Source organism: Desulfitibacter sp. BRH_c19 (assembly GCA_001515945.1).
Taxonomy (GTDB): Bacteria; Bacillota; DSM-16504; order Desulfitibacterales; family Desulfitibacteraceae; genus Desulfitibacter.
Window position 1 is genome coordinate 57,672 of the sequence record LOER01000047.1, and the last position, 56,807, is coordinate 114,478.

At 34.9% G+C, this 56,807-nt stretch carries 56 protein-coding genes and 1 pseudogene (1 of these 57 only partly in view); 7 read left to right on the forward strand and 50 right to left on the reverse strand.

Annotated features, from left to right (window positions below):
- The 5 genes and pseudogenes from APF76_18080 to APF76_18100 form a co-directional block, all read right to left on the reverse strand.
- Positions 1 to 626, reverse strand: a pseudogene (locus APF76_18080); it reaches 412 nt to the left of the window's first position.
- Positions 619 to 855 carry a hypothetical protein gene (locus tag APF76_18085; GenBank protein ID KUO48791.1) on the reverse strand — a complete coding sequence of 79 codons (237 nt, stop codon included), beginning with the start codon at positions 853 to 855 and terminating at the stop codon, positions 619 to 621. The pseudogene APF76_18080 and the gene APF76_18085 overlap by 8 nt, the downstream one beginning before the upstream one ends.
- A gap of 124 nt (positions 856 to 979) precedes the next feature.
- Positions 980 to 2,050: a butyrate kinase gene (locus APF76_18090; GenBank protein ID KUO48846.1), complete on the reverse strand. Its 1,071-nt coding sequence runs from the start codon at positions 2,048 to 2,050 to the stop codon at positions 980 to 982.
- Positions 2,051 to 2,262: 212 nt separating this feature from the next.
- Positions 2,263 to 4,005 carry an AAA family ATPase gene (locus tag APF76_18095; protein KUO48792.1) on the reverse strand — a complete coding sequence of 581 codons (1,743 nt, stop codon included), beginning with the start codon at positions 4,003 to 4,005 and terminating at the stop codon, positions 2,263 to 2,265.
- A 665-nt stretch (positions 4,006 to 4,670) separates the two neighbouring features.
- The gene (locus tag APF76_18100; protein KUO48793.1) at positions 4,671 to 5,111 is read right to left on the reverse strand and encodes a hypothetical protein; all 441 of its coding nucleotides are present in this window, start codon (positions 5,109 to 5,111) and stop codon (positions 4,671 to 4,673) included.
- 176 nt (positions 5,112 to 5,287) lie between these two features.
- Here APF76_18100 and APF76_18105 point away from each other — a divergent pair, with 176 nt between their 5' ends.
- Entirely contained in the window at positions 5,288 to 5,989 is a 702-nt protein-coding gene (locus APF76_18105; GenBank protein ID KUO48794.1) for a hypothetical protein, read from the forward strand.
- A gap of 116 nt (positions 5,990 to 6,105) precedes the next feature.
- On the opposite strand, the gene APF76_18110 is transcribed toward APF76_18105, so the two are convergent.
- The 14 genes from APF76_18110 to APF76_18175 all read right to left on the reverse strand — a co-directional run bounded on the left by APF76_18110 (position 6,106) and on the right by APF76_18175 (position 18,389).
- Positions 6,106 to 6,837: a hypothetical protein gene (locus APF76_18110; GenBank protein ID KUO48795.1), complete on the reverse strand. Its 732-nt coding sequence runs from the start codon at positions 6,835 to 6,837 to the stop codon at positions 6,106 to 6,108.
- A 67-nt stretch (positions 6,838 to 6,904) separates the two neighbouring features.
- Positions 6,905 to 7,225, reverse strand: coding sequence for a hypothetical protein (locus APF76_18115; GenBank protein KUO48796.1), 321 nt, complete (start codon positions 7,223 to 7,225; stop codon positions 6,905 to 6,907).
- A 66-nt stretch (positions 7,226 to 7,291) separates the two neighbouring features.
- Positions 7,292 to 7,663, reverse strand: coding sequence for a hypothetical protein (locus tag APF76_18120; GenBank protein KUO48797.1), 372 nt, complete (start codon positions 7,661 to 7,663; stop codon positions 7,292 to 7,294).
- 26 nt (positions 7,664 to 7,689) lie between these two features.
- Positions 7,690 to 8,121 carry a hypothetical protein gene (locus tag APF76_18125; GenBank protein ID KUO48798.1) on the reverse strand — a complete coding sequence of 144 codons (432 nt, stop codon included), beginning with the start codon at positions 8,119 to 8,121 and terminating at the stop codon, positions 7,690 to 7,692.
- A 319-nt stretch (positions 8,122 to 8,440) separates the two neighbouring features.
- Positions 8,441 to 9,379 (reverse strand): hypothetical protein, encoded by a 939-nt coding sequence (locus tag APF76_18130; protein KUO48799.1) that lies wholly within the window; start codon positions 9,377 to 9,379, stop codon positions 8,441 to 8,443.
- A gap of 217 nt (positions 9,380 to 9,596) precedes the next feature.
- The gene (locus tag APF76_18135; GenBank protein KUO48800.1) at positions 9,597 to 11,432 is read right to left on the reverse strand and encodes a hypothetical protein; all 1,836 of its coding nucleotides are present in this window, start codon (positions 11,430 to 11,432) and stop codon (positions 9,597 to 9,599) included.
- Entirely contained in the window at positions 11,432 to 11,824 is a 393-nt protein-coding gene (locus APF76_18140) for a hypothetical protein (protein KUO48801.1), read from the reverse strand. The genes APF76_18135 and APF76_18140 overlap by 1 nt, the downstream gene beginning before the upstream one ends.
- Before the next feature lie 536 nt (positions 11,825 to 12,360).
- Positions 12,361 to 12,702, reverse strand: a complete 342-nt coding sequence (locus APF76_18145) for a hypothetical protein (GenBank protein KUO48802.1) — start codon at positions 12,700 to 12,702, stop codon at positions 12,361 to 12,363.
- A gap of 26 nt (positions 12,703 to 12,728) precedes the next feature.
- Entirely contained in the window at positions 12,729 to 13,859 is a 1,131-nt protein-coding gene (locus tag APF76_18150) for a mandelate racemase (protein ID KUO48803.1), read from the reverse strand.
- A gap of 15 nt (positions 13,860 to 13,874) precedes the next feature.
- The gene (locus tag APF76_18155) at positions 13,875 to 15,146 is read right to left on the reverse strand and encodes a C4-dicarboxylate ABC transporter permease (GenBank protein ID KUO48804.1); all 1,272 of its coding nucleotides are present in this window, start codon (positions 15,144 to 15,146) and stop codon (positions 13,875 to 13,877) included.
- A gap of 11 nt (positions 15,147 to 15,157) precedes the next feature.
- A complete protein-coding gene (locus APF76_18160) occupies positions 15,158 to 15,682 on the reverse strand; it encodes a hypothetical protein (GenBank protein KUO48805.1) in 525 nt (174 codons plus the stop codon).
- A gap of 155 nt (positions 15,683 to 15,837) precedes the next feature.
- Positions 15,838 to 16,896, reverse strand: a complete 1,059-nt coding sequence (locus APF76_18165) for a hypothetical protein (GenBank protein KUO48806.1) — start codon at positions 16,894 to 16,896, stop codon at positions 15,838 to 15,840.
- A gap of 181 nt (positions 16,897 to 17,077) precedes the next feature.
- On the reverse strand, positions 17,078 to 17,833 hold the full coding sequence (locus tag APF76_18170; GenBank protein ID KUO48807.1) for a hypothetical protein: 756 nt from the start codon (positions 17,831 to 17,833) through the stop codon (positions 17,078 to 17,080).
- Between the two features lie 292 nt (positions 17,834 to 18,125).
- Positions 18,126 to 18,389: a hypothetical protein gene (locus tag APF76_18175; GenBank protein KUO48808.1), complete on the reverse strand. Its 264-nt coding sequence runs from the start codon at positions 18,387 to 18,389 to the stop codon at positions 18,126 to 18,128.
- Positions 18,390 to 18,478: 89 nt separating this feature from the next.
- Between APF76_18175 and APF76_18180 the strand changes: the two genes are divergently transcribed.
- Positions 18,479 to 19,111: a hypothetical protein gene (locus APF76_18180; protein ID KUO48809.1), complete on the forward strand. Its 633-nt coding sequence runs from the start codon at positions 18,479 to 18,481 to the stop codon at positions 19,109 to 19,111.
- A gap of 120 nt (positions 19,112 to 19,231) precedes the next feature.
- Here APF76_18180 and APF76_18185 read toward each other — a convergent pair whose 3' ends face one another.
- The 6 genes from APF76_18185 to APF76_18210 form a co-directional block, all read right to left on the reverse strand.
- Positions 19,232 to 19,879 (reverse strand): hypothetical protein, encoded by a 648-nt coding sequence (locus APF76_18185; protein KUO48810.1) that lies wholly within the window; start codon positions 19,877 to 19,879, stop codon positions 19,232 to 19,234.
- 768 nt (positions 19,880 to 20,647) lie between these two features.
- Entirely contained in the window at positions 20,648 to 22,093 is a 1,446-nt protein-coding gene (locus APF76_18190) for a hypothetical protein (GenBank protein KUO48811.1), read from the reverse strand.
- 34 nt (positions 22,094 to 22,127) lie between these two features.
- On the reverse strand, positions 22,128 to 23,414 hold the full coding sequence (locus tag APF76_18195) for a hypothetical protein (protein KUO48812.1): 1,287 nt from the start codon (positions 23,412 to 23,414) through the stop codon (positions 22,128 to 22,130).
- A gap of 12 nt (positions 23,415 to 23,426) precedes the next feature.
- Positions 23,427 to 23,924, reverse strand: coding sequence for a hypothetical protein (locus APF76_18200; GenBank protein KUO48813.1), 498 nt, complete (start codon positions 23,922 to 23,924; stop codon positions 23,427 to 23,429).
- A 91-nt stretch (positions 23,925 to 24,015) separates the two neighbouring features.
- Positions 24,016 to 25,152 (reverse strand): hypothetical protein, encoded by a 1,137-nt coding sequence (locus tag APF76_18205; GenBank protein KUO48814.1) that lies wholly within the window; start codon positions 25,150 to 25,152, stop codon positions 24,016 to 24,018.
- A 70-nt stretch (positions 25,153 to 25,222) separates the two neighbouring features.
- The gene (locus tag APF76_18210; protein KUO48815.1) at positions 25,223 to 26,362 is read right to left on the reverse strand and encodes a hypothetical protein; all 1,140 of its coding nucleotides are present in this window, start codon (positions 26,360 to 26,362) and stop codon (positions 25,223 to 25,225) included.
- A 210-nt stretch (positions 26,363 to 26,572) separates the two neighbouring features.
- Between APF76_18210 and APF76_18215 the strand changes: the two genes are divergently transcribed.
- Complete coding sequence (locus APF76_18215; GenBank protein ID KUO48816.1) at positions 26,573 to 27,208, forward strand: hypothetical protein; 636 nt, start codon at positions 26,573 to 26,575, stop codon at positions 27,206 to 27,208.
- A gap of 76 nt (positions 27,209 to 27,284) precedes the next feature.
- On the opposite strand, the gene APF76_18220 is transcribed toward APF76_18215, so the two are convergent.
- The gene (locus tag APF76_18220; GenBank protein ID KUO48817.1) at positions 27,285 to 27,512 is read right to left on the reverse strand and encodes a hypothetical protein; all 228 of its coding nucleotides are present in this window, start codon (positions 27,510 to 27,512) and stop codon (positions 27,285 to 27,287) included.
- Positions 27,513 to 28,159: 647 nt separating this feature from the next.
- On the opposite strand from APF76_18220, the gene APF76_18225 reads away from it, so the two are divergent.
- Both APF76_18225 and APF76_18230 read left to right on the forward strand, forming a co-directional pair.
- On the forward strand, positions 28,160 to 28,360 hold the full coding sequence (locus tag APF76_18225) for a hypothetical protein (GenBank protein KUO48818.1): 201 nt from the start codon (positions 28,160 to 28,162) through the stop codon (positions 28,358 to 28,360).
- Between the two features lie 74 nt (positions 28,361 to 28,434).
- Positions 28,435 to 28,623, forward strand: a complete 189-nt coding sequence (locus APF76_18230) for a hypothetical protein (GenBank protein ID KUO48819.1) — start codon at positions 28,435 to 28,437, stop codon at positions 28,621 to 28,623.
- Positions 28,624 to 28,764: 141 nt separating this feature from the next.
- On the opposite strand, the gene APF76_18235 is transcribed toward APF76_18230, so the two are convergent.
- From APF76_18235 to APF76_18260, 6 genes are read right to left on the reverse strand one after another with little or no spacing between them, the layout of a single operon-like run.
- A complete protein-coding gene (locus tag APF76_18235) occupies positions 28,765 to 29,028 on the reverse strand; it encodes a hypothetical protein (protein ID KUO48820.1) in 264 nt (87 codons plus the stop codon).
- Between the two features lie 16 nt (positions 29,029 to 29,044).
- Complete coding sequence (locus APF76_18240) at positions 29,045 to 29,695, reverse strand: hypothetical protein (GenBank protein KUO48847.1); 651 nt, start codon at positions 29,693 to 29,695, stop codon at positions 29,045 to 29,047.
- Between the two features lie 25 nt (positions 29,696 to 29,720).
- On the reverse strand, positions 29,721 to 30,320 hold the full coding sequence (locus APF76_18245; protein ID KUO48821.1) for a hypothetical protein: 600 nt from the start codon (positions 30,318 to 30,320) through the stop codon (positions 29,721 to 29,723).
- Positions 30,310 to 31,236: a hypothetical protein gene (locus tag APF76_18250; protein ID KUO48822.1), complete on the reverse strand. Its 927-nt coding sequence runs from the start codon at positions 31,234 to 31,236 to the stop codon at positions 30,310 to 30,312. Before APF76_18250 ends, APF76_18245 begins: the two co-directional genes overlap by 11 nt.
- On the reverse strand, positions 31,236 to 32,234 hold the full coding sequence (locus tag APF76_18255; GenBank protein KUO48823.1) for a hypothetical protein: 999 nt from the start codon (positions 32,232 to 32,234) through the stop codon (positions 31,236 to 31,238). Before APF76_18255 ends, APF76_18250 begins: the two co-directional genes overlap by 1 nt.
- On the reverse strand, positions 32,224 to 32,784 hold the full coding sequence (locus APF76_18260; GenBank protein ID KUO48824.1) for a hypothetical protein: 561 nt from the start codon (positions 32,782 to 32,784) through the stop codon (positions 32,224 to 32,226). The genes APF76_18255 and APF76_18260 overlap by 11 nt, the downstream gene beginning before the upstream one ends.
- 515 nt (positions 32,785 to 33,299) lie before the next feature.
- On the opposite strand from APF76_18260, the gene APF76_18265 reads away from it, so the two are divergent.
- Positions 33,300 to 34,517 (forward strand): transposase, encoded by a 1,218-nt coding sequence (locus APF76_18265; GenBank protein KUO48825.1) that lies wholly within the window; start codon positions 33,300 to 33,302, stop codon positions 34,515 to 34,517.
- 305 nt (positions 34,518 to 34,822) lie between these two features.
- Here the strand turns inward: APF76_18265 and APF76_18270 are convergent, their stop codons facing one another.
- From APF76_18270 to APF76_18325, 12 genes are all read right to left on the reverse strand, one after another.
- Positions 34,823 to 35,536 (reverse strand): metal-dependent hydrolase, encoded by a 714-nt coding sequence (locus tag APF76_18270; protein KUO48826.1) that lies wholly within the window; start codon positions 35,534 to 35,536, stop codon positions 34,823 to 34,825.
- An 11-nt stretch (positions 35,537 to 35,547) separates the two neighbouring features.
- On the reverse strand, positions 35,548 to 38,685 hold the full coding sequence (locus tag APF76_18275) for a restriction endonuclease subunit R (protein KUO48848.1): 3,138 nt from the start codon (positions 38,683 to 38,685) through the stop codon (positions 35,548 to 35,550).
- An 18-nt stretch (positions 38,686 to 38,703) separates the two neighbouring features.
- Positions 38,704 to 39,954 (reverse strand): hypothetical protein, encoded by a 1,251-nt coding sequence (locus APF76_18280; GenBank protein ID KUO48827.1) that lies wholly within the window; start codon positions 39,952 to 39,954, stop codon positions 38,704 to 38,706.
- A gap of 36 nt (positions 39,955 to 39,990) precedes the next feature.
- On the reverse strand, positions 39,991 to 41,508 hold the full coding sequence (locus APF76_18285) for a type I restriction endonuclease subunit M (protein KUO48828.1): 1,518 nt from the start codon (positions 41,506 to 41,508) through the stop codon (positions 39,991 to 39,993).
- Between the two features lie 830 nt (positions 41,509 to 42,338).
- Positions 42,339 to 44,249, reverse strand: coding sequence for a hypothetical protein (locus tag APF76_18290; GenBank protein KUO48829.1), 1,911 nt, complete (start codon positions 44,247 to 44,249; stop codon positions 42,339 to 42,341).
- Between the two features lie 5 nt (positions 44,250 to 44,254).
- Positions 44,255 to 45,646, reverse strand: a complete 1,392-nt coding sequence (locus APF76_18295) for an L-seryl-tRNA(Sec) selenium transferase (protein KUO48830.1) — start codon at positions 45,644 to 45,646, stop codon at positions 44,255 to 44,257.
- 40 nt (positions 45,647 to 45,686) lie between these two features.
- The gene (locus APF76_18300) at positions 45,687 to 46,151 is read right to left on the reverse strand and encodes a hypothetical protein (protein ID KUO48831.1); all 465 of its coding nucleotides are present in this window, start codon (positions 46,149 to 46,151) and stop codon (positions 45,687 to 45,689) included.
- A 40-nt stretch (positions 46,152 to 46,191) separates the two neighbouring features.
- Positions 46,192 to 46,377, reverse strand: coding sequence for a hypothetical protein (locus APF76_18305; GenBank protein ID KUO48832.1), 186 nt, complete (start codon positions 46,375 to 46,377; stop codon positions 46,192 to 46,194).
- A 50-nt stretch (positions 46,378 to 46,427) separates the two neighbouring features.
- The gene (locus APF76_18310) at positions 46,428 to 47,309 is read right to left on the reverse strand and encodes a hypothetical protein (protein ID KUO48833.1); all 882 of its coding nucleotides are present in this window, start codon (positions 47,307 to 47,309) and stop codon (positions 46,428 to 46,430) included.
- 114 nt (positions 47,310 to 47,423) lie between these two features.
- Positions 47,424 to 48,611, reverse strand: a complete 1,188-nt coding sequence (locus APF76_18315) for a hypothetical protein (protein KUO48834.1) — start codon at positions 48,609 to 48,611, stop codon at positions 47,424 to 47,426.
- 251 nt (positions 48,612 to 48,862) lie between these two features.
- The gene (locus tag APF76_18320; GenBank protein ID KUO48835.1) at positions 48,863 to 49,858 is read right to left on the reverse strand and encodes a hypothetical protein; all 996 of its coding nucleotides are present in this window, start codon (positions 49,856 to 49,858) and stop codon (positions 48,863 to 48,865) included.
- Positions 49,859 to 49,986: 128 nt separating this feature from the next.
- Complete coding sequence (locus APF76_18325; GenBank protein ID KUO48836.1) at positions 49,987 to 51,033, reverse strand: hypothetical protein; 1,047 nt, start codon at positions 51,031 to 51,033, stop codon at positions 49,987 to 49,989.
- Positions 51,034 to 51,141: 108 nt separating this feature from the next.
- Here APF76_18325 and APF76_18330 point away from each other — a divergent pair, with 108 nt between their 5' ends.
- Positions 51,142 to 51,774 (forward strand): hypothetical protein, encoded by a 633-nt coding sequence (locus APF76_18330; protein KUO48837.1) that lies wholly within the window; start codon positions 51,142 to 51,144, stop codon positions 51,772 to 51,774.
- Between the two features lie 141 nt (positions 51,775 to 51,915).
- Here APF76_18330 and APF76_18335 read toward each other — a convergent pair whose 3' ends face one another.
- From APF76_18335 to APF76_18360, 6 genes are all read right to left on the reverse strand, one after another.
- Positions 51,916 to 52,596 (reverse strand): phosphohydrolase, encoded by a 681-nt coding sequence (locus tag APF76_18335; protein ID KUO48849.1) that lies wholly within the window; start codon positions 52,594 to 52,596, stop codon positions 51,916 to 51,918.
- Positions 52,597 to 52,628: 32 nt separating this feature from the next.
- The gene (locus APF76_18340) at positions 52,629 to 53,462 is read right to left on the reverse strand and encodes a phosphosulfolactate synthase (GenBank protein KUO48838.1); all 834 of its coding nucleotides are present in this window, start codon (positions 53,460 to 53,462) and stop codon (positions 52,629 to 52,631) included.
- A 132-nt stretch (positions 53,463 to 53,594) separates the two neighbouring features.
- Positions 53,595 to 53,969 (reverse strand): hypothetical protein, encoded by a 375-nt coding sequence (locus APF76_18345; GenBank protein KUO48839.1) that lies wholly within the window; start codon positions 53,967 to 53,969, stop codon positions 53,595 to 53,597.
- Positions 53,970 to 53,980: 11 nt separating this feature from the next.
- Positions 53,981 to 54,976, reverse strand: a complete 996-nt coding sequence (locus APF76_18350; GenBank protein ID KUO48840.1) for a hypothetical protein — start codon at positions 54,974 to 54,976, stop codon at positions 53,981 to 53,983.
- A gap of 16 nt (positions 54,977 to 54,992) precedes the next feature.
- On the reverse strand, positions 54,993 to 55,496 hold the full coding sequence (locus tag APF76_18355; protein KUO48841.1) for a hypothetical protein: 504 nt from the start codon (positions 55,494 to 55,496) through the stop codon (positions 54,993 to 54,995).
- 79 nt (positions 55,497 to 55,575) lie between these two features.
- Complete coding sequence (locus tag APF76_18360) at positions 55,576 to 56,271, reverse strand: hypothetical protein (GenBank protein ID KUO48842.1); 696 nt, start codon at positions 56,269 to 56,271, stop codon at positions 55,576 to 55,578.
- Between the last annotated feature and the right edge of the window lie 536 nt (positions 56,272 to 56,807).

The window sequence follows — 56,807 nt, forward strand, 5'->3', positions numbered from 1 at the left end:
TTTACAATATTTTGGGGTCTATATTTTTTCCTTCCCGTACATGCCCATGGTTTTATAGGCAAATTCTTTAAAGCTGTTTCTTTAAACTCCACAGGCTCCATCATTTGACCTAATACTCCATCACCTAATATCATTACAGGATTTCTGTATTTATCTGCAACATCAAAGGCATCCATAGTAATATCAACTAATTCTTGTATGGATGCAGGGGCATATACTATCAGTCTGTAGTCTCCATTACCTCCACCTTTTGTCGCTTGAAAGTAATCAGACTGTGCAGCTTGAATTCCCCCTAAACCAGGTCCTCCACGCATTATATTTACAATTACACAAGGTAATTCTGCTGCTGCAATATATGATATTCCTTCTTGCTTTAAACTAATGCCAGGACTAGAGGAGGAAGTCATAACCCTAGCACCTGCAGCACTTGCTCCATAAACCATGTTTATAGCTGCAACTTCACTTTCTGCCTGAAGAAAAACTCCATCAACTTCAGGCATTCTCTTAGCTAGGTACTCTGGCACTTCATTTTGAGGAGTAATAGGGTACCCAAAGAAATAACGACATCCCGCTTTAATGGCTGCCTCACCTAGAGCTTCATTCCCTTTCATTAAAGCTTTATGCATTTACTGCTGCTCCCCTTTCATATTCTATTTGCTCTATTGCAATTGCCACATCTGGACACATACGAGCACAAATAGCACAACCGCTACATTTACTTGTGTTTTTAACAGTAGCTGGATGAAATCCTTTATCATTAAATCTATTTGATAAACTGATTAAGTTTTTAGGACAAAATTCAATGCATAGTTCACAGCCCTTGCAGGTATCCTCTTCAAAAGTTATTTTCGTCATTTTTTAACCATTCCTTTCCATTTTTTATTAGGCATTGCTGATTTATTGTTTATTACTTATTTTTTAAATTTTTGACTTCTGATTTCTGAATTCTGTCTGCTGAGCCATATATTTATGGCTTTTCTCAATACACCAAATGTTTTTCCACCCCATCAACAACTCTCAAAGCCCCTTCTGCTAGAGCTAACATTTCATCTTCTCCAGGATATATACTCACAGGTGCTAAGAATTCCACCCTTTCCTTTATCCAGGAGGTTAATCTTCTACTATGGGCTAAGCCTCCTGTAAGAATGATTGCATCAACATCACCTGATAAAACTGTAGCATATGCACCTATTTCTTTTGCTATTTGATAGGCCATTGCTTCATAGACAAGTTTTGCCTTTTCGTTTTTCTTTTCTATCATGACTTCCACTTTTCGTGCATCATTTGTTTGCAAATAAGCAGCTAAGCCGCCCTGCCCTATTAGCCTTTTGCGCATGCTTTTAAAGTCACTACTTTCAGCTACAAGGTATTTTAGCAATTCTATTACTGGTACACCACCAACCCTTTCTGGTGAAAATGGACCTTCTCCATCTAATGCATTGGTCACATCAACCACTCGGCCTTTCTTGTGAGCGCCTACACTGATTCCGCCACCAAGGTGTACAATCAGCAAATTAACACTTTCATAATTTGTATTAGTATCACTACAGTATCTTCTTGCCATAGCTTTTTGGTTTAAAGCATGAAAAATACTGCGCCTTGGAACTTCAGGTGTACCAGAGAGTCTAGCTAATGGTTCCAATTCATCAACTACAACGGGATCTACAATATATGCATTGATACCCAAAGGCTTTGCAATCTCATCTGCAATAAGGGCTCCAAGGTTGGATGCATGTTCTCCATAGGTGCACCCCTTTAAATCAAGAAGCATCTTCTCATTTACAAGATATGTTCCTCCAGAAATTGGCTTTAGCAAACCACCTCTGGCAACAATGGCTTTGAAATCTTCTAAGGCATACCCGTCGCTAATCACGGTACTTTCAATTGCCTTTTTTCGAAATCCAAATTGATCTATAATTCTATGAAACTGCTTCAAATCTTTAGTTGAATGGTTAATAGTCTTCGTCCATAAACACAATGCTTCTCGATACAGTGCTATCTTTGTGGAAGTTGACCCTGGATTTATTACAAAAATTTTATCTATGCTCAATATATCAACTCCAGTCAAAATCTGATATACTCCTGCTATGAAATTTATATCGCAAGAAGTATGCCAAAAAAATAAATCAGACCTTTTAGTTATAAAAGGCCTGATACATAAAGTTTGACGCAGCTATTTTGTTCAAATATAATTATCCAGCAAAAACGTTTCTGCAGCAATTTGCAGATAATAAACCTGCAAAATCATGCAACTTCTGCAACTTATTGCAGATTGAGATGGTTTATGCCATGTTTTTCTATCTTATAATATAGATTACGGATGGATATTCCAAGCATCTTGGCAGCATTATTTCTATTACCGTGTGTTTCCTTTAAAACCCTTTCCAGCAAGTCTCTCTCCCACTGCTTATGAAGCTCTTCATATTTTTCTCCTGAGTACCCCAAACGGCTCTCTCCATGATTTTTTAAAACACTAGGAGAGCTTTCTTCTGTACCCCTTAACGGAAGGTGATAAACATCTAAAACGGTTTCTTTATATTTCATATTAATAATACCACGACCGAGTATATTTTCTAACTCCCTGATATTACCTGGCCAATCATTGCTTTGCAGTACATCTAATGCTTCCTGGGATATCTCCTCAACGTTGCGACCATACTCTTGGTTATATTTAGGAAGCAAATGATAAACCAATAGGGGTATATCTTCTTTACGATGTCTAAGAGGAGGTATGATAATAGGCAAAACATTTATACGGTAGTATAAATCTTCTCTAAATACGCCCTTTTGAATTAATTCTTCTAGGTTTGCATTTGTAGCAGCAATGACTCGCACATCTACCTTTATAGGTTTTGAGGCACCTACGCGTGTTATTTCCTTTTCTTGTAAAACACGTAAAAGCTTTGACTGTAGAGATGCACTTATCTCTCCTATTTCATCTAAAAATATAGTCCCACCAGAAGCTTCTTCAAAAAGCCCCTTGTGCCCCCCTTTTTTTGCTCCAGTAAAAGCACCTTCTACATAACCAAATAACTCGCTTTCTAAAAGAGAATCTGTTAAAGCTGCACAGTTTATCCTTATAAACTGCCCTTCACATCTAGTGCTCGCATTATGAATAGCGTGGGCAAACAATTCTTTGCCTGTGCCACTTTCACCACGCAGCAAAACAGTAGCAGGCGTCTCAGCTGCTCGTTTGGCCTGTTCAATAGCTCCAGCTATCTGCTCGCTCTTTCCTATAATATCCTCAAAAGCATGTTTTGCTTCTAGATGTCTTATTAATCTTTTTGCTAATTCTAATTCATCTGTTAGCTTTCTAATCTCAGAAATATCATGAATTACTGCTACGCTTCCTTTTAATATGTCATTTACTACCATTGGTGCAACGTTAACAACCACATCCTTTTTCTGAGGACCAACCTTCATTCTAATACCGCGAACAGGCTCTTTTGTCCTTAGGACTTTAAAATGCATACTCTCGCCCTCAACTATATCTACATCAGCCGGTTTACTAAGAAGCTCTTCCTTTTTCATTCCAATAATCCTTGTATAAGCAGGGTTGATTAAAATATGGATGCCTTTTTCATTAACTACAGATATCGCATCCTGGGTTGAATTAATAATAGCTTCCAATAAGGTTTGGACATCACGTAGATTGCTTATCTCTTCTGTCATTGCTATCTTTTCAGCAATATCCCTGAAAATAGCTGCAGCTCCTATTATACTACCATCCTCATCGGTAACAGGGACTCTATTCGTAATGATGGTAACTTCCTTTAATTCTAATTGTTGATTAAAATCAGGCACCCCATTTTCTAGTACCTCAAGAAGACGTGTATTGGGGATAATATCAGTTATATGTCTACCAAGGGCATCTTTAATAAGAGTTCTTGTTAACCTTTGAGCCTCTTTGTTAAATAGTGTGATTAAACCCTCTCTATTTATAACAATAATTGCATCAAGGGTATAGTTTAAGATGTTCTTTATACTCTCCTGTTGACCTAACATTATAAATTTCTCCTCACTATGATACTTTTTCGACAGCCATGTTATTAGCTTTCCTCTAAAAAGCATATTACATTATATAAAACATCAAGTAAACATTAATACTATAAAAGGAGTAAACGCAACTTGCCTTTTGCAAGTTAAGGTTACTCCTCAAAGTATAGCTTTTACACTCCTATCAACAAAGAATAAGGAATAATTTATAATAACGCAAGTGTTACCATAACACCTGTTAATAAAACCCAGGCTCCAACCATTCCATAGATTATCTTTTTGGAACCATTCATAATAACCCTCCTTTGATCTCATTTTTAAAAATCAAATATTCCGGCTTTGATATAATTAATGCTCACATAATAGATACCGTTTGTCAAATATTTCTCAAAAAATATTCTCCTCAGTCTTTGATTTTAACTTCAATTCCGCCCATAAAAGCACGGCAGTATATTTTTATTACTGGTTTTTCTCCTTCTTCATTAATTATTTGTTCTGCTTTTACAGATGCAATAATTTCACCAGAACCCTCTCCAAGTAATTCTACACCACCTAAAATGGCAGTCCCTTCAGAAATAACAGTAATGTCTTTCGGTACATTATCTCAATTCCTCCCATAATTGCATTACATGATATAAAATAATTTTTATCTTCTATAAGTGCCCTTCGTAAATCTAACTCAATGCCCCCATAACAGCCCAGTAATTACCATCTTCTAATGTCCACGCTTCTTTTTTCCTTTCTAATCCACCCATAAAGGCCAAGTTGCTTTTCCCGACTGTCTTTTTAGGTCCCCTTAATAGGCTCACTCCCAAAAGAATAATAATCAAAGGCCAAAATGTTTTCCAGATGATTGTTAAATCTAACTCAATTAGTCCATGCTTTTCTCCCAAAATAAAACTCCCAAGGATTATCAACACTAAACCTGTAAATAGTTCTCCCCTACCTCTATTTTTCGTTAGGAACTGCAACCCCCAGAGAATAAGAATAGCTGGCCAATAATTAAATACAATATATCCCACACTAAAATCTATCAACCTAAAATTGTGCAAAAGCATGATTATTCCTGCGCCTACGATTAAGGCACCTAACAACCAATCCCTATTTGATTTCACTTTAACGCACTCCTCTTTACGAGTTATTTACCGTTGGTGACTCATGCTTCTATTATAAAGTTTTGTACCCACTTTTACCATCTTTAGATAAAGTTCAGTAACGAATCATACAATTTGTTTTTCCAGCTCTTTATTGATATCATTATATTAAATTCTTGGAATGGAGGCTTTGTGATATGAATAAACCATCCGTTTCTGTAACATTTTTTCACCATAGTTGCGTAGCCGTGGAAACCAACTCCGTCTATTTACTATTTGATTATTACCCTAGAGAACCATATACAACAATCCCCTTTCCAACGCACAAGAAAATATACATATTCTCATCCCATGGTCATGGTGACCATTATCATCCATCTATTTTCCAAGAAAACTTCGCCCCTGGGCCTATTACTTATGTGCTAAGTGAAGATATTAAAGAGGCACCCAGAAACAAGTCAATTCTATGGGTCAAACCCCATCAAACCTACAACTTAGATGATCTTACCATTCGAACCTTTGGCAGTACTGACTTAGGGGTTTCTTTTTTAGTAAGCATGGAGGGTTTTCAAATTTTCCATAGCGGAGATTTAAACTGGTGGCATTGGAAACATTTTAGCAAAGAAGAGCAAGAATTTGAAAAAGTGAGTTATCAAGATCAAATCAAGAAATTACCAAAAAACTCAATTGATTTGGCTTTTGTTCCAGTAGACCCTAGGCTAGGAGAGGCATCTCATCTAGCAGCAACTTATTTTATTGAACAAATAAGGCCAGGATATCTTGTTCCTATCCATTTACAAGTAGATTTTGAGGAAATGAAAGCTTTCGCTCAAACAGTCAATCCTAAAGATAGTAAAGTATTAACCTTTGAAAAGACAGGTGAGAAAAAAGAACTGTAACCCTAAGAGTTGTGCAAAGCTTTTTACTGCCCTGTTATTTTTTATGAAGTAATGTATACCGCAATATTACCCTTTTAATAAAAACAGGATGGTTTTCTGTAAAAACAAGGACCATCCTATTTTTTAGAGTTCAAAAGACCATCCAACCTCACATCAAAATCATGTGAGTTGATATGGAATTTTGTACTAGGTAGCTTATTCAAATTACAGATCATTGAATTTAAAATATCATTTTGAGTAGGCCTATCTTCACAAAAAATGCCTATAACTTTGCACATATATTCAATTTCATGGCAATTTTTATTGTTATACCACTGAAGATCTATTTCAAACAGCTCCTTTACTGTGGTAGTTACATTAATTCCTGTGGCTTCTAGTGAATAAGTCCTTTTTTCTGGATTTTTACAGCTTTCATTTCCGATTTTGTAGTTGCATTTCTTATTTCCGCAGCCCATACAATAACCATTATTCAAAAAGACAATATTACTTCCAAAAGCAACTTTGATTTGATACCCTAGCTTCGTTAGTAAGTTTGATAAAATAACATCTTGGGACCTATAGTGAATATAATAGCTGTTGGACTTTCTCACTTTAATTGACTTAAATTTTGAAAGTAATTTTGCATAAATCAGTACGGAAAATGGATAGTCCTTCTTAATACATTCATATTTCGGAGCCTTAGGAGGGCACCCACCAGCCTTTCCATAGTTCTTACAACTATTCATGCATAGTCCAGAAATAAGGTCATAGTCATAGGAAATATCCTCAGAATTAAATTTCCTAAACCCTATTTCCACAGGATAATCCTCACCACTCTTTGTTGAGTATATATACCAGGTTTTGTCCATTGGCTATAAATAACCTCCTTTGCATCATTAGCTGTTTTTATCAAATCTCCATAAACTACAATCTGTATTAGCTACCTACGTATTCAAATAGATATAATATACAAATGATGGAAATGTTTATAGTCTTTCCACTTAATGGCCTACGCTGACCCTGCAAAAAGTTAGCTTCATAAAAACGTTTTTTCTCATAATCGTTACGGTTAAAAGCACGAATTACTCTAATACCTATAAGGTTTTCCCGAGAAACTAGATTTAACTTATCTAATTTTTGCTGCATAGCCTTAAAAAGAGGCATCCCCTTTCGGGTTAGTACAAAGATGGCAATAAATAATACAGGTATCACAACAACTATTACTAATGAGAGAGTGGGATCTTTTGATACAGCCATGATCACGCCACCAATAAACATCATAGGTGCACTTATTATCATACGTAAGATTATTATTAGAACTCGTTATATTTGGGTAACATCATTTGTAGTTCTAGTAATTAAAGACCAAGTCCCTAGCTTATCAAATTCTTGTAGTGAAAAATTCTCAACCTTTGTAAAGATTTTTTCCCTAAGATTCTTACTAAATCCTATTGCAACCTTTGATGAAAGAAAGCTGGCTGCAATAGTACAGACCATACCTACCAATGCTATTAAGAGCATTAGCATTCCAACCCTTACAATATAATTTGTATCCCCTTGGATAATACCAGTATCTACAATATCACTCATTAAGGTTGGTAAATAAAGCTGAGAAAGAAATTGAAAAAGCACCAGTAGTAAAACAACCATAATTGAGGATGAATATTGTTTCAAAGAACTAAATAATTTTAGCAAATCTATCACCTTCTACTTAAAATAAGTCAATTTTGTAAAAGCCTCTTTAATGTCTCAAGGCCACTTATAATAGCCTCTACTTGGCCTTTTTCTGCCTTATTAAGCTTTTCGTCTAAGTTTTGTTCTATTGTCTCATGAAATGTAGTGTGCATTATTTGGTGAGCTTTTTTTGTTAAAGAAACTCGTACAACCCTTCTATCTTCATTATTTCTCTTTCTTTCCACAAAACCCTGATCTTCAAGTCTGTCTACGATACCAGATATAGTACTATTGGAGAGGCTCAATACTTCACTAATTTCACTGATTTTCAAACTCCCATGTTTGCTTATTGTAGCTATCACCATAATTTGTGGGGTTGTAAGGCCTGTTTGGTCAAACATCTGTTTTATGTTTTGTCTCATAAGTGCATTTACCTCTTTGATTAATAAAGATATTTTGGTTCCTATACCTTCTTGCATCAAGGACACCACCTTAAATATTTTCTTTTTTACAATAATTTTTATACTAATATTTCGCATGCAAATTACATTTAGTATACTATTTTGTATGAGTAAGAACAATAGAATTGCATTTGCAATTTGTGGAAAAAAATTACCAGCAATACTCTAACCTAAAACGCTGACAAAAAACCCTAGTTAAAAAGAGACTATCTCATAAACAATAGTCTCTTAAAGGAGGAGGTTCTAAAAAAGCTTTTATAACTATTTATATTTATTTCAAACTATGATAGGCTTTTGATCTACACTAGGTTTGATTTATCCCAAGTATATATGCCTCTTAAGCTATTGCCTGAATATCTTTTCCCAAAGTTTGATCTAGTATCTTATGTATCCTACTTTTAATCATTGAAAGGTTATACTGGTCTGCAGGAGAAAGTGGCTGCTTAGGCCGTCCCATATTAAAACCCCGTACATCAAGAGCAGCTTTAAAGCCTACGGGAAAGGGTAATGCAAACATGGCTCTTACCAAATTAAGAACCGAAAACTGCAATTTTTGTGCTCTTTCAAAATCCTCTTGCTTCCATGCATCATAAATTCCTGCCATAATTTCAGGCATTACACCAACAGTAGCGGACATTGTACCCTTTGCCCCAGCCATGAGCCCTGCCAAAAGCATTTCTTCTCGACCAATTAAGATATTAAGTTCTTCCCCAGCGATTTTTATTTTGTCCATAAAATGCATCAAGTCTACCATGCTACCACTACTGTCTTTCATACCAACTATATTGTCCATTCTGCTCAACCTTTTAATTGCATCATAGCTAATTGGCTGTGCAAATAGCGGTATATTATATAGGATTATTGGAAAATCGGGAACTGCCTTAGCCAGCTGTGAATAATGCTCTTCCATTATTTCCTGCGAAGACGGAAAATAATAAGGAGGTGCTACAACCACAGATTGACAGCCAATGGATTTAGCTGCTTTAGTGAGCTCTATGCATTTGGCAGCACAACTCTCAGCTGTTCCTGGTACCACAGGTACTCTGCCTGCAGCCTCATCTACTACAATTTCCATTACCATTACCTTTTCTTCAAAGCTCATATGAATAAACTCTCCCACACTTCCTAGGGGGAATAGACCACTTACACCACTATCTATTAGCCAGTTAACATACTTCCTTAATTGCTCTTCATTTATATTTCCTTTGTCATCAAAGGGCGTTACCATTGCTGGATATATACCCTCAGGTTTAAAAAGTTCATCTTTTTTGTTCAAAATTAACCGCCTCCCATTATAGGAATTATAGCTAATACGTCTCCATCAGTTAGGTGTTTGTTCTCAATTGGGTTTAATAGATTTCCCATTAAGCATTAGACAAAACCTATTTGCTTTTAAATTAGAGCGCAATGGCCATTTAATTACTTTTTCAATTTGCTTTAAACTCTCGGGTAATGTTCTACAAACTATAAAGTCCATTTCTTTAATCTTTATATTAACCATTGACATCATTTGTCAACTCTAGTTGTTGTAATTTTTTTGCTGTAGGCCTTCCTTCTTGATTCCAGCCTCTTATGAGATAGTATTCCTTTAGCATTTCTTCTAAGGGTACAGTCTGACCTTTTGAAGGACCTTCTTGTAGTGTATCCTTTAACAATCTTGGTGGAAGGGTATCATCGGTAGCTGTAAGTCCTTCTCTTAAGTTAAATAGACGGGTCAAGTTATTAATTCTCTCCCCAATGTTTATTAGTTGTTCTGCTGACGAGAAACTCTTCTGTCCAGTAAGGCAATACAGAAGGTCTGTTATTTGGTTTGGCCCTAAAGCAAATATGGCAAAGAGACAAATTCCAAGACTGTCAATAACACTAAACCAATCCTGCTCATTTTTAACTAATTCAGCTTTAAATTCGATAGATAATGGATCGATTCTATGATTGCTACTTAATAGCTCTGTCTTTACTGGGAAAGCACTTAAATGACAGCCTCCTCTATCGCTAGTAGCATATGCTAAGCCCATCCCAAAAGCTGCACGAGGATCATAAGCTGGCAGCTCTAATCCTTTTACATGCATTGCAAAATGTTTACTGTCTGACCCGATTTCTTTAGAAGCTTTTCTAACTCCTTGCCCGAATACCTCACCAAAACCTTCTCTTTTTCCTATCAAATGAATGAGCTTTATGATTGCTTCATCATTTCCAAATCTACATTCGAAGCCCAATTGCTCTTTAGTCACTAAACCTTTTTCAAAGCATTCCATTGCAAAACCAATCGTGTTACCAACTGAGATAGAATCTATTCCATAATAATCACATAAATACTCTGCATAAACCACCGCTCCAATGTCACTATTGCCACACTGGGCACCAAAAGACCATACATTTTCATACTCAGGTCCTTCTACAAACTTACCGCTATATTTACCTTTTTTAACAGTAGAGTGCTTTGAACATGCTATGGGACATGCAAAACATGATCTGTCTTTGTCATATAATTCTTTAACAAGAAGGTGCTCATCAACCTCTTCTGCTCCTGGATAAGTTCCCCCCTGAAAATTTTTAACAGGAAGTGCTCCCCCTTCACGAATAAAGGAGTAAATGCTACTTGTGCCGAACTTAGGCCTTGATCCTCCTGTATCAGGGCTAATTGCTATTTCATTTTTTGCTTCTCTGTTTGCTATCATAAACTCGTGATAGTTATGAATGTTTATTGCATTACTTCCACTAACTACCAAGGCTTTTAAGTTTTTTGAACCTAATACAGCACCAGGGCCACCTCTACCAAATGCTCTACCTTCAGCTATGACAGAGGCCACTAAAACCTGCTTTTCGCCTGCTTCTCCAATACAAGCAATTTTATAATCCTCGCCGTATTTTTTCTTTAAACATATGTGAGTAGTTAATGCATCGGTTCCCCACAATTCCTCACTCTCTTTAATTAAAATTTCATTATCTTTTATCAGAACATAGACGGGTTTATCTGCTTTACCTATTATTTTAACAATATCAAACCCTGCTGATTTAAGTTCTGGTCCAAAGGTTCCTCCACAATTAGAATCAAGCCAGATGCCTGTCAATGGACTCTTAGTTACTATTACAGACCTAGAACTTGCAGGCACTAATGTTCCCGTTAATGGTCCTGTTGCAAACATAATAATATTCTCAGGTGATAGAGGATCGCAATTAGGAGGAAGCTCATCATAAAGAATTTTTGCTCCAAAACCTTTTGCCCCAAGGTATTTTTCTATTAGATCCTCTGGTAAATCGTTAACCATAAAGGACCTTTTTGTTAAATCTATTGTCAAAATTTTACCTGAATAGCCTGGTTTAATCATCATTTTTCACCTGCTTTTGTTAAAGCCTTAGTTGGACACCAGTTCACACATTGATATGCCCCATCACATCTATCACAAAATAGTGGATACTTACCATCTGTTGGCAATTCACCAAACTGGCAGGCTTGGCTACAATCAAAGCATCCTGTGCAAGCATCCACGTTAAACATCAAATTCTTATCAGAATCTAAAGCTAATGCATTTTCTTTACATGCTTCTATACAAGGCTTTGCAGCGCAGTTTCTACAGAAATAAACCTTACCAATTTGAGGCCAATCATCCCGATAACGAATTCTAGCTTTTTTGGTATTTATATTGCCTTCATGCTCCATGGAACAAATAACTTCACAAATGCTACAGCCTATACACTTGTCTTTTTTAAATTTCAGCAATCCACTACCCTCCTAATCATTTTTTATAGACTTGAACATAACATATGATTTGAGATTATGTTAAAGTCTCAAAAGCAATGAGAAACACGTGTCATTAAAATATACAATAGGTACGTATGCCATTTTTATAGATGAAATGCTCTTATGGACATACATAACAACACTAAATTAGTAATTATTGAATTAAAGTATTTCTCTAAACGGTTTTAAAAACATACTAATTTGTTTCATCTGGTCATCATCAATGTAATATTTAGGTGAACGACAATAAGCAGATGAGATAATTCTTCTTTTTAACAGAATTTCTTTATCAGCCTGTATAATTAATTCAATATTTTGCATTAATAAATTTAATAAAGGCAGTAATTTTTGATAAAGATTACATGCAGATTCTAGATGTCCGTTTCTAAATAGTTTATAAATCTGTATATATACTTCAATAATCGAACTGCTAGGCGAACACCAACTGCCCCTGTTGTAAATGCATCTAGCATGTGCAATCCACCGTACCCAATAAAGCAAGTAATATTTTTGCTTTATTGGGTGATTTGCGATATCAATGGTCCTGAAGGTACAGATTTAACTTTTATATGTCGGATGTTAGTCCATTGATTGTTTAACTCAATAAAAAAACTTGAGTCTAAAATAATCCCACTTTCATTAGGTGCATATTGGACTATTATTTGTAAACTAGTGCTTTGAGCAATTTTTGCTATATGGTTATTAATGCATTTTAAAGAAGGTTTAAGAAAACTTGTTAACCCTTGCACACCTGACTTGGAAATAAAATCAACTAATATTTCTAAACTGCAGTAATCTACATTCCCGTCATCATCAAAAGGGGTGGCTAAAATAGGATAAACACCAGATAATTCCATGTTTGAGTTCTCCAAAAATAACGTGGTTAATATCTAATTTTTTTATATAAATATTTATTCAACACTTCCTCATTTAACTCTATCCCTAACCCAGATCCAGTTGGTATACTTAGGTGCCCATCTTCAAACTTAATAGGTTCAACAAGTAAATCCGAATTTAAAGGACTTCCACTACGACAAAATTCCATAAGTTCTCCATTTGGTTGTGCTGCTAGAAAGTGTAAAGAAGCAGCTACCAAGATTCCAGTACTAAACCCATGTGGCACCAGCATTGTACTTTTAAATTCTGCTAATTGGGCGATACGTTTTGCTTCCGTAATCCCACCACAACGACTTATATCTGGCTGAATAATGTCCACTTTACCTTGATCCATTAAGTTCCAAAACTCGAATCTAGTTGTTAACTCTTCACCTGCAGCTATATTTTGGTATACTTTCTCCTTCAATTTCCTATAGCCTTCAATATCATCCGGAGATAAAGGTTCCTCAATCCAAAATAAATTAAACTCCTCCATGCGTCTACACATTTCAATAGCATGGGCTGCTGTCTTCCATTCCATACCAATATCAATTTGAAGACTAAGGGTATCTCCTATGGCTCTACGTACAGCTTTAACCAGTTTTATGTCTAGCTTATCATCTTTTCCTAGGGCACCCCAGCCAAACTTTAAACCTAAGTATCCTTGTTCAGCAAAATACGCTGCCTTTTTTTCTACTTCATATTCATCTTCTGGCATAAGAACACTAGAATAAGCTTTAACTTTATTTCGATAACAACCCCCTAGAAGTTTACATATAGGTACCCCGTAGTATTTTCCAGCAATATCCCATAATGCTATATCTATTGCACTAAGAGCATGTATTCCAACACCTCTTCGACCATAATATATTGTTTCTTTATATAACTTTTCCCACAACAGCTCGATTTCTAATGGGTCTTCTCCTATTAGAACCTCTTTAATACCACGGCTTGCGCTATGTGATGAAGGTGTATTAATAATTGCATTTACTATATATGGGGATGAATCAGCTTCTCCTACCCCAATAATCCCCTCATCTGTATGTATCCTAACAATAACAGCATCTTGACTACCGTCCCCCTTAATCTCTAGATTAGGCAATCTTAAAACCAATATCTCAACATCTGTAATTTTCATTTAATTTCACCTCTTTTATTTGATAAAAACAAAGACAAGATCTGGAAAAATTATGATTATTAGTAAAACAACTAATTGAGCAAGTAAGAGAGGAATAGTTGGTTTGAAAATCTCACCCAGCCCTAATCCTGCAATTTTTTGTGCCACAAATAAATTGCAACCTAGCGGTGGGGTCATGAAACCTATTTGAGTTGTCAAGCACATCAGTACACCTAGAAAAATTGGACTTATCCCTACACTTGTAGTCAATGGTATTAGTAGAGGAGCAAATATAATGATAATGGGACCAGTTTCCATAAATGTCCCTAAAAGTAATAGTAGTAAAGAAATTAAAATCAAGATAACATTAGGGTTAGCTGAATAATTCAGAATAAATTCTGACATCATGTGAGGTATTCTATATAAGGTCATAATTCTTCCAAAAGCTGTTGATAATCCTAATATAATCATTACTACTGATGACATTACTGCTGCATTAATGATTATGTCAGGAATAACTTTTAAATTCATTTCTTTATGGATAAAAACACCTACTACAATACTATAGACTACAGCCACTACCCCAGCTTCTGTTGGGGTAAAAATACCTCCATAAATTCCACCTAATATAATAATAGGGGCTAAAATTGCCCATTTACCATACCATGCAGCTTTAATAAATACCCTAAGACCTACTTCATCACCGCCTCCTCGCCATCCATTTTTTCTAGAAATATAGTATGAAACAATCATCATGGCCACACCTACCATTATTCCTGGAACAATGCTAGCTAAAAACAAATCAGTAATTGAAGTTCCTACTGTTATTCCATATATTATTAATGGGATAGATGGAGGAATTAAAACACCCAATCCTCCAGAACAAGCTGTAATAGCTCCAGCAAAGGGCTTGTTGTAACCTCCTCTGACCATTGCAGGTATCATTATTCCTCCCATAGCAGCTACTGTAGCAGGACCTGAACCACTCATAGCACCGAAAAACATACTACCAAATACTGTGACAATCGCTAATCCACCAGTCATAGGACCTATTATTGATGAGGCAATTTTTATAATTCTTTCTGATAACCCTCCTCGTTCCATAATAAGCCCTGCTAAAATAAACATTGGTACGGCCAAAAAGGCGAATCCATCATTTCCTGTAAATGCCACTTGCGCTACCATTGTAGTAGCTCCACCTGCGACTATTACAGCTAATAATGAAGAAATACCTATTGAAATAGATATTGGGACCCCGATTAAAAGGCAAAAAATAAAACTTGAAAATAGCACTATTGGAACAGACATCTAATCCCCCCTTACTTGAAATGCTTGTAGAAAGTAAAATTCCACGAAGCCTTTTTATTGTAAATTTCTTTAATCCACATTTTCCAAAGACTTTGTATAAGCCGAATGGACATTAATAGAAATCCAATAGGAATTATTCCATATACCATTCCCATTGGTATCCTTAGTGTAGGCGATGTCTGCCCACTTTTCAAAAGAACACTATATATTTCAAAACCCTGAATCATTATATATATAGAAAAAATTAACCATATACTATCTGCAAAAAAACGAAGCCATTTTTGAGCCATTTTAGGGAGTAGTAAATTTACTGCTTCTACTCTAATATGCTGATCATCTTTAACACCAAGAGCCGCACCAGCATATATACTTGCTATGAAACAGTATCTTGCTAATTCTTCAGTCCAGTCTAGCGAATAATTTAATACAAATCTAAATAGAACCTGAAGACATGCTAACATTACCATGCTTCCAAAAAGTATAATGCATAAATATCTATCAAAATTTGCATCCAGAAATCTTAATGTTTTATTCATATTTATCCTCCATTGCTACTAAAACATTAATAACTTTCTTTAAAAACAAAGTTATTTAGATTTTTTGGAATGATAATGATGACAATCATGTTTTATGTAATAATTTGACCTTACCTTAAATCGTCATCATTATCTAATTCCAACTAACTACTTTGTTATTGTGCTTTTTTAACTTCTTCCATTAATCTTTTATATAGATCCATATCAGCCTCTTCTGCATACTTCAATCTTACAGGTTCAATAATATCTGACATTTCTTGTCTGGCTTCATCTGTTAAATCATTTACAGGAACACCTTCTTTAATTATGTTTTCTTCAGCCAGGGCATCTTCTTCAGCAACTCTACTAGAGCATACTTGCCTTGCAATCTCAGCAGCTTCTCTTATAACATTTTGCTGTTCAGAATCAAGAGTATCCCAAAAGATGTTACTTATTACAAAAACAGTCCAGTCATATACGTGAGCTGTCTTACTTATATAATCTTGAACTTCATACACCTTATAAGTGTATATAGTGGCAAGCGGGTTTTCTTGCCCATCTATGGTTCCTTGTTGTAAACCTGTAAAAACATCAGACCATCCCATCGCTGTTGGGTTAGCCCCTAATGCACGAAAAGCATCTAAGTGAACTTTACTTTCCATTGTTCTAATTTTTAAATCTTTTAGGTCATCAACACTATTTATTGGTCTCTTATTGTTTGTAACATGACGATATCCAAAATTCGGTATAGATAGACCAACAAAACCTTGCTGTTGTAAGCGGCTTAGTAATTCTTGTCCTACTGGACCAGTCGTTACTTTCTCTGCTATTTCCTGTGTCGGAAAAATAAAAGGAAATGTAAGTAAATTAAACTCTTTGGAAAAGTTAGCTAATACAGCTGGTGAAGGAGCATTCATTTCAATTTGACCTAATTGCATTGCTTCTAGTACTTCTCTATCATTTCCTAAAGAACCACCTGGGTAGATTTCTACCATTATGCTTCCATTTGTTTCCTTCTCAATATGTTCTTTAAACGCAACTGCAGCATCATACAGAAAGTGTTGCTCATTTTCTCCTACACTAAATTTAATGGTTTTTACCCCTATTTCACCTGGACCATCATCAGCATTTTGTTCGGCATTCTCAGCATCTCCTCCACACGCTACAACAAAGGTTAAAGCAAAAATTAAAAGTAAAGCTAATAAACAAAACTTAAAGCAAACAAACTTTTTCAAATCAAACCCTCCTCGTTTTAATTAATAAATTTCTTACACATGACCTATAACCCATTTTATTAGTGTAATACCAATTTTTTTGTTTATTTATCCCCTCCTTGTATTATCGACAAATATTTCCTTATAGCCCCCCCAGTTTTACATCGTGGCACCCGGTTTCGCATAAATTGCAAATCTATTTCTATCTATATCCCATTTGATATGATATTTCAGCCGCTATTTCTAACACGTTCTTTAACAATGAAGGAACCCTCTCGTCACCAAAACGCATTATTGGGATGGATACACTTATTGCAGCTATAACCCTTTCAGAGTAATCTCTAATTGGAGCAGCTATACAACGTAAACCCTCTTGACTTTCTTCATTGTCAAATGCATAGCCATTTTGTTTTATCACAGCTAAATCTTGGACTAATTTTTCATAAGAAACAATAGTATTCGATGTCATACGGAGCAAACTTTTTATATTGCATATTGACTTAACTTCTTCTTCACTCATGTATGCTAATAATACTTTACCAACACCTGTTGCATGCATTGGTAATCTTTGACCAGTAAATGAATTCATCCGAATAGATTGCGGACTATCAACTTTATCTAAATATAGTACTTCACCTCTATCATGTATTACTAAATGAACCGTTTCTCCTGTTATATTACTTAATTTAACTAAAAATGGATTTGCAGTCCTTCGTATTTCCATTTGACTCATAGCAACACTACCAATTTCAAAGGCTTTAGGGCCTAATCGGTATTTACTTGAAATTGGATCTTTAGAGATGTAACCGCGTTCTGCTAATGTATAAACAATTCGATATACTGTTCCTTTAGTTAATCCTACTATGTGGCATATTTCCATTAAACCTAATTCAGGTTTTTCATAAGTAAATGCCTCTAAAATATCCATTCCTCTATCAATACTTTGAACAGTCTGCATAAATTACCTCCATTTTTCTAGTTTCGCATTGTGGTACCTTGTTTTTCATTGTGAGTTAATAATTAGACACAAAAACTTAAATTCCTGCTAGTATTGAAAAATAATTTATATTTTTTATAAAGTGTTAATTTTAAATGAGTTTATAATATTACTGGTCATTTCGTAGTCACATATTTTATATTTGGTTAATTTAAAAAATGCTTACCTCCGTGCCAGTCAAAAGATTTGACCAAAATGGCATCTAGAGAATGATGAGGTCTAATGGAGAAGGGTCTGTCATCTCAATTTCTACTTATTTGCAAGTTACCAGCAAGTTAAAATAGCTCTCCTTTACAACTGCATAATATTTTACTACAGTTTCAATATCTAGAAAAATAGTTTGCCCAAAAGTGACTGTTTTTCTAATAGTGCCACGAACTGATATCGTCTTAACTATTATAAATTGCAGGCTAGTACACTCACATTTTAAACAGCTAATAAAATCTACTGCACAAGCATTATCGGAAAGGTTAACGTTTGCAATCTTTATTAGCTTAAATAGCTTTGTATAAAGCATTGTTTAAAAACCTTATTACAACATTGACATTAAAGACAGCATTACTTAATACAATGAGGTAAACCACTAATATTGGAGTGATGTACCACATGTCAAGCCATAAGAATTACGCAAAAATTAAATTAAAACCTTGTTACCCAAAAATCACTACGTGCGAAAAAATATTATTAATAACTTCTATTCCAATAACCTTTTTGGGAGCTCAAACTGATTTCTTATTACAAGTGTTAGGGACACAGATTACAATTTTAGGAGCAATACAATTCAAAAAATGCTTTCGACTAAATGATATACGAAAACATGATATTATAGCTACTGATATTATGGATGGCATATCCTTTGAAATGTGGTCAGAAGTTTTGTTTAGAGATCTAGGTGAAAAGGTAATTAGAACAAAAGCTTCTGGAGATTTGAAAGCCGATCTAATTATTGAAAAGAAAAGTAAAACAGTTGTTCAAGTAAAAAAACTTGCTCATGGTAAAGTTGGACTTAAAGCCGTCCAGGAATCTTTAGAGGCTAAGAAGAACTACAAAGCTGATACTGCCATGGCAATAACCAATCAGTACTTTACCGCAACTGCACAAGAGTTAGCTAGAAACAATAATGTAATATTACTGGACAGAGATAATCTTACTAAATTTTTAGAAGTAGCACGCTCAAGAAGGTTTCCTAATAATTTGATAAAAGTACTTACCCCCAAAAGTTTTAAGAAATTCCTTTAAACAGTTATGTTTAAAAACACCACTACCCAACAAATTACCAAAAGTAGACGGATTAAAATCTAAAGCCAAAGGCCCTCTTAGGCGGCTAGCCAGGTTAATAGTACTCTGCAAATTTTATCACTATAGTTTCTCTACCATCCCATCTGCTAAAGGAATAAGCTCTTTTAGTTGGTCTGATAAATGCCTTTTCTGATCTATGCTTAAATGTTCTATCAAATCATCACTATCAATAATTTTCTCTTGCAACTCTTTAATTAGGCGACAGATACAACTGTACCAATTGTCAATATTAAACTGATTTCTATTTCCAGCTTTTAAGTGTAAAGTGGAAATTTCTTCAGTAAATTTACTATTTCTTTTATTAATAGATTCAATAATTTTGCCTATTGCAGTTAACTGATCTTCGGTACGAAGTGAAGAAAGTTCTCCGCTACTGTCAGCTTTTCTAATTGCATATATATGGTTACGCTTTAAGTCCCCAGAGTTAACTTGTGATTCATACGTCTTTTTTATCTCTTCGGAAACATTGGTCTCTTTAAATAATTCATAATTACTTTTACCCTTGCCTATATTTTTTGGCTTTTTAAAATCTTTCCTTCTTTCTATTGCCTCTAGTTCTTTCTCTATATCGCTAGACACAGCAATAACATTTTTTTCCCCGTCATCAAAATCATTAAATGCTATTTTCAACAATCTTTCCAGCATTTCTTTTTCATTTTCACTTAAGGTTTTTAAATCTCTTAAATCCTTCCTTATCTCTTTAGTCATATACGTTAACACCTCCTAAGACAAGATATGGAGGTGTTAGATTGTCCTAGAATAAAAATAGCATTTCCATTTTTTGCATGTGCCATATGTCAAAAGTATTTTCCTCCCAATAGCTTATAAACCTTACTACTTTCCCAACAATGCAAAAAGACCCTTAACTACTTTATGTAGCATTAGGGGGTCTTATACTGTTTAGTCCAGTAGAATGAGATAAGTAAACAATATTAAAATGCATTAATGTGTAAACGCCGGAAATATTAAAAATAAATTCTAAACAGGATTACCTATATGTGTATGCAAATCTATTATCTGCTTAGCACCCCTATCGATTGCCCGCTGACACCCAGGTTGCCCCATGATTCAGCATAAAAGAAGAAGCTTCTAATATGATAAATGATTTATTTGTTGAAAAAATAACCCCTCGGAAATAGGAAAGGTTACCGAATAACTGCTGTGTAAAAAAGCTCATTTTTAAAACTGCTGTAAAACTGTGTTTTTCATGAAAAATATCTCGGTTGAATAATTTACTGAAAATACATATATGATTAAACGCATTTGAATAAACGTAACAAAGAGACTATCACCTAAGTGCTAGCCTCTTAGAGGAGGAAGTTATTAAGAAATTTAATAGCTCTTGCTTTTGTATTTGAAAATTCCTTAATAAGCTAATTTCTACTTAAAAGGTGTTTAGAATCGGAAAGAACACAATCTACTTTTTAACTTCTTAGTAAATTTTCCCCAGGCCTTGCACCTGTGTGTTCTCCTGATTTAATAACCTGGGTTGGCAGGCATACTAGTCATTTTCCGTATAGCTTCTTCAAGTCTCAAAGTCTTTTTCTCTCGCACATGATAGGTTAAAAAATGTACCATACCCATATAATGAAGAGGGTAACGTGTTTGTTCAGCTAGTGGCCCGTCTATACGTGTACTATATCCATCAACATTAAGCATAAAAAGGGGATGGCTTATTCCTTCACGACAGTGTTCCTCTGTGAAAAGAAGAGCTACTAATACAATGCTATCCATTTCTGATCCTGCAGCTGCAAGTATATCAAAATAACAATCCCAGGGATCTCTATTCCAGTTCTGTGATATTTGAATAAAAGTCTTACCATTTAACTCAGGATATGCAGGGTTACTCTGCATCCTAACCCTATCCCATTCACCACGATGAATAAATCGCCAGTATCGGTCACAATCTGCACGAAGGCGACTACGCACAGAATGATCAAGCAGCATTTTAGAAGCTTCCAGAGTCCCATTCTTTCGTAACCATTTTGGAAGAATAGCAGACATCTGACCTATTCCATATCTTAATGGTGTAAAATCCGTCAAAATATCCAGCCCTTCCGCTCTTGCTGCTTCAATTGTCATTACAGCTTTTTGCCATGCCCCCTCAGGTGCCCCTGTATTATGTCTTATATTTAAATGTGATACCTGCCCTTTAACATCACACCCTCGTACAACCTCAATGAACTCTTCAATAGCATCCTGTATTAAAAAATCTCTGTTTCTTATATGGCTCGTATATATCCCTCCATATTTACCCATAACCTTTGTTAGCCTTATAATCTCTTCCATTGTTGCTGATCTCCCGGGTTCAAATTCAAGCCCTGTGCTAAAGCCGATAGCACCTGCTTCCATTGCCTCCTGAACTACTACTTCCATCTTTTTATATTGTTCTAAAGATACAGTAGAGCCTGACACACCAGCTACACTTCTTACTGTGTTATGACCTAACAACCAAGCAATATTAATTGAAGTTCCCATTTTCTCCATTAATTCTAGAAATTGCCCAAAACTACAAGGAGGAATATCCACTCCTTTAAAAGAGCCAAAACCTCCCGAACCTTTACTTTTCGCTTCTTCAGTTATAGGAGCTACGCTCATTCCACAATGGCCTACAATTTCAGTTGTAATTCCTTGACGTACGGTGCTTTCAGCAGTAGGGTTTAAAAATATTGTAGAATCTGTATGACTGTGTGCATCAATAAACCCTGGGCAAACTATCTTGTCCGTGGCATCTATGACTCTTGCGGCATTAATATAATGAGAATCTTTGGTTACCAAGACTATCTTATCTTTTATTATACTTATATCTGCATGGTAAGATGGATTACCCGTACCATCTATGATACATCCATTCTTTATTAAAATATCTATACCATTATCTAATTTAATATCAAATATTGTCCTCTCATTTGTCGCATTCATTTTGAACACTCCTCTTAGTGACTTTACTGCTTTATCAATACCCAAGTAATCTTGGTACAAATAAGCTTATCTGTGGAATATAAGTAATTAATAACAGAATAAGAATGTGTACAATTACAAATGGTATCATGTTTTTAACAAGAGTATCAATTGTTATTTTTCCAATCCCAGCTCCTACATATAAGCATACACCTACTGGGGGAGTAACTAAACCAATCGTTAAGTTAAGAACAACAACTATGGCTAAATGTAGCGGTTCAATCATAAAGTGGGCACCTAATGGCATGAGAACTGGTGCTAGTAGAATAATTGCAGCCCCAGGATCTAGAAACATTCCTACAAACAGCAGCATAATATTAAGTACAAGCAAGAAAATTATTGGAGTATTTGTAATAGAAGAAATTAGCATCATAGCTTGTTGTGGGATTTGCTCCACAGCCAGTATCCACGATAAAGAAGTAGCAGTTGATATAACTAATAGAGCTATCGATATAGTAACAGCAGAGTTTACAAAAATTCTATAAATATCTCTTATGCTGTATTCACGGTAGACTATAACACTTAACAGTAATGCATAAACTGCAGCAATATTACCTGATTCCGTAGCTGTAAAAATGCCACTTATAACACCACCAACTATTATTACTGGCATTACTAAAACCAATAATGCTTTTTGACAGATTTTCAAAAATACTCGTAGTGGTGGAAATTTTTCATCATTTCGCGGATAATTTCGCTTTACAGAAAAATAATAAACCAGCAACATAACACCAACACCCATTAAAATTCCTGGAATTATACCAGCTAAAAATAATGCAGCTATTGAAGTACCAGTAGACATAGCATAAATAACCATTATAACACTAGGGGGAATTATGGGGCCATTAACAGAAGCTGCTACTGGAACGGCTGTACTAAATCCATCATCGTAACCTTCTTCTTTCATCGCAGGAATCATAATGGATCCACATGCAGCTAAGTCAGCTACAGCAGCTCCACTTATCCCTGCGAAGAAAGTACTTGCAAGAACAGCAGTTTGTGCTGTTCCTCCCCTGACTCTACCAATGATCACTTTTGCAAATTGAACTAAACGTTTAGTAATACTACCATTACTCATTAGTTCACCTGCAAGTATAAAGAAAGCTCCAGCCATTAAAGGAAATGTATCTATACCAGTTATTAGTCTTGTGGTTAAAGCAGTCGGTGATATTCCTTTGTCAATTACACCACCCATCATTGCGGTTATTCCAATAACAAAAGAAACTGGAGTACCTATAATAAGAAAGCATAGAAAAACAATTGATATAAATAAGATAATCACTTGTGCCACCCCTTAAGACATTATTTCAAAACTTTTAGTAGTTATCTTCTTGTAAGTATTTATAATTAATGGCATGAGTTGTATTAAACATAAAACTCCGGCCACAGGTAAGGCCATATATACAAATCCAATAGGCAGTTGCAAAGCAGGGCTTAGCTGTTTCATATTTCTTAATGCAACTATTAATCCATAGTAGGTAATGTTAACGCAAAATGCAGCGATGCCTAAGAAAGACATCATATAGAACCAATTAGCTATTTTTGGTCCAACCAAATTAACAAAATAACTAAAGCCTACATGAGCCCCTCTTTTTATTCCTACGCTAGAACCTAGATAAACAATCCAGATCATTAAGTACCTAGATAGTTCCTCTGTCCAATATAAGGGCGCATTTAGCAAATAGCGAAACAAAATTTGTAAGAAGACTGCTATTGTCATTGTAACTAACATACTAAAGAGTATAACTTCCACTACAGTATTAATCTTTTCACTAATAATTTTTAGGATCATAATTACCCCCTATGCAACTCTTTTAAATTAACCGTGCCCTTTTTGGTTGTCAAGGGCACGGTTAAGAATGAAAACATGTCAATAAGTCGCGTTATAACTCGCTGTAAAGCTTCTCTTCTGCATCTTTTACAGCATTTTGAATCTTTTCTATCCATTCTTCTCCAGTTTGTTCTTCTAGCCATTCAATTACAGCAGGAAGACATGCATCACGAAATCTTTCTTTTTCTGAATTCGGTAAAACGTAAATTTCTTTAACTTCATCCTGCAAGAGGGAGAATGCAGCTAAGGCTGCAGCTTCTTTTGGTCCTTGTAAGTGTGTTTTCCATATTATCCCTGCTTCTGCGATTATTTGTTGATATTCTTTAGGCATAGATTGCAATTTTTCATCATTTATCACAAGCCATTTACTACTAAAAGTATGGTTATCGACAGTAATGTAGTCTTGAACTTCATGAATCTTAAACTGATATATAATATCTAATGGATTTTCTTGTCCATCCACTACGCCTTGTTGTAATGCACTATACAATTCTTCACCACCTGCCATGGGGACTGCTTGTGCTCCCAAGGCATTTACCATTGTTAAGTATAATTGATTTTCCATTACACGTATCTTCATACCATTAAAGTCCTCTAATGTCTTTATTAACTTTTTATTAGTAGAGAAAGATCTAAATCCGTTAGATGCAATACCAACCGTTCTAACACCGGTTTCATCCAAAATTAAATCACTAAGTTCTTTGCCGAAAGGACCATCTAATACTTCCCAAGCAATAGGATGGGACTTGAAAATATATGGAAGTGAAAGTACGGTAATTTCAGGTACAAAGCCCGCCATTGGTCCATCAGTAATCATACCCAAATCAACATCTCCACCCTGAATGGCCTCAAAGACTACTCTTTCGTTTCCTAACTGTGCCCCAGGATATACTTGTATTTGTACTTTGCCGTTGGTTTGCGCTTCTACATAATCTTTAAAAATATTTGCTGCAATCATTTCGCTATTGTTTGTAGCTGGATCCTGCAATGATAACTTTAGTGTATAGTCAGCTTTGACGTCTTTAAAACTAGATTCTTTATTTGTTGAATTCTCTGACGTCGTTTCTTCTGCTTCCGGGGAATCAGGTTCAGAGTTTTGATTAACACTTTTTTCTAAACCACATCCTGAAATAGTCATAATTATTGCCAAACAGAATACGAGCAATAAACCTAGATATCTCTTTTTCATTAATAACAACTCCTTTTAAATTAATATTATTAACACCTTAAAGGTGCACAATAATCTGATAATTCCCCTGTTATTTGTCACAGCGATATTTTTCAATTGCTTTATCATTTATCTCAATTCCTAACCCAGGTTTTTGGGGAACCATAGCATATCCGTCTTTAACTACTATGTCTTCTACTAACAATTCTTTTCTGATAGGAGTGTCCCATGTACAATATTCTAGTAAACAACCGTTTGGAATGGAGGCTATTAAGTGTAGAGATGCAGCTATGACTATTCCACTACTCCAAGCATGTGGTACACACGTAATATGGTGTGTCTGAGCTAATTGTGCTATTTTTTTTGCTTCCGTAAGGCCACCACAGCGGGTAACGTCTGGTTGAACTATATCAACACCCGCAATCTCTATTAACTGTCTAAAACCGTACCTCGTGGTTTCATTTTCGCCACACGCTATACGAGTATCTACTGCATCAGCTAATTTGCGATAACCATCTAAATCATCTGGAAATAAAGGCTCTTCAATCCAATAAGGATTGAATTCTCTTATTTCATTAGCCAATAGAATCCTTGAAACAGCATCAATAGGATTATCTGGCGAGGGTATAAAACCTAAATCAAACATTAAATCAATAACTGGCCCTGCTGCCTTTCTTGCCACTTCCACTAACTTTACAATTTCCCTAGAACCTTGTTCAAATCCCCCCCACCCAAGTTTTAAGGCTGTAAATCCTTCAGAACACCACTTTTGAGTTTCTTCATATGCTTCCTCGGGGGTATACGGCATCAAAGTACTTCCATATGCACGAATATTAGTCCTGTAACTTCCACCTAATATTTGGTATATTGGTTTATTTAAAGCCTTCCCAACTATATCCCATAATGCTATATCAATACCACTCATTGCATGTATGGCAACACCACGTCGTCCATAGAATGTACTTGCAAGGTACATCTTTTCCCATATTTTTTCAACTTGAAATGGATCCTCGCCTATAATTACTTCACCTAACCCACAACAAATCCGATGTGAAATAGGTGAATCAATAATTGCTTTGACTACCCAGGGTGCTGAGTCCACCTCACCATAACCAACTATACCTTCATCTGTATGTATTCTAATTATAATCCCATCCTGAGCACTATCATTTATTAATTTTACCTCGTTCGTTTGTCTTACCGGAATAGCTTCAACCTTAGTTATTTTCATTAGTATCTCCTCCGTTCTAGTTGTATGTATTTTCAGATTATTGTAATAATAATGTTAAACAGCCCCTCCTTATAGCTATTATAAAGCATCTACACTTTGACTAAAATATACTATACTTCATTGTCAATTGTCAACAATTTAATTGTTAACAATTGACTTTTTTCTAAAATGTTGTAAAATACTAATAATGACATTTATAGGGGCGATATTATGAGCGTTGAATTTAGATTTGAAAAGAAATCTAGCCAATCCTTAAGAGAAGTTGCATATGAATCTATTAGAGAAGCCATTATTAAAGGCAACATAAAACCAGGGGATAGAATTAGAGAAGCAGACATCTCGGAACAGATGGGAATAAGCCGTGGACCCATTAGAGAGGCTTTTAGGCAATTGGAGCAGGAAGGGCTAGTTTTCTCACATCCATATAGGGAAACTGTAGTAACTGAAATCTCTAATGAAGAGGTGGATCAAGTATTTGTACCCATTAGACGCATAGTAGAATCCTATGCTGCAAAAAGAGCGCACGTAAATTTCACTAAACAAGATTTTGATTATTTACACACAATCATTGTAGATATGGAGAAAGCCAGTTCCAATGATGACCTCGACCTTATGTCAGAACAAGATTTAAAGTTCCACCAGTTTCTTGTTCAAAAAGCAGGAGGTCCTGGCTTATTACCCATTTGGAATAGTATTGTAGGGAAAATCCATTCTCGCTTTTTGTACCAAGGAATAAAACATGAAAGCTTTTATAATGTGGTTAAAGAACATTATAGTTATTTACAACTACTTCATGAAGGAGACCCCAAAAAAATTGATGAGCATCTGGATAGGCATATTACCTAATAAGGATGCAATATATTGAAAAATTACCTGCCCCCTATAATTAATGACTACATTAATCCCTGCTAAATTTAGTGCTTTATGCCTGAGAGTTATCCCAGTCAATAAACTTTAAAGTATTGCCATCTAAGCCCTGATCCACGGCATAGGATAAGTTTACTATTCCATCATATATCTTTTCATTGATTTCAAGCAATGTTGGTCCCAAGCTTTCTGGGAGTGTTAGGTATCTGACTACTTTGTTAAGATTAGCTTCACTAAACCAGGGCTTTAGGCCTTTTAGGGCATTTTTAAGACGCTTTACCAAAATAACTTCAGTAAACTTTCTCTCTCACCAGTTTCAGGATTCAGTTTATCTCCCTGAATAAAGGTATATCCTATTTTTTTGTAGGTAGTCTATGGCTGGAGTTCTACCAAGGTTTCTTCATTTCCTAAAAAGCCAAGAGTCATTATATATTGTCCCCCTATGAAACTTTTACTCTAATCGTTACTGGATTTTTTCTCCAGCCAACTAATTAGTGCCCTTGCTTGTATCCTCCCGTAGTTCCTATGTTGCTCCATGGAAGATTTACTTGCAGCGGAACATCATAAATCTCAAACTAGATAATATTTACTGGCTACCCCAGAGTTAATAAATGTTTTCACTATGTGCAGCAGATAGACGGGATTTGGGGAATCACGCCTTGGGTGTCTAAAAACTAAATTTGTTAAAACACCTTGGCTTACAAAATTAAAAACTTTGGAAGTATATAATTTCATAATTATTAGTCAAAGATATAAAACCATGATCATATAATGCGTCATGTAATTTGCAAAAATTATTGCATTTGTTGAATCAACTCTTTCTTCTTTTGAAGATTCATCCCAATGATTTAATTAATCTAAGGATTATCAACCATTTTTTATAAAAATGTTGAAATTTACTTTAAAATAAAACCCATGGTTATATAAACCATGAGCTTAAATCAGGACAACAATCTTTTGTTCTGTCATCCAGATGGAACAATGATTGAGCCAAAGAACTTAACTAGATGGTTTCAAACAATTTTAGAGCAAGCAAAATTACCAAAAGCTAGACTACATGATATTGACATTCGCATGCCAGTTTGCTCCTCAAAAAAGGCATCAATCCCAAAGTTATTCAAGAAAGGTTAGGGCACTAGACTATTGGAATAACGTTAGATTTGTACAGCCATCTCACGCCTGGGATGCAAGAAGAAGCTTCTAATATGATAAATGACTTATTTGCTGAAAAAATAACCCCTCCAAAACCAGGAGAGGTTTGTGACTTAACCCATAAGTTTGCCACGCCTGGAACCATAACTTTGCCGAAAATACACCAAAAAAGCCCACTTTTACGTTGGCTTTTTAGCTTTTTGGAACCATATGTTTTCCGAAAGTTCATTTTGGAAGCATAAAGTTGCCGAGAGTTCTGCACATAATGACAGCAAATGACGTATATTTATTCGGAGTAATTTGGCTATAGATCAATAAATTGGAATACCCTAAAAAACCCTTTATTGTTGGTATTTATTAAAATACCACATCAAAAATAATTTTTATTTATTTATGTCCTCTTGGTATTTTTCACGAAGCATTTCTAGTCGCACCATATAGATATAAATAAGTAATTTCCCAACACCATAAACAACTATTAATATAATAATTGTCGTAATTAATAGCTTTGGAAAAGGTGGTACATTAAACTTGTTTAGGAGAGTTATTATTATTTCGGCTCTATTTACTACAAGAAGATAAAACATATTCAATAATATAAAAGCTAGTGCTGAAATCGAGAGTATAAGTTTAATCTTTTTTATCACAAGTTCGACTCCTTTGCTAAACCTTTAACAACTGATATTCCTTGCAGTATTCTCTTGTAAAAAATTCAATATAATTCTTATTTATAGTCGCAAATCGCCAGAGAACTAAATCAACTACAGAAATGTTTTCCCCAAGAGCTTGAGCAATTTCGTTACATAACTCATTTGGTGTTTCAAAACCAGTTGCTTCAGCAATTCTACATAAATGCCTATCAGGCTTGGCGACTGGAAGCCCGATGTTCTTTGCTAAATGATATGAAGTTGCAGGGCCAAGAAAAGGAAACCTCCTTAAATATATTGTTTTTTCTTGCAACAGAATACTTTTAACTGTTTCAAATTCTTCAAAATATACATGTGATGCAATTTTTATAATTGCATCTATCTTTTTTGTATTGCGAAAAACTTGTAATGCACGTTTTCTACAATCACTAGAATTATGATGTATTATTTCAGCACTAGCCCAATTAAAAAAAGCCTTAGAAATCTTTTCAAATTTACCTCTAATAACTGTTTCCCGCATACCACTAGAAAGAATTACCCAAGCAGCTTCCCGAATAAAGTCGGTCTCAGTAACTTCTTCAAAAATAATTTCCTCTTGCCAGTCTATTTCTGGGTGGAAACCTTGCTCAATTATTTCCCATTTAGCTTCCATATAATAATAAAGCATTTTTTCAAAAATATTATTTTTATTACTAATCACCTCCACCTCTTTCTTTAAAACATTTTAACAGCTCTAAGTTGCCTTCAAACCATAATACTATTCTTATTAGAAATATAGAGCTTCCAGGGTATTGACTTATTTTTTTACTTAACATTATCTTTCTTTGATGATAAGCTTTTAATTTTAAAAACTCTCTCTCTGGTATTTTAATCGGCAGACTATTTAAACAATTATTATATAAATCAATTTCTCTTTTGATATACTCTAGTGATGGATCTGGTTCAATCCTAAGCTCTCTGCAACGTAACTTTAAATCAGATAATAATATAGTAGCATGATTATGTTTCAAAGCTTTTTCCTTCCATCCCATTAGCAATGATACTAGAGAAAGTATAAGTAAAAAAACCGAGCTACCCCCAATTAGAATAGAAACTATTTTATCATCTATCTGCAGTAAATTAAACACATCAATTAGTACTACAGAATTAAGTATAACTGCAAAAATAAATAGCAATACATCCGATATTTTAGAGTATATATTGTTTTTATCCCTTAGCACGGAATGGGCTGTTAACATCATATCAATAACTTTGAAATGACGTTTAATATCATCTCTGTAACTATTTTCCAAGTATATCACACCATTTTTCGTATGATTTGGATCCATCAGCGTTTTTCATACGGCGGCCTATTCTAGCTAGCGTGTCGGCAATAAGCAATCGTGGCAGACTTTTTTCACCACCAAGATAATCATCAACATGAATAGATTGTCCCGTTTTGTCTCTTATCGGTTTTACAACGTGCTTAGGTGCTTCATTAAAAAAATATTTAAGCATCTTTTTAAGTGACTTTTCTTCTTGATAGTTTTTGAAAACTTCTATAGAAAGTGCCTCAGTATGGTAACCAGATAGCCTCCTGTTTTCAGGCAAGTAAGAAATAATTGATTTTATTATTTTTATTGTTGGCACAACCTTAGAATTGTTAGCACTATTCACTTCAGATAGCTTTCTAGCAAAAGCCCTAGGTTTTATATATGACCATTCTTCTCCGTTTGGGCTGGGTATTTTAAAGCCATCTCTATACTTTGCTGCAGGTAAAATCTGGATTTCCGCATCACTAAATTTTATAGTTACCGCTAACTTGCCAGCAGTAATCTTGGTTTGAGGCAATCTCTCTTTTAGTCTATCTATGAAGTATTGTTTTACTTGTGTAGGGGATAATCCTTCCAGTTCAGTATTATTCAATAGAACTAAAGTGTCTATATCACTAATTCCATCCACATAAGTATGTTTTTGAACGGAACCACCAAATATCAAGTCCACAGTACCGTAAATATATTTTTCCAATGCTGTTTTTATCGTCTCCAGGTGAATATCAATTGTTTCTCTGTCTCTATCATTATAATTCGTTAATAACTGACTAATAATTTCATTAACCGAAGTTTCAAATGCTTGATCTTGAGCAGTTTCTTCCTCTTTTCTTAACTTTTGAATTAAATCTTCAGGGTTAGAGCTTCCTCCAAAAAATCCTCCGCCTGACCCTCCCATTAGACCATACCTCCTAATTCAGCACTAAGTGATTCGTAGGCCTCTTTAAAAAAATCTTCATTAAATTTAAACACATTAAAGTTCTCTTCATTCAAAAAATTCTTCATCTGGAGCTGTAGATTTTGCAGATAATAGATATTATCTACTATTGCCTTTGCTAATACCTTATCATCCCTAGCTTGTATCCCCACAGCAATCGCTCCAAAATTCTGATTATATATCGCATTCCCATTTAAGTAAGAATATCTTAACCAGGTCAGCCCATCAAAAATTTCTGCGCCCGCAAGAAAATATAGACATGAAGTAATGGGGTCAAGACTCCCAAAAACATGTATGGGAGAATTCAAACCCTCTTTATCTAGTTCCCTTCGTATTGAAGCAATGTTCACCATCCGCTTCAATAATGAGTTTCCTAACTCTTTTTCTGTTACCCCTATAATATGGAATCCCGATAAGTTTTTAATGTTCTTAAGGATATCTTTCATCTGTATGTACTGTTGATTTTCAGTCTCAGGCTTTATAATAAAATCATAAATTCTATCTGGATAACAAGAAAAGAATTCTTTTGCTGATTGAATTTGATCCGTTATCGGTCTTCTTAATGCTCCATGGTCAAAGTTTACAATAACTGTATCAATATGCTTAGGAAAGCTGGATAAAACTTCATGAAGATTTTCCTCTGTCCAATCCCTAACTTCATAATTATGACGCCATACTGAAGAAAAGTCATGGCTTTCCCCAGTTTCATATCCTCCACTATCAACAATCACAAGGTCGGTTGGATATGTCTCAACAATAAGGTGTTTATAATACAAGTCATAAGCACTAACTAACATGGACTCAGTTAATACCTCTGAAGTCGTTTTTAAAGGTTGATTTACTTCAGATAATCCATGTTTGTTTGCTCGAAAACCTTTACTAGAAAATGATGGAACTAGTATAGGGGTTTTAATGGTCATTCCCGACGGTAATTTTAATTCTGTACTTCTAGCTATCATCTTTATAAATAACCTCCAAATCTCTACAAGATAAACATCTACCACATGGCTGATCAAGGCCTAATTCACAACTATAAGTTAAATTTAATGGAACTTGATTATTTACACAATATTCACAGATTTCTTTCTTGCCCCAATTTAGAAAAGGAGCACCAATTGAAATGCAACCATTAGTATATAGGTCAAATGAAGCTTGCATTATGTTTACAAATTCATTAGAACAATCAACATAGCTAGTGCTTGAATGGATGCCAATACCTATAAGTCCTTTGGGTTGCTTAAACTCCATTAAAGCAATGTGTAGCAGTAATGCATTTCTACCTAGAATGAAACCATCTGTTTTTTTCTTAAAACCAAAGAAACCAATTTTTTTCAATGGAACATTATAATACTCACATACCTTAGTTACAGCCTTCTCCTCATTTTTTAAAGATAATTGTCCATAATCCACAAAAAGTGTAGAGACTTCAAAACTTTGATTCAAATAAAACTTAATAACCGCAGTTGAATCAATTCCACCACTTGAAAGAACCAACACAGGGTAGTTCATAGTTGGATAACCTCGCTATTTCAGTTTTACTGTTTGATTAAGGATACTTACTAATCAACTATATAATCTAAAAAACCTTCTAGTATTGTATATTTTTGTATTTAAGGTATAACAACTACTTTTTTTACAATTATCTCCTTGCTTTATTCCACAATTCTCCACATAAGGATAAAGTCCTTGAAAAATCCTTCGACAGAATGCGACATAAGCGACGCATCTTAAAAACTAAGGTGGCCTTAAAAAATATATGTTTCAGTTTGGTAGGAAAACTCTATACGCATAGTAAAGTATGTAAAATAGATGTAGTAATTGGTTTAGCAGGATATTTGTTAGCGGATGCATACCATTGAAATAAGATTTATTTTTCCTATTTAAGAAAAAATCATGAAAATCAACAAAATTGAGTATAAATCAGTCTATTATATGAGGATCTTTCACTAATATCCAAACTTTTGAGAATGTATTAAGTTTTGTGTAAATGGATAAAAATACCATTAAAAGGAGATGGTCCATTTATGCAAGACTTACAAAACAAGACAATAAAAGAATTAGCAAGAAACTGTCGTACTGTAGAAGATGTACAGGAAATGTTAAAAGGTCTTTTCAAAGACACATTACAGGAAATATTTGAGGCAGAAATGGATGAGCATTTAGGCTATCCAAAGCATAGTGCCGAAGGTAATAACTCTGGTAATAGTCGTAATGGTGCTTCTAAAAAGACAATTAAAACTAGATTTGGCAATACAGAAATAGAAATACCAAGAGACAGAAATGCCTCTTTTGAACCGCAGATAGTTAAACAGTATGAAACAACCTCAAACCAGTTAGAAGATCAGATTATAGCCATGTATGCTAAGGGTATGTCTACTCGTGATATAGAAGATAGCATGAAAGACATTTATGGCATTGAAGTATCCCCATCTACAGTAAGCAGAGTAACTGACAAAATATTACCCCTGGTATCTGAATGGCAATCACGCCCATTAGATCGGGTATATCCTGTAGTGTTCCTTGATGCAATTCACTTTAAGGTACGCAAGGAAAACAGAATAATTAATAAGGCTGCATATAGTGTACTTGGCATTAACTTGGCAGGAATAAAGGATATACTGGGCATTTGGATTGGTGAAAATGAAAGTGCAAGCTTTTGGTTAGGTGTATGTAATGACATAAAAAATAGAGGTGTAGAAGACATCTTAATAGCCTGTAAAGATGGACTCTCAGGCTTTTCAGAAGCCATTAATACTGTTTTTCCAAGGACAGAAATTCAGTTGTGTGTTATTCATCAAATAAGAAGCTCCTTGAGATATGTACCACATAAAGAACAAAAAGAGTTAATGTTTGATTTGAAGAAAGTTTATCAAGCTCTTACCATTGAAGAAGCTGAGCTTGCATTTGAGATGTTTAAAGAAAAATGGGGTAAGAAGTATCCCGTCATAATTAGATCTTGGGAGAGTAACTGGGTAGAATTAACCAATTACTTTAAATACCCATATGACCTTAGAAAAGCCATTTATACTACCAACATCATCGAGGGGTATCATAGACAACTAAGGAAAATAACTAAGACTAAAACTATATTCCCGACTGACGAGGCTTTAATAAAAATGATATACCTAGGAACCATGGATGCTTCTAAGAAATGGACTGCACCCATTAGGCAATGGAAAACAGCAATATCCCAGTTTGCTATTTATTTTGAGGATAGATTAAAGCCTGAGCTGGCAATATAGCTTTAAAACTTAAACCTATGAGTTAATCGCTTTAGTTCTCCAAGAGGTAGAATAAATCAAAGATGGGGAACAGCCAAATGCTCCCCATTTTACCTCTTTACAGAACCCTACTAGGCGCTCAGGTTGCTCTCCAGCATTGCCCTATCCTCCTGGTAGGTAAGAGTCATGTATAGTATTAACTAGTTTAGACAATCTAATACTAAATACTGGTATTTTCAATTAAGAGAAAAATCAATGTGAAATTTCCATTTACACAAAAGATGTTACTCTACCACTAATTTGTCCTTAGATAAAAATAATTAATTCTAAAAACCAATCCTTACACCATAATTTCTCAACCATTCTTTTCTTTTTTCATAATCAGGTATTATGGAAGACAACATATCCCAGTATTCCCTTGAGTGATTTTTATAGCTCATATGGCACAGCTCATGTACCACAATATAGTCTAGTACTGGAGAAGGAGCCATTATAATACGCCAGTTAAATAAAAGGTGGTTATCCCCTGTACAGCTGCCCCATCTCTTCTTTTGCTCCTTTATGCTAACCTTTTTGGGTTTTATCTTAAAATAGTGCTGGTAATATTCAACACGTTCGTTAACCTTCTCTTCGGCTTTTTGCCGATACCACTGTTCCATAGCTTTTCTTATTGCCATTTCATCTTTGGTTGGAGTTTCAACAATAAATTTACCCTGGTAAAGCTTTACCTCAGACCTTTTTAATTGCCCATTTAGATTAATGTTCAAAGAATAATTCCTGCCAAGGTAAAGAAAAGACTCTCCATTAACAAATTCCTTACTACTAATCATAAATTCCATGTCCTTAAAGGCAAATAGTTTCTGAACTATCCAGGAAGCCTTGCTTTTAACCTTTTCTAATATTGCATCCTTAGGAGTATCCATAGGAGCTGTTACTTTAACAATATCTGGTGGTTCAACAGTTATTTGTATAGTCTTTCGGTTTGAATATGTCACAGTAAACTCTATATTTCTTGTTCCATATTGAAAGCTTAGTTGCATTAATAATCCCTCTAATCTATACTTGAGTAATGTTTTTTTGCTAATTGTAATAAAGGCTGAACCATTCTTTTTCTAATATCCATCTTAATCTGCTTAAAATATTTAGTAGTAAGCATTAAATAAATGGCTCGTTCTATATCTGCTGTTTTTGTAGTATTAGTTGTCCAGTCAATTACAAAGTTGCTTTTAACTATTTCAGCTACATTTTTGGCAATGTCTTTTGCTAAATCAAGTACACCTTGATTAATATATAAGGCTTTTGCTTCTTTAACTTTGCCAGTTTCTTCAGGTTCAATTAGGTTAACCTTAACTACTTCAAAAAAGGCAAATTCTTCTTTTGATAACCCTAAAGCTTCTGCTTCTTGTTGTTCTCCTTTTTGAACGTCATTTTTTATAAATTCCTCTAATCTTTTCTTTCTTTCTATCCAATTATTCTTTGTATCGTCTAAGATTTGCTGAAGCTTTTCTAGTAGGCTAGTATAGTAAACTGGGTTATCATCTATTTTAACATTGATATGCTTTTTTACTGTGTGTTCCATGGAAGAAGCAATGGCTTCATCAGTTTTTAAGCTGTTAACTTTTTGCTGGAAGTCAGCATCAAAAAGGGTAGTAGGCTTTATCCATTGTTGTACTCCTAAGGATTCCAGGTGAGTGGCTATTAAGTTTTTTACCTTTTCACCGCAATCAGCAATATCCAATTCTTTTTCAGGTTCAAAGCGAGCTTTGGATGCTGCCCTAAGATATGAAAGCCACTTTAAGTCATTTAAGTCCTTTTGTGTGACATGACCAGGCATTAGTTGTTCTATAGTTCCTGCAAACCTTCTGTAGCCCATTTCAAACTCGGCTCTTTTATCCTCAGGCTCAAGTTTTCTAACCAGAGCATCTAAATCATTTTTATCTGTGCCGTTAAAGATGGTCATTACAGCTTCTCGATAGGAAAGCATCAGTTTATATATACTATCCATAGATTCCATGGGTTGTCCTAGTTCTTCTTTATCAAATACAGCTAAGGCTTCTTCTAAAAAGTTAGAGATACCGTAATAGTCTACTATATAGCCACATTTTTTCTTTTCACCATAGGTTCTATTTACTCTGGCTATAGCTTGAAGTAGGTTATGCTCCTTTAAGGGTCTATCTAGATACATGACCTGTTCAATGGGAGCATCAAAGCCAGTTAAGAGCATATCCTTAACTATCAAAAAGCTCAGCTTATCCTTCTCAATAGGCTGTAAGAAGTTTTTGATAATGTTTTCCTGTTCCGCTTTAGTAGTAAAGTGGTCTTTCAAATGTTGTTTATCATTTAAATTTCCTGAAAAGATGATTTTAGCCTCTAATTCTAACCCTAGCATATCCTTCATGTGCTCATTCAGGGCATTATAGTATTTAACACAGGCTTCTCTGGAGACACAGACTACTTGGGCTTTAAATCCATTGGGATAAATCCATTCTTTATAATGCTCTAGCATATCCTTGGCTATATCGTCAATTCTATCATCAGCTTCTACTATAACCTTTTTGGTGATATACTTTTGTTTAATAGCTTCTTTTTCTTCCTCTGATTTATCTTCAAAGGCTTGTTCAAATAATTCTTCTAAGGTTTCTCCCTTAATTTGAAGCTCTGGTTTTCTTCCTTCATATACTATCCTAACAGTAGCTCCATCTTCTACAGCTTGTTGAATGGTATATTTATCAATATACTCCCCAAAGGTTCTAGGGGTGGATTTATCTTCTTTTTCTATAGGTGTACCTGTAAAGCCTAAAAAGGCAGCATTGGGAAGACCATCTCGCATATTTTTAGCCATGCCTTTGTACTGACTGCGATGGGCTTCATCTGTTAGAACTATTACATTAGATTTAGTAGTTAGTACTGGAAATTCTTTTTCATAAAATAAGCTTGATACTTGCCTTGCATCCTTTAGTACTTCCTTTTCTTCTTTTTCTGTTTGGAACTTATGTATGGTAGTCATGATAATTTGAGGTTGAGCTTGTGATAACAGTTGTTTCATTTCATTTACTGTTTCTGCTCTTACTGGTGCGGTTATAGTAGATAGGGTCCTTAAGAATGTGTTAAATATCTGTTTATCTAAGTCAACACGGTCTGTAACAATGACTATGGTTGCATCAGAAAGCTCAGGAATTCTGCGTATTTTTTTTGCTAAAAAGACCATGGTTAAGCTCTTACCACTTCCTTGGGTATGCCAGATAACTCCACCACGGGTTTTAGCATCTTTGCCTGTTACCAGTCTTTGTAATGCTTTATTAACAGCTCTATACTGCTGGTAACGGCATATTTTCTTAATTCTAATGGTATTTTCTGTTTCATAGAGTATGAAGTTTCTCATAACATCCAGGAGGTTGTTTTTTTCTAATAGTCCCTGGAGGAAAATGTTTTGTCCGTTATCTTCTACATTTTCTATTTGTTCTTTCTTAAATGGATAGGGGTCTTTCCATTGTAAATAATGGCTGTATTTAGAGCTTATTGTTCCAAGATAGGCTCTATATTTATTTAATATGCCTGTAAAGAAGTTGGTGTAAAAGAGCCTTGGTGCTCCTTCTATCTTTGTGGCATCTCTTTCATCCATGTATCTGCTTAATTGTTCATAGGCATCCTTTTTACCTATGTTTTCATTCTTGCTCTTTTCTACGAAAGGAGATTTGCATTCTAAAACTACTACTGGGATACCGTTGATAAATATTATAATGTCAGGGATTATTTTTTCGTTAGGGCCTTGTATTTTAAACTGCCTGGTAACTAAGAACTCGTTATTAGAGGGTTTGTCCCAATCAACGAATTTTACAGTATGAAACTTTTTTTGACCGCTGCCATTTAAGTCTTGATCCACAGCATAGGATAGGTTTACTATTGCATCATAAATCTTTTCGTTAATCTCAAGTAGTGTAGCTCCTAGGCTTTCTGGACGTGTTAAATATCTTACTATTTTGTTAAGATTAGGTTCATTTAGCCAGGGGTTAAGGCGTTTTATGGCAACTTTAAGACGCTTTACCAAAACCACTTCGGTATGGCTGTCTCTCTCACCAGCTTCAGGAGTAAGCTTGTCTCCTTGAATAAAGGTATATCCTAATTTGTTTTGCAAGTAGTCTATGGCTGGCAGTTCTACCAAGGTTTCTTCATTGCCTAAAAAGCCAATAGTCATTATATCCTCCCCCTATGAAACTTTCACTCTAATTTTTCCTGTAAGAAGCTTTTGCATTAAACCTTTTTTAAGGTCTTGAAGCTTTTGTTTTTTGGAATCGTACTGGTCAAGTTTTTCATCAACAGATGATAGGATGGAAGCGATTTTTTGCTGTTCTTCTACACCTGGAATAGGAATGGATATATTTAAAACACTATTTTTAGACAAATTATATCTTGTAGAACCTTGTGCTAGCTTTGAGATTATCTTCCTAAATCGATATCCTCTTAATAAATAACAAACAAAATCTGGTAAAACAAGTTTTAAACTATTTAGTCTATATCCAAAACAAAAACTGTTCAAATATAATTCACCAGTTTTATTTAAAAGTACTGAACTCATCCCAACATCTTCAGGTGTTTCAGATGATGTTGTAAATATTACATCACCATATTTAACTTTGTTTTGATTTTCTTTTTTATCTATTCTAACATGGTCTAGATAATCCAAATCTATTCTCAGGTTGTTAAAAACATTTTTATACGGTATATACGGTTTCCCTTCACCAAAATCATCTCCGTTTTTTCCTGTCAATCCATTATAGGTAAAGCCCAATTCTCTAAGCTTACTAATACTCCATTCCTTCGGTATCTCCCCTAACTCAGTCATTTTTAACTCTGTATGCCCAATGCCTTTGGTCAGCAGTTTTTGCATTAGACCTTTTTTCAGTTCTTTTGACTTTTCTATAAGTTTATCTGTTTGGTCAATGTGTTCATCTACTGTTGAGAGGATGGAGGCAATTTTTTGTTGCTCCTCTTTTGCTGGGATAGGTAATAATAAGGCTTTAAGGTCATTTAAGGTAATTCCTTTAACGGTAGAGCCTTTACCAATTCCTTGTATTAATTCAGCTTTAAGCAAATACCAATAAAGCAAATACTTTATATCTATAAAGGCCTTATTATATAGAGCTTTCAAGTCTTGATTTATTGCCATTGGAACTTTATTAATAAAGCCTCTTCCCAAACCCATTCTAGTAGCAATAATAATTTTGCTTTCATTAATTACATTTGTAGCGCTATTATTAACAGCCTCTGTAGTTATGTGTTCAACTGTATTGCTTTTATAAAACCTATTGTCCAAATCTTTCACAGTTGCCCATGGAATATCACCTTGATAATATTCTGCAACCTTCCTTGATGGTGTCCCACCTCCTACAATCTTCTCGACAATATCACCTAATCTATAAACTACCCATTCCTCAGGTATCTCTCCAAATTCTGTCATCTTATATCCTTCTCTCATACCATCACCCTATTCTGCTTATATTTCATCAAATCCTAGTTCTTTTAGATATTTATTTAATTGTCTCTCAGTTTCTAATGCTTGAGCTTTTAACTCTTTTATCTCATCAATTACACCAGCAATATCAACCTCTTCCTCTTCTACAGAGGTATCAACATAACGACTGATATTCAGGTTATAGTCATTTTCTTTAATATTATCTAAATCAACAATCCTAGAATATTTATCTACATCTTTAAAATCATCAAAAGCCTTAACTATTATATCTGTATCTTCATCCCGTAGTATATTCTTGTTGCCATTCTTAGCAAAGCCAGCACTTGCATCAATAAATAGTATTTTGCCTTTTCTTTGTACTGGCTTGTTTTTATTTATAATCAACAAAGCTGCTGGGATACTTGTACCATAGAAAATATTACTGGGTAACCCAATGACAGCTTCTATTAAATCATCTTTGATAAATCCTTTTCTAATGTTACCTTCTGCCCCTCCCCTAAATAAAACACCATGGGGTACTACTGTGCCCATTTCGCCTCTACTATTTAGACTCGCTACCATGTGACATACAAATCCTAAATCTCCATAAGACTTAGGTGGCACTCCATAGGGAAATCGATGATAGGGGTCTGACTGGGCTTCCTCAGAACCCCAGTTTTTAAGTGAAAATGGTGGGTTTGCCATTATCTTATCAAAGGTTTTTAAAACTCCACCTTCTCTATGCATTGGGTTCCTAATGGTATCCCCTTTTTTAATATCTGCACCCTTGGCATTGTGGAAGAGCATATTCATCTTACATATAGCCCAGGTACTTAAGTTAATCTCTTGACCAAATAGAGAGACATTCTTCCAATTGCCTCCTGTTTCATTAATATACTTAAGACTTTGTATCATAAATGAGCCGCTGCCGATTGTAGGGTCGTAAAGTCTATCTCCTTCTTGAGGCTTTAAGATTCTTACTAAGGCTTTTACAACAGTCTGTGGAGTATAGAACTCTCCACCTTTTTTACCACCTTCGTCTGCAAACTGCTTAATTAAGTATTCATAGGCATCACCTAGCACATCATCATTCACTAGGTTTTCACTAGCAATATTTATTGTGTTAAAAAGTAATAGGAGTTGAGATAGCTTCTTATCCGATACTTTCTCTTTGTCATTATAACTAGCAGTAGTAAGGACACCGATTAATTCTGAATTCTTAGGTTCATCTTCAATAGCTTTAAAAGCCTTGTCTAACTCAGGTCCAATGTTAAGGGTAAGGTTTTTAAGCTTATCCCATCGTGCCCTTGCAGGAACATAAAATGTATCATAGACTGAAGCATCATCTAGTATAATATTAACTTCTTCCTTATCCATTCCTTGGGCTAAAAATTCTTCTCTTTTTTTAGCACTTTCTAGTTCAAATTCATCATTAAGTCTCTTTAGAAACAAGATGCCAAATATGTAATCTTTGTACTCTGCTGCATTAAGCTCACCCCGTAAAATATCAGCAGCTTTCCATAGAGTTGATTCTAGTTGTTGCGAAGTTAATTTTGTCATTTATACACTCTCCCATATAGCTAATATGTTCATCTGTAAAAGAACTCCAATATATTTTAATAAGACTTTCTATGGATGATCTAACTTCCTACGACATTTATTAATTCTTTATTTATGCTGTATGTCCTCTATGTATATCTAGATTTTTGCCATATTTTGATAACTCTAGTTAATATTGCTTGATGATATTGGTAATTATATAAAAAGTAGATTTATTAGGAGAAGAATAAATGGCTGATATCCCCATTCGTAGTAGATTATACAATATAGAGCCGATAGGGTTGAATACACCTGATGTTGAGAGTTTTACCAGTTATGTTTCTAGATTAGCAGAAGCTCATTGTGTTAATGTGGGTGCATTATTAAATAAAGAGGCAGCCCCTTTAAAACAACGACTTTATTAGAAGAAAGGCATAATGCATTCTACAGGTTTTCTATTGCCCTAAAATGAAAAAGAAAGCTACAGATAAAATTGGCAACCTGTTAGCTTCCAGTCTAAAATGCATATTACTATACTCAGGAGCTGTTTACTGTAACTCCTGGTTTTTTTATTCTAAAGAATGTCAAACTAATGTCATATAGTGATTATATTAATAAAGGTTATTGTATCCTGATATGCTTGAAAATAAAAGAACCTTATATATCAATGGCGGGAGCGTGTAGGAATCGAACCTACCGAACGCAGGATCGCTACGTCCCACTGGATTTGAAGTCCAGGCCAGCCACCAGACCAAATCCGCTCCCTCAGAGTTTACATTATAACTTAAATTATTCCCTTTTTCAATACCGCTATGATTCTGCTATAGATATGGCACATAAACAGGAGAATGTTAATCCTTTTTAAATAAAACTCTTTTATCTTCAACTCTTTTTGTAAACTTTTGTCCATCAAAATACTCTAGTATTGGTAAGACATATTTTCTTGAACTATCGAATAGGTCCCTAATATCACTTAATGCCATTGCGTCTTTTTTTGCAAAGCCTTGTTTTAACATGTTTTTTGCCTTCTCTATAGTCTGTATATGGAAATACATGTTTTCTGCTACTTTTACCAAAATGCCATTAGCAACCAAATATTTAAGAAATTCTTCTTTTTCAGCTTTAGATGCCTTTACTCCTTGAGTAGCTTCCTCAAAAGTTGGAGATTGAAAGCCTTTCTTTACAAATTCTTCTTCAATAGTTGCAATACTTTGCCTTGTCTTTTCATCTAACGCTGATACGAAATCAGGCAGGTGTATAAAAGAGCCTGTTATTTTTAGATTGCCTTCTTTTTGCCATGCACCCAGTAAAACATTAAATTCCTTAATATTAAAGCCTGCAAAAATCTTTGACCGTACTTCTTCTTTATCTAGACCCTGTCTTAAAGGATACTTTTCATGATATAAATGCAACTCATTAGAAAGAGTGGTTAACCATTTTTCAAAAACCTTTTGACTAATTATATACTTATTCCCATCTGCTTCAACTATATTAATACCTGCCATTTTAGACAGATAATCAACTACTATGCTTTCATTTATTTTAAGCTCTTTTACTAGTCCTTCTATAGTTAGTAACCGATCCTTTGTTTTCTCCAAAATATAGTTGATTAAATCCTCTGGATTACTTTCTTCTTTTATCTGTAATGTTTCGATGGCGTCTTCGTTAAATCTTTTAAGCTTCTCCCCATAAGGCTCCAGTATTGTACCTCCACCAATAGTAAACATTGGTGAATAGCTACGAATAACAAAATGGTCACCCCTTTGGGCAATAATTGGATCTTCCATTTGTAATTGAACATACATTTCTTCCCCAGGAGCTAATTCATCACCGTTTAAAAGGTTAACCCTGGCAAGTTTTTCAGATGTACCAAGGTGAACCCTCACCCGCTGCCTTTGTTTTAAGGGCTTAGGAGAGTCTTCAATCAGCTTTAACTTAGCATCCAACTTATAGGACGGTGCATATGTTCCCGCTAAGACTACTGAACTTCCCCTTGGCACTTCATCTACTTCTACATCAGCAAGATTTAGAGCCACTCTTTGTCCAGGTTTAGCAACCTGTTGTTGTTCACCATGGACTTGTATTCCCCTGACCCTAGATTTTTTGCCAGTAGGTTGGATTTCTACAATATCACCAACCTTGACTTCTCCTGACCAAAGGGTGCCAGTAACGACTGTACCAAACCCAGATAGAATAAAGGATCTATCAACCGGCAATCTTAATTGACCTTCCCTACTTTTTTGATCTGGATCAGCAACTGCCAGTTTCTGGATTTCATTTAGGAGTTCAGCCATTCCCTGATTTTTTACTGCTGATACTTTTAAAATAGGCCCCTTTTCAAGTAATGTACCCTTTAGAAAATCCTTAATATCCTCTTCCACTAACTCAAGCCATTCCTCATCAACTAAATCTATTTTAGTAATAACCGTAAGCCCTTTTTTTACCTGTAATAGCTTTATTATATTCATATGCTCCCTGGTTTGGGGCATAACCCCCTCATCAGCAGCTATTATCAACATAACCATATCAATTCCAGCCACTCCTGCTAGCATCTGCTTTATAAACCTTTCATGACCAGGAACATCTATAATGGCGGCATTAGCTCCATTAGGCAATTTTAAAGCTGCAAACCCTAGCTCTATGGAAATTCCTCTTTTCTTTTCTTCCTTAAGTCTATCAGTGTCTTGTCCTGTCAAAGTCTTAACTAATTGTGTCTTGCCATGGTCAACGTGCCCTGCAGTTCCAATAATAAAGCAGTCCATATCTCTCACTCCTTGATTTCCTCGTAGAGCCTTGTACATATAACCTCAAAATGTTTTTCTTCAATGGTTCTTACATCCATTAAAATATAATTATTTTCAATTCTTGTAAGTATAGAAGGAAATCCACTTCTTAGGCTTTCAGCAAGCTTATTAATTGATCCTTTCATGGGTTTTAGTGCTGTAACCCATGTTGGTAATTTTGTTGTAGGTAAAGAGCCGCCTCCAGCTTCAGAGTAGTTTTCCATAATTCCAGCTTCAACAAGATTTCCAAGTTTAGAGTTTATACAATTTAATAGAATTTCAGCCTTTTGTTTCAGATCCTCTTGTGAGACTGTGAGCATTCGTAACGTTGGATTTATTTCTAGCACATTGGTTTCATATAAGTATTCTCTTAAAGTGGCTTCAAGTACAGCCAATGTCATTTTATCTACCCTTAAAGCTCTGTTTAGTGGATTTTTTTTGATAATATCCAGATATTTATTTTTCCCAACAATAATACCTGCCTGAGGCCCTCCTAAAAGCTTATCGCCACTAAAAGAAACAACATCCGCGCCCCCTGCTACAGATTCCTGTACCGTTGGTTCATCTGTAATTCCGAATTTTTTTAAGCTAACAAGAAAACCACTACCCAAATCTTCAATTACGGGAATATTATATTTTTTGCCCAGAGAACTCATTTCCTCAACACTAACTTCTTCAGTAAACCCTAAAATACGATAATTGCTAGTATGTACCTTTAGAAGAAGAGCTGTTTCCTCAGTTATTGCCTTTTCATAGTCCGCTGCTTTTGTTTTGTTTGTGGTTCCAACTTCTACTAGTCTTGCTCCACTTGCAGCTAGAATTTCTGGGACTCTAAATGATCCACCTATCTCAACAAGCTGCCCCCTAGATACAATTACCTCTTTTTCTTTAGAAAGGGCTTGTAATATTAAAAATACTGCGGCTGCATTATTATTAACTACCAAAGCTCCTTCTGCACCTGTTATCCGGGTAAGAAGGCTTTCCACATGACTATAGCGGCTTCCTCTTTTACCTGTTTCCAAGTCAATTTCCAGATTACAGTATCCATCCAAGATATTTTTCACGGCAATTTGGGCCTTCTTACTAAGCAAGGCCCTCCCCAAATTTGTATGTAAAATAATTCCTGTTGCGTTGATTACGTTTCTTAGACTGTTGGTAGTCTCTTTTCTCAACAAATCTTCGACTCTTCGTGGTAAATCTTCTTCTAAGAAAGCCTGCTCTGGATTATTTTTGACTTCACGACGAACCATGTTTAGTACTTCCCTAGAACACTCTACTATAAGATTAAAGGAGTATTCATCTTGATAATTATTCTTAATTTCGGTAGCTAATTCATTAATTGAAGGAAGCCTTCTTAAAATATTTTGCTGTTTCATGGATAAACTCCTCATTGCTATAATTTAACAACTTGTTTTGTTATTCTTCCTTATCCTTGCCTTTTTGGCTTCTAATTAATAAATATAGCCCACCAAAAACGAATACAAATGGAAGAAACTTGCCCCAGTCAACATATGGAAACCAAATATTTATAAACAAAAATGCTCCTACTAATATTAAAATCCACCCTAGCGTTTTACTAGAGTTAGAATTATCATTTTTACCTGTAGTTTCTCTTTGAGTCTGATCCCCTATAATTTCTCCTTCACTTGAAGTTACTTCTTCTTTTAATTTAGAATGTCTGATGCTTTCACTGGAAGGCTCATCAGGAATTATTATCCAAGCAATTACATAAAAAACAACTCCAGCTCCACCAAAAAGTGCAGTAGCAACAACAATTAAGCGAATTATGGTACTATCTATATCCAAGTGTTTAGCAACTCCACCACAGACACCCCCAAGGATATTATCTGTACTAGACCTATATAATTTCTGTCTTTGCATATTCATCTCCTCTTTTCATCGAGAGTGATAGGCTATTTACTTAACTTCTAGTTGGTATTATAATCCAAGCTATTAAATATAACAAAACACCTGAGCCACCAACTAGAACTAGTGCAACCAGCAACAGCCTTGTTATAGTTGAATCAATTTGGAAATACTCTGCAAGACCTCCACAAACTCCTCCAATCATCTTATCAGTTTCAGACCTATATATTTTCTTTGCCAATTTTAAATCCTCCCTACTATTCAAAATCACAAGACACCTATGGAAGATATCTACAAGCTACTTTGATCCTTTTTTCTTCGTTTTTTCACATGCCATATACCTACAGCGGCCACTCCTAATGGAATTAGAATTGGTATTGAACCTATTACAAATACAAACATATTCCCAACCAAAGATATTATACCATTAACATTTTTTGTAAGCGCATTGATGCCCTTTTGCCATACCCCAGCAATTCCAGTAGCATCTATTCGGGTTTCCGAAACCTTTGCTTGCTGAATATGAACTCTGATAGTAGAGTAGCTAACCATATTTGTTAGGTACTTTAACTCTCCTTCAAGAACCTCTATTTCACTTCTTAAAGTTCTAAGCTCCTTACGTATATTTAATACATCTTCTACACTTTCGGCTTTTTGTAGAATTGATAAAATGCTTTCTTCTTCAGCTTTGAGTACCTTTAATCTTGCCTCCAAATCAATAAAGCGAGTTGTAACATCGTCTCTATATACTCTCCTGTTTTTAACAGTACCTATTTCCTCTAAATATACTACAAACTCCTCAAATTCAGATGCAGGCATTCGCAAGACCATTTCAGCCCATAGATAAGATGAGCCATTCTGATTAATATTACTCTCTTCCAAGAAACCTCCAGAAGAACCAATCTGCTTTTCAATTTCTCTAACTACATCTCCTAAAAACTCTACCTCAATCGTCAATTCAGCATTCTTGATTATCTTTCTTTGATCCAAATCGCCAACAGGATTCTGTCCATCTTCTTCAGCGCTTGATTGATCATAATCTCTAGATTCCATTGGTGCAGCAGAATCGTTCATTGCATATTCTCCACTAGCAGCATCTTTACTACTGCCACCACAAGCCACTAACGTAAGACTTAGCAATAAAATTAAAAATATTATTAAACACTTTTTCATTGTTTACATCCCCCTATATTTCAATTTGCCCGTTTCAGATTCATCATCATTCCCAAACAAGCACCCCTTTTTAATATAGACGAAATATAAAGGACTCATGTTCCAAGAATATTTTTAGATATATGTTATATAGTCATCACCCTTGGTCAACTTCTCAAAACTTTTCTCTTTTACTAAATACGTGTTTTCTATGCCTACAACACCCAAATCAGGGAAGGTAAATTTAGGTTCTAGAGCTATCACCATTCCGGTTTTTAATTGTATATCAAAGCCCTTGGCAATTACAGGCCACTCATTTACCTCTAAGCCTATCCCATGCCCAATAAATGGCACTCCTGTGTGATACCCCATATAATTGTCTTGCAAACCTGATTTATTAGCCATATTAACACTTTCATCATATATTTCCCGACCATTTGTACCTTCTTTTAGTTTTTCTTCAATCATGGATTGGATATCGATTGATACATTTACTGCTTTTTCCATAATAGCTGGCAGCGTTCCTAATGCAAATATACGCGTCTGATCTACTAAATATCCCGTATAATTGCCTACATAGTCCACGTATATAGGTTCCCCTTTTTTGATAACAGACCCACTTACTCCCTGCGGAAATGTTGGATGAGTCCCCGCCCCTCCAGCAGCCATAACCTCATATGGTCCTTTTGCAGCCCCTGGAGCACCCACTAATGTATGCCCCATGTAGAATTCTACATTAAATCCTCTAAACCTTGTATATCCTAAGTGCCCAATTTTTCTAGCATAGCCTTCAATGGCACTAGCGAGTTCCCTATCAGTCAGTCCTTCATTAATAACAGAACTAATATGTTTAAATACCTCTCCATGTCTTATGCCTGATTCTCTAATTTGAGAAACCTCAAAGTCCGATTTAATCATACGAATATCTCTCACTATAGGTGAAACATCAACTATGGCTGACTGTTCAAATATCTTTTGATAAAATAAGTAATTGTTTGTTGGTAATACATCCAACTCCATTGCTGTCTTATTACCTAATTTTAAATTATATGTATGAAGCATTTGTAGTATTTCTTTAGGGCTTCTGAGTGGAACTATGTTGGCAATTGGTGATTCCTTTTTTGCTATTTCAATATTTTTTTTCACCATAAGTAAGGGGGCACCCTCCGCAGGCACATATAAGTGACACTGCTGGCCACTTCCTGAAAAATAATATACATTTGTTCTATCAATAAGAATTACAGAATTAATTTCTAACTCTCTAATTTTCTGTTGTAACTTTCCAATCCTATTCTTTATTTCTAAAGCCATATCAGTCCTCATCTTTAGCCTCCTCAAGTCTGTTACCGAGTTTCTTATAATTTCTTCAATATAATAGCATAATTTATAGCATTTATCCAATATTATGAAAGCAAAACTGGATTAGTAGTACTTTGCCACTAATAGTTAGCTGAGCTAATCAGGAAGTTAGCATCCGTTTGTAGAATTACGATTGTTGATGTGTGGTAACAAATAAAGAGTACTCCTCTAAGAATACTCTTTCTGCTTGTATTGCAAAATATTATTTTTTAAGTTTATGGATTAATATAGTTAATATGCTCTGGTCTTGATAGAGGCTTGGATATTTCCATGCCTTCAGGAAGATAATCTACTCTTTCTCCATCTATGAGTATTTGAACTTCATTTACCTCATCAATAGCTGTTAATGTAAATAGTATGGACTTAACAAGAAATACCTCAGCGCTTGTTCCTCCTCCGTAACCCATAACTTCTTCACTAAGGTTAATTATTGCTAATTTGCGATCAGCTTCATAGCTAACACTATTTACTTTTGTTCCAGACCATATTGTTTTTACTAAATCAGTATTTAAAGGTGGCCCACTAACCAATTCTTTCATTGCTATTTCAACCATTTGGTTAACAGAACTATTTTCATCTACTCCAAAACCCATAGGAATTAAATATAAAGCATTAGGGTCTGAAAAATACACATCTATAATCTTTTGATCTTCACTTGGAGGGTTTAAGCTATTTATAAAAGCAGGCCGCATAAAAGGCTTATCTAATGAGAACCCATCTATAGCCTCATGGATTCTTCCTTCTATCAAGAATTGAACTGTTTGTACTTCGTAAAATTCTGTTAAAGTAAGTACTAGAGAATTGATTGCTCTTTCAACATCCTCATAATTTCCAAGATTTACAAAGTCATCTGTTAAATCTATATATGCAACATTTTCTCTAATATAGATATCTCTTAATTTTGTATCCTCTGGAATTGTATTAGATAGTAGCCAATCTCCTGGTCCTGCTAGCACTTTTTCTACTGACACTTTAGCTGCTTCTTTGGTAGGTTTAATAGGAAGGGTTGTTGGAACAAGGTATCGCCCGTTTTCACTAGCAAAATAAACGAGAACAGAATCCATTTCACTATTTAGTAGAAGAGGTCGATTATCAACAGCATTATTTACTATTTCCTTTTCTTCATTATCTTTGGAGTTGCTTTGTCCACAACCGATCAATAATGTGGCTACTAATGCCAGGATTATTATAACCTTAAACCTTTTATACATAATTCCTCTCCCTTTTAAACGTAAATGCTTATCTTAAGATAATTCTAGGTTAATAAATTATTTCCTGCAAATTTATTAAGTGGATTATCTGTTATAATATTACATTTAAAAATACCTGGGCAGTCTAATTAACTTCTAACTCTCCAACTGATTTTAACCTGCTTTATAATTATGGCTATTACAATGAGCACTCCTACATACCCAAACACGGGATAGAAGTGTCCTATTAGTCTACCAAATCCTAAAAAAGAGATTGGTATAGCAAGAACAACAACTAGTAAAGATAGTATATTTTTATTGATTTTAAATAGCGGCTCAATCCTAGTTATTAATCCAAAAGCATTTGCAACAGCGGTTGTTAGCATAGCAATAAGCATTGCTAAAGTATACATCCAACTTAACCTGAAACTTAAGCTTTCCGCTAAATACAGCATGGGAATTTCAACCATCAGCACTTGTGGTCTATATAGCTGTATGGCATAAACCATTATAATGCCTATTATACCTAACAATGCTCCCCCTAATAAAATGCCTACTATTCCGTTCTTTAACTTAAGATAATCTATAGATGTAAGAATGACTAAGCTTGTTACCATATTATATGAAACATATAACGCTAGTGCTAAAAGCCAATTTTTTCCTATTAGTGGGTTGCTTCCTGCTATAAATACTTCCTGATGCTTCATGCCTATGCTTAGCCCACTAACTAAGATGGTTACTATAATTAAGAGCGGAATTAAAAAAGTATTAATACCAAGAACACCCTTTTCTCCTTTTAGTATAGCAATCAATACAATGGCACTTGATAGAATAAGACCAACGTAATAGTTTAGGAATAGCTTTTCTTGAAGAACAGCTGCACATCCAGCCAACATTATACCTAGCCCCATAAAAATAGAAATTGTAATCCATAAATCAACAATAAAACCAATCTTCTTTCCCAGAATTTTGCTCAGAAGTTTCTGGTATCCTTTAATTCTATTTTTTATCACTATTGTGCTTATCATATAGCCCATAACAGCAAATAATACGCCAGATAAGAGGACACCAATAAGACCTTTATAATCAAAAATAGCGAAAAACTGCATAAGCTCTTGTCCTGAAGCAAATCCCGCTCCAACAATGGCCCCAACATAAGTAACTGCAAGTTGAAATACAAGTTTTTTCCTGTCCAATTTATCCCCCCACTTTAGAAGAAAGCATACTCTTGGTAATTGTTGTATAAAATTACTCTAAAATACATATACTTTAATTATTATTGTAGTAAGCTAGGGGGTACTTTAATGACTACTTTATTAAAAAATTTACTAAATAGAGAAATTAATAACCTTCCTGATAAAATAGTGCATAATATAAATGATGAAAATCTTATATATAAAACAGCTAATCAATTGGTATCTTACTTAAGAGCCCTTGATCCTACATTAGTTCGACCCATTGTAGTAGTCAACATTGGAACAGACCGATCTACTGGAGATAGCCTCGGCCCACTAGTAGGATCTTTCCTACAGGAAAAACAACGTTTTATGCCAGAATTTCATGTCTATGGAACACTAGATCAACCTGTCCACGCAACAAACATAGAGCAATGCATGGAAAATATTATGGAGTTGCATAGCAACCCAGTTATTATAGCAGTTGATGCCTGCTTAGGACAGGCAAAAAATGTTGGAAATTTAAATCTTGGAGTGGGCTCTGTTAAGCCTGGGGCTGGGGTGAAAAAAGAATTGCCCTCTGTTGGGCATATCTACATGACCGGTACAGTTAATGTAGGAGGTTATTTAGAATATTTAGTATTACAGAATACCAGATTAAACCTAGTAATGAAACTTGCAATGTCAATTTCTGATACAATTTATAAAGCATATCGCCAAATTCAAATAAATAGAAAAAACTTAGCTTCCGCCAGGCACTAATTGCCGACGGAAGCTATATTTGTTACGAGATTTATTAACAGGATTCTTGACTTCAGATAGAGTTAACTTAATGAGCATCTGCTTCTAGCATTGTGTTTTTAACAATGGGTAGAAATACTAGTGCAAGATTAGCGGTGATAGTCATGATAAAGTTTTGGTATCATTGAGTATGAGTTCAAAAGAACATTGTAAAAATGTAGCCGCCCGACGGCACAACACCATCTTTGTAATGAAAATTTCAAAATAATCCATTACGGAAGATATGTTTTGATCTATTAAAATGTTTAAAGTTATCACTTTATTCTTTTCATCTATTGTCAACCAGGTTTCTTCTACAGCATAGTTTACCCTATCTCTAGGTTTAAATGTAGATATATCAGACTTCCTAACTCTATCCCTATGAACATCAGACTTATCAGCAATTAATACCGCTGCTGAGACTGGGTTCACAGAAAATCCTCCACTATTTTCTTCATGATTGCCAATTGCACCCACAATTGTTGATATTTCTAATTGACTAAGTTTAAAACTTTTTAAAAAGGGCAAGACAAGAAGAGCTCCTGACCTTCCATGTTCATACCTATTAATGATATTTCCAATATCATGTAGATAGCCAGCAATTTGACCAAGACGGCACGTATTTTTATCATAATCCAAACCCTTTAAAATCAAGTTGGTTCTTTCGGAAACAATCTCGGCATGCCTGTAACTATGTTCTAGTGCGCCCATTTCACCTAAAAATTCATGGCATTTGTCTAAATATGTTTTTATATTTGTGTTTAATACTTCACTATGAAAATTCAACCGTCCAATCTCCTTAATATAGCTATTTCTTACTGGCAATTTGCTCCTTATTAACTAGAGATAGCTCGATTGTTTTGAGAAACAAGATAATTTCTCAACGTATCTCCCCTTAATCCTACTCGTAGTGCTTCTAAGGACATGACTTCTGCTGCTTGAATATTTCCTAGATTAACATTAGTACCTAACCTCATTATCAGTTCCTGTTGCTGGTTTTTATGAGGTGCCTCCCAAAGGATTTTATTAACATCTGAAACAGCTCCTAATATTTCATCTAGCTCTTCTTCCTTTATCTTACCCCTTTCATCGTATATTACAACACCCTTTCCAGATTCTCTTCCTTCTACAATAACTTTATATGCACCCCATTCAATATCCAGATTGATTTGCTCCAAAATATCCGTGTTAGATAACTCATCACGAGCATCTTTCTTACCAACTTCACTTAACACAATAAATCCCATCTCTAGGGCCTTTTCGATTGCTCTTTTTCTCACTTTTCGGCTCATATTTATTGTACCATCAGATACTTCTATGCAACTATATCCAAGGGCTCTAGCTTTTTCTAAATAGAGATCAAGCTTTCCTTGTAAGACAGCAACTTCTAGGAATGTACCTCCTGGATAAATATGGATTCCCATTGACCTTACAAGATTAATTTTTTTGTGTAAAACATCTCCTGTATATAAAGCAGAGGTACCAAAACCTAGTTTAACAAAATCTATATATTTTCCTGCAGTTTCAAGCGTATCAGCTAAATCTGATAAGCCCATACCCTTATCAATTATCATTGTAAATCCATTGTCCCTGGGTTTTTGCTGTCTTTCAGGCAATGGAAATTCAACCAGTCCATCCCATCCATCTTTATTTATATTCAAACGTCTCATCTCCTTTTACTGGCTTTTTCTCGCATATAAGTAAATCTAATTCTGCATTTAATGTATGCAGATTATAAGGAAATGTGCAAAAAAAAACATCTCAGTTATACAGAAATGTTTCCTCGTTATTTATTTTATACTCTATCTTTTGTTTTTTTCTGAGCTAGCAGCCTTTGTCATTTGACACGAGCCTTGGAATAGAGCTCCGTCATCTATTATTAGTGAACTAGTAGAAATATCTCCTTCAATTCTTCCAGTAGATGCTATCTCTAGTTTTTCTGAAACGCTGACGTTTCCTTTAATAATACCCGCAACTAAAAGATTTCTTGCCTTTAAACCTGCTGACACAAAACCACCTTCACCAACCACTACATCTCCTTGACATTCAACTTCACCTTCTATTTTTCCATCTACTCTTAAAGTGCCTTGTCCTTTTAAATTTCCTTGAAAATTAGAGTCTTTACCAATAATGGTATCAACTTTTTCCATATTAACTGTATCTTTTTTCTTAAACATGTTATCACCCTTTATTTTAAAACATTTTGAGGATTAATTCTCTTGCCATTATAATCTATCATATAATGAACATGGGCTCCAGTTGACCTTCCGCTAGTTCCAACCCTTGCAATTGACTCCCCTTTTTTGACACTATCTCCTACCTTAACGAGATTAACTGAATTATGAGCATAATGACTTATATATCCATACCCATGTGAAACAGTAACCATTCGTCCATATCCCGGTGACCATCCAGAGAAAGTTACTCTTCCGTCACCAGCCGACTTTATATATGTACCGTATGAAGCTGCGATGTCTAGTCCGTCATGCAACTCTCTTCTGCCGGTTCCAAATGGGGAATTTCTGTATCCAAATTTTGAAGTAATTTTCCCATTTACAGGCATTTTGTCAGGGACTGCAGCAAGAAACTTTAATTGATCACTCACTTCAACTTGCAATTGGCCTAAATCAACTTCTTTTATTTCTACTATTTGATCTAACATGCTTAAATCTTTATCTAGCAATTCTAATAATTCTATATTGCTCTCTGAAAACCGACTCATTTGAGTTCTTGATACTCCGCCCCTTGGTAGCATAGACAGGCTTATTTCAGACCCAGACTGCAATGTGACAGGTGAACGATAATCTTGAACATATATTTCTTCATCCTCCTCACTTTCTAGCCCTACTAATTCACGGACTTGCCTGTCTAATGCTTCTATGTCTGCAATCTTAGATTCCATACTTCGGGTTTTCTCAACTAATTCAGTAATCTTTTTTGCTTGAACTTGATTTACAGTTTCAACATGTTTTAATCGATATAAATCTTCTTTTGTCGTTTTCAGATCGAAAGCAAAATATCCAATTGTGCAGGCAACTATAGTAAAACATAATACCATACTACTGATTAACCAGATTGGTATTTTAATTTGATTTATTTTTTTCTGAGTATGAGGTATCAACATTATAGTGAAATACTTTCTCTTCTTAAGTTTACTTTTAAGTTTACTTTTAGAAGTGAACACTTAGTCTCTTCACCACCTAACTCTCCATAGCTTGTTTTATGGCCAATTCTTCCTCTTCACTAAGTCTATAACTAGAACTGCCATTTTCAAGTGGTTTCGCATATAGCCTATTATCGTTTCTTCCATAAATAGAAGTAATTACAAAGCCACTATTCTTACTGTTCATTAGGGCTATCGCAAAACTCAGGTCACTACCAACCTCTGAAAATGCACTAAAGCGAACTAAACCTATTTTACTGAAATTTTTGAGATTTTGAATCTGGATGTCACTTAACTGCTTGTCTATCTTATGTACAGTGTTCTTATGACTGTTAAAGTCATTATAATATTCATCAATTATTGTTTCGATTTTTTTACCATCTGGGTTTTGTATATAGGCTTCATATTTTTTGCGTAGTCGTGAATTCCTAAAGGTAAGAATTACAAGCCATATAGTCAATAAGGCGACAAACATCACTAAACCGATAGTAATATATAAATGTAGATACTGATCAATCTGCTGTATATAGCTTAGATTCATGGACATGCCCCCTAAAAGCTCCCAAAGTATAGTATTCAACTTTATTTTCAAATTTCCTTTTTGATTTTTACAAAATTATCTAAAAAACTAAACGTTCTGCAATCATCATTATGCCTACTATTATAAAAATTGCTGGTAATAGGTTTCCGACTTTAATTTTAGTGATTTCTAAAATATTAAGGCCAATCCCTAAAATTATCAGTCCTCCGGTAGCTTTCAATTCATTTATGACTGGTATAGTTAATAAACTTTCTAGCGATGATGCAGTTATAGTTATAAGTCCCTGATAAAGGAGGACAGATACCGCTGAAAAGATCACTCCAAAGCCCATTGTGGTGGTCAACATTATTGACGTTACACCATCTATTAGTGATTTAGCATACAAAGTATCATGATTTCCAGTAAGGCCACTTTCAATAGCTCCCATTATTGACATTGCACCAACACAAAATAACAAAGTAGATGTAACAAATGCTTGAGCAATGTTACTTCCTCCACTTACATTCCCTACTTTTTGTTGGATTAACGCTCCAATCTTATGTAGGGCTCCTTCAATATCAAGATATTCTCCTAACCATGCTCCAAATACCATGCTTACTAATACAAACACCAACTGCTCACTTGTTATTGCCATTTTCAGTCCAATCAATATAATTCCTAATCCTAGTGCCTGCATAATCATTTTTCTAATATTTTCACTAAACCTACCACCAAACCAAACGCCTATTACCGTACCTATTATTATAGCAACTGCATTAACAACTGTACCTAGCACTATAAGACCCCCCAATAAGAAACCATACTAAAGTAGTTTACCATAGAATTGCCATAAACTCTATTTTCAGAATTTATCTAAAATATTTTATATGGATTAAGACCCCCACTTCTCTTAAGGAAAGGGGACAGACCTGTGAGTATTAGAACCAGGAATGTCCCCAATATACCTAAATCAGGTAGAGTAGAGCCTCCATCTGATTCCCCGCATATTGTTTCACGTGAAACATTTTTAGTAGCTTTTTAATACCTGGCGTATATATGCTTAAATAGCGAACGAGCTAAAGCTAAGGACCCACTATGCCGGAACTCTTGCTTTATAATTAAGATACTTCTATAAACAGGATAGCAAACCGTTATCCCCAGGGACTTAGCACCACTTACCTCCTACGCCAGTAGTTCTAGCATTGTGATTTTTGCAATGCGTAGAAATACCAGTGCAGAGCCGCCAGTAGTTCTAGCATTGTGATTTTTGCAATGCCTAGAAATACCAGTGCAGAGCCGCCAGTAGTTCTAGCATTGTGATTTTTGCAATGC

Bases quoted from the DNA above. Each gene is read 5' to 3' on its own strand.
- APF76_18330 (KUO48837.1), top strand. From the start codon at position 51,142: ATGACTACTTTATTAAAAAATTTACTAAATAGAGAAATTAATAACCTT.
- APF76_18280 (KUO48827.1), bottom strand. From the start codon at position 39,954: ATGACAGAATTTGGAGAGATACCTGAGGAATGGGTAGTTTATAGATTA.
- APF76_18265 (KUO48825.1), top strand. From the start codon at position 33,300: ATGCAAGACTTACAAAACAAGACAATAAAAGAATTAGCAAGAAACTGT.
- APF76_18085 (KUO48791.1), bottom strand. From the start codon at position 855: ATGACGAAAATAACTTTTGAAGAGGATACCTGCAAGGGCTGTGAACTA.
- APF76_18160 (KUO48805.1), bottom strand. From the start codon at position 15,682: ATGAATAAAACATTAAGATTTCTGGATGCAAATTTTGATAGATATTTA.
- APF76_18240 (KUO48847.1), bottom strand. From the start codon at position 29,695: ATGCTTTATTATTATATGGAAGCTAAATGGGAAATAATTGAGCAAGGT.
- APF76_18355 (KUO48841.1), bottom strand. From the start codon at position 55,496: ATGAATCTAAGCTATATACAGCAGATTGATCAGTATCTACATTTATAT.
- APF76_18255 (KUO48823.1), bottom strand. From the start codon at position 32,234: ATGATAGCTAGAAGTACAGAATTAAAATTACCGTCGGGAATGACCATT.
- APF76_18310 (KUO48833.1), bottom strand. From the start codon at position 47,309: ATGAAAAAGTGTTTAATAATATTTTTAATTTTATTGCTAAGTCTTACG.
- APF76_18315 (KUO48834.1), bottom strand. From the start codon at position 48,611: ATGAGGACTGATATGGCTTTAGAAATAAAGAATAGGATTGGAAAGTTA.
- APF76_18345 (KUO48839.1), bottom strand. From the start codon at position 53,969: ATGTTTAAGAAAAAAGATACAGTTAATATGGAAAAAGTTGATACCATT.
- APF76_18230 (KUO48819.1), top strand. From the start codon at position 28,435: ATGATAAATGACTTATTTGCTGAAAAAATAACCCCTCCAAAACCAGGA.
- APF76_18250 (KUO48822.1), bottom strand. From the start codon at position 31,236: ATGGGAGGGTCAGGCGGAGGATTTTTTGGAGGAAGCTCTAACCCTGAA.
- APF76_18155 (KUO48804.1), bottom strand. From the start codon at position 15,146: ATGTCTGTTCCAATAGTGCTATTTTCAAGTTTTATTTTTTGCCTTTTA.
- APF76_18150 (KUO48803.1), bottom strand. From the start codon at position 13,859: ATGAAAATTACAGATGTTGAGATATTGGTTTTAAGATTGCCTAATCTA.
- APF76_18215 (KUO48816.1), top strand. From the start codon at position 26,573: ATGAGCGTTGAATTTAGATTTGAAAAGAAATCTAGCCAATCCTTAAGA.
- APF76_18145 (KUO48802.1), bottom strand. From the start codon at position 12,702: ATGGAATTATCTGGTGTTTATCCTATTTTAGCCACCCCTTTTGATGAT.
- APF76_18300 (KUO48831.1), bottom strand. From the start codon at position 46,151: ATGCAAAGACAGAAATTATATAGGTCTAGTACAGATAATATCCTTGGG.
- APF76_18125 (KUO48798.1), bottom strand. From the start codon at position 8,121: ATGCAAGAAGGTATAGGAACCAAAATATCTTTATTAATCAAAGAGGTA.
- APF76_18115 (KUO48796.1), bottom strand. From the start codon at position 7,225: ATGGCTGTATCAAAAGATCCCACTCTCTCATTAGTAATAGTTGTTGTG.
- APF76_18320 (KUO48835.1), bottom strand. From the start codon at position 49,858: ATGTATAAAAGGTTTAAGGTTATAATAATCCTGGCATTAGTAGCCACA.
- APF76_18260 (KUO48824.1), bottom strand. From the start codon at position 32,784: ATGAACTACCCTGTGTTGGTTCTTTCAAGTGGTGGAATTGATTCAACT.
- APF76_18105 (KUO48794.1), top strand. From the start codon at position 5,288: ATGAATAAACCATCCGTTTCTGTAACATTTTTTCACCATAGTTGCGTA.
- APF76_18175 (KUO48808.1), bottom strand. From the start codon at position 18,389: ATGCTTTATACAAAGCTATTTAAGCTAATAAAGATTGCAAACGTTAAC.
- APF76_18170 (KUO48807.1), bottom strand. From the start codon at position 17,833: ATGCAGACTGTTCAAAGTATTGATAGAGGAATGGATATTTTAGAGGCA.
- APF76_18285 (KUO48828.1), bottom strand. From the start codon at position 41,508: ATGACAAAATTAACTTCGCAACAACTAGAATCAACTCTATGGAAAGCT.
- APF76_18225 (KUO48818.1), top strand. From the start codon at position 28,160: ATGAGCTTAAATCAGGACAACAATCTTTTGTTCTGTCATCCAGATGGA.
- APF76_18295 (KUO48830.1), bottom strand. From the start codon at position 45,646: ATGAAACAGCAAAATATTTTAAGAAGGCTTCCTTCAATTAATGAATTA.
- APF76_18340 (KUO48838.1), bottom strand. From the start codon at position 53,462: ATGAGACGTTTGAATATAAATAAAGATGGATGGGATGGACTGGTTGAA.
- APF76_18095 (KUO48792.1), bottom strand. From the start codon at position 4,005: ATGTTAGGTCAACAGGAGAGTATAAAGAACATCTTAAACTATACCCTT.
- APF76_18185 (KUO48810.1), bottom strand. From the start codon at position 19,879: ATGACTAAAGAGATAAGGAAGGATTTAAGAGATTTAAAAACCTTAAGT.
- APF76_18205 (KUO48814.1), bottom strand. From the start codon at position 25,152: ATGAAAAAGAGATATCTAGGTTTATTGCTCGTATTCTGTTTGGCAATA.
- APF76_18210 (KUO48815.1), bottom strand. From the start codon at position 26,362: ATGAAAATAACTAAGGTTGAAGCTATTCCGGTAAGACAAACGAACGAG.
- APF76_18270 (KUO48826.1), bottom strand. From the start codon at position 35,536: ATGCAACTAAGCTTTCAATATGGAACAAGAAATATAGAGTTTACTGTG.
- APF76_18135 (KUO48800.1), bottom strand. From the start codon at position 11,432: ATGATTAAACCAGGCTATTCAGGTAAAATTTTGACAATAGATTTAACA.
- APF76_18180 (KUO48809.1), top strand. From the start codon at position 18,479: ATGTCAAGCCATAAGAATTACGCAAAAATTAAATTAAAACCTTGTTAC.
- APF76_18290 (KUO48829.1), bottom strand. From the start codon at position 44,249: ATGGACTGCTTTATTATTGGAACTGCAGGGCACGTTGACCATGGCAAG.
- APF76_18200 (KUO48813.1), bottom strand. From the start codon at position 23,924: ATGATCCTAAAAATTATTAGTGAAAAGATTAATACTGTAGTGGAAGTT.
- APF76_18190 (KUO48811.1), bottom strand. From the start codon at position 22,093: ATGAATGCGACAAATGAGAGGACAATATTTGATATTAAATTAGATAAT.
- APF76_18110 (KUO48795.1), bottom strand. From the start codon at position 6,837: ATGGACAAAACCTGGTATATATACTCAACAAAGAGTGGTGAGGATTAT.